Source organism: Streptomyces sp. NPDC030814 (genome assembly GCF_055572155.1).
Window position 1 is genome coordinate 1 of the sequence record NZ_JBVIDX010000036.1, and the last position, 54773, is coordinate 54773.

Annotated in this window: 43 protein-coding genes and 7 pseudogenes; 22 read left to right on the forward strand and 28 right to left on the reverse strand. The window is 68.3% G+C overall.

What is annotated here, in order from left to right; genetic code table 11:
- On the reverse strand, positions 1-614 hold a 614-nt coding region (locus ACZ43N_RS39595), incomplete at its 3' end, for a histidine kinase (RefSeq protein ID WP_468104293.1).
- Positions 611-1270, reverse strand: coding sequence for a response regulator (locus tag ACZ43N_RS39600; protein ID WP_468104363.1), 660 nt, complete (start codon positions 1268-1270; stop codon positions 611-613). The genes ACZ43N_RS39595 and ACZ43N_RS39600, both read right to left, overlap by 4 nt.
- 200 nt (positions 1271-1470) lie before the next feature.
- Here ACZ43N_RS39600 and ACZ43N_RS39605 point away from each other — a divergent pair, with 200 nt between their 5' ends.
- Positions 1471-2682: a DUF418 domain-containing protein gene (locus ACZ43N_RS39605; RefSeq protein WP_468104295.1), complete on the forward strand. Its 1212-nt coding sequence runs from the start codon at positions 1471-1473 to the stop codon at positions 2680-2682.
- A gap of 661 nt (positions 2683-3343) precedes the next feature.
- On the forward strand, positions 3344-3682 hold the full coding sequence (locus ACZ43N_RS39610) for a hypothetical protein (protein WP_468104297.1): 339 nt from the start codon (positions 3344-3346) through the stop codon (positions 3680-3682).
- A gap of 49 nt (positions 3683-3731) precedes the next feature.
- On the opposite strand, the gene ACZ43N_RS39615 is transcribed toward ACZ43N_RS39610, so the two are convergent.
- The 3 genes from ACZ43N_RS39615 to ACZ43N_RS39625 form a co-directional block, all read right to left on the reverse strand.
- Complete coding sequence (locus tag ACZ43N_RS39615) at positions 3732-5027, reverse strand: DUF418 domain-containing protein (RefSeq protein WP_468104298.1); 1296 nt, start codon at positions 5025-5027, stop codon at positions 3732-3734.
- Positions 5028-6294: 1267 nt separating this feature from the next.
- A complete protein-coding gene (locus ACZ43N_RS39620; protein WP_468104300.1) occupies positions 6295-7572 on the reverse strand; it encodes a DUF418 domain-containing protein in 1278 nt (425 codons plus the stop codon).
- A gap of 211 nt (positions 7573-7783) precedes the next feature.
- Positions 7784-7945, reverse strand: coding sequence for a hypothetical protein (locus ACZ43N_RS39625; RefSeq protein WP_468104302.1), 162 nt, complete (start codon positions 7943-7945; stop codon positions 7784-7786).
- A 404-nt stretch (positions 7946-8349) separates the two neighbouring features.
- On the opposite strand from ACZ43N_RS39625, the gene ACZ43N_RS39630 reads away from it, so the two are divergent.
- The 3 genes and pseudogenes from ACZ43N_RS39630 to ACZ43N_RS39640 form a co-directional block, all read left to right on the forward strand.
- Entirely contained in the window at positions 8350-8532 is a 183-nt protein-coding gene (locus ACZ43N_RS39630; RefSeq protein WP_468104303.1) for a hypothetical protein, read from the forward strand.
- Between the two features lie 533 nt (positions 8533-9065).
- Positions 9066-9419, forward strand: a complete 354-nt coding sequence (locus tag ACZ43N_RS39635; protein WP_468104304.1) for a hypothetical protein — start codon at positions 9066-9068, stop codon at positions 9417-9419.
- 63 nt (positions 9420-9482) lie between these two features.
- Positions 9483-9638 (forward strand): annotated as a pseudogene (locus tag ACZ43N_RS39640) (IS701 family transposase); the annotation flags it as partial.
- A 101-nt stretch (positions 9639-9739) separates the two neighbouring features.
- Here the strand turns inward: ACZ43N_RS39640 and ACZ43N_RS39645 are convergent.
- From ACZ43N_RS39645 to ACZ43N_RS39670, 6 genes are all read right to left on the reverse strand, one after another.
- On the reverse strand, positions 9740-10159 hold the full coding sequence (locus ACZ43N_RS39645) for a hypothetical protein (RefSeq protein ID WP_468104306.1): 420 nt from the start codon (positions 10157-10159) through the stop codon (positions 9740-9742).
- Between the two features lie 94 nt (positions 10160-10253).
- Positions 10254-11105, reverse strand: a complete 852-nt coding sequence (locus tag ACZ43N_RS39650; RefSeq protein WP_468104308.1) for a transposase — start codon at positions 11103-11105, stop codon at positions 10254-10256.
- Positions 11106-11255: 150 nt separating this feature from the next.
- Complete coding sequence (locus tag ACZ43N_RS39655; protein WP_468104309.1) at positions 11256-12098, reverse strand: hypothetical protein; 843 nt, start codon at positions 12096-12098, stop codon at positions 11256-11258.
- A gap of 1528 nt (positions 12099-13626) precedes the next feature.
- Entirely contained in the window at positions 13627-14151 is a 525-nt protein-coding gene (locus tag ACZ43N_RS39660; protein WP_468104311.1) for an FG-GAP repeat domain-containing protein, read from the reverse strand.
- A gap of 6 nt (positions 14152-14157) precedes the next feature.
- Positions 14158-15921, reverse strand: a complete 1764-nt coding sequence (locus tag ACZ43N_RS39665) for a hydroxysqualene dehydroxylase (RefSeq protein WP_468104312.1) — start codon at positions 15919-15921, stop codon at positions 14158-14160.
- 106 nt (positions 15922-16027) lie between these two features.
- A complete protein-coding gene (locus ACZ43N_RS39670) occupies positions 16028-16399 on the reverse strand; it encodes an acyl-CoA thioesterase/BAAT N-terminal domain-containing protein (RefSeq protein ID WP_468104313.1) in 372 nt (123 codons plus the stop codon).
- Between the two features lie 123 nt (positions 16400-16522).
- Between ACZ43N_RS39670 and ACZ43N_RS39675 the strand changes: the two genes are divergently transcribed.
- Positions 16523-17029, forward strand: coding sequence for a DinB family protein (locus ACZ43N_RS39675; RefSeq protein WP_468104315.1), 507 nt, complete (start codon positions 16523-16525; stop codon positions 17027-17029).
- Between the two features lie 517 nt (positions 17030-17546).
- On the opposite strand, the pseudogene ACZ43N_RS39680 reads toward ACZ43N_RS39675, so the two are convergent.
- The 3 genes and pseudogenes from ACZ43N_RS39680 to ACZ43N_RS39690 form a co-directional block, all read right to left on the reverse strand.
- A pseudogene (locus tag ACZ43N_RS39680) lies at positions 17547-17636 on the reverse strand (transposase); the annotation flags it as partial.
- Between the two features lie 49 nt (positions 17637-17685).
- Complete coding sequence (locus ACZ43N_RS39685) at positions 17686-19296, reverse strand: IS1182 family transposase (protein ID WP_468104317.1); 1611 nt, start codon at positions 19294-19296, stop codon at positions 17686-17688.
- A 286-nt stretch (positions 19297-19582) separates the two neighbouring features.
- The gene (locus tag ACZ43N_RS39690) at positions 19583-19783 is read right to left on the reverse strand and encodes a type II toxin-antitoxin system VapB family antitoxin (protein ID WP_356935954.1); all 201 of its coding nucleotides are present in this window, start codon (positions 19781-19783) and stop codon (positions 19583-19585) included.
- A 573-nt stretch (positions 19784-20356) separates the two neighbouring features.
- Between ACZ43N_RS39690 and ACZ43N_RS39695 the strand changes: the two genes are divergently transcribed.
- The 3 genes and pseudogenes from ACZ43N_RS39695 to ACZ43N_RS39705 all read left to right on the forward strand — a co-directional run bounded on the left by ACZ43N_RS39695 (position 20357) and on the right by ACZ43N_RS39705 (position 23244).
- Positions 20357-21595 carry an IS110 family RNA-guided transposase gene (locus ACZ43N_RS39695; protein ID WP_468104319.1) on the forward strand — a complete coding sequence of 413 codons (1239 nt, stop codon included), beginning with the start codon at positions 20357-20359 and terminating at the stop codon, positions 21593-21595.
- A gap of 60 nt (positions 21596-21655) precedes the next feature.
- Positions 21656-22423: a hypothetical protein gene (locus ACZ43N_RS39700; protein ID WP_468104321.1), complete on the forward strand. Its 768-nt coding sequence runs from the start codon at positions 21656-21658 to the stop codon at positions 22421-22423.
- 85 nt (positions 22424-22508) lie between these two features.
- Positions 22509-23244: pseudogene (locus ACZ43N_RS39705) on the forward strand (transposase).
- A gap of 700 nt (positions 23245-23944) precedes the next feature.
- Here the strand turns inward: ACZ43N_RS39705 and ACZ43N_RS39710 are convergent.
- Together ACZ43N_RS39710 and ACZ43N_RS39715 are read right to left on the reverse strand one after the other, a co-directional pair.
- Complete coding sequence (locus ACZ43N_RS39710; RefSeq protein ID WP_468104323.1) at positions 23945-25204, reverse strand: acyl-CoA thioesterase/bile acid-CoA:amino acid N-acyltransferase family protein; 1260 nt, start codon at positions 25202-25204, stop codon at positions 23945-23947.
- Positions 25205-25272: 68 nt separating this feature from the next.
- Positions 25273-25731: pseudogene (locus ACZ43N_RS39715) on the reverse strand (ATP-binding protein); the annotation flags it as partial.
- Between ACZ43N_RS39715 and ACZ43N_RS39720 the strand changes: the two are divergent.
- Complete coding sequence (locus tag ACZ43N_RS39720; protein WP_468104325.1) at positions 25693-25986, forward strand: VOC family protein; 294 nt, start codon at positions 25693-25695, stop codon at positions 25984-25986. The pseudogene ACZ43N_RS39715 and the gene ACZ43N_RS39720 overlap by 39 nt on opposite strands.
- A gap of 177 nt (positions 25987-26163) precedes the next feature.
- On the opposite strand, the gene ACZ43N_RS39725 is transcribed toward ACZ43N_RS39720, so the two are convergent.
- A complete protein-coding gene (locus ACZ43N_RS39725; protein WP_468104365.1) occupies positions 26164-27468 on the reverse strand; it encodes an RICIN domain-containing protein in 1305 nt (434 codons plus the stop codon).
- A 98-nt stretch (positions 27469-27566) separates the two neighbouring features.
- On the reverse strand, positions 27567-28997 hold the full coding sequence (locus ACZ43N_RS39730; RefSeq protein WP_468104327.1) for an endo-1,4-beta-xylanase: 1431 nt from the start codon (positions 28995-28997) through the stop codon (positions 27567-27569).
- Between the two features lie 769 nt (positions 28998-29766).
- On the opposite strand from ACZ43N_RS39730, the pseudogene ACZ43N_RS39735 reads away from it, so the two are divergent.
- Positions 29767-30046: pseudogene (locus ACZ43N_RS39735) on the forward strand (non-reducing end alpha-L-arabinofuranosidase family hydrolase); the annotation flags it as partial.
- 438 nt (positions 30047-30484) lie between these two features.
- Here ACZ43N_RS39735 and ACZ43N_RS39740 read toward each other — a convergent pair.
- From ACZ43N_RS39740 to ACZ43N_RS39750, 3 genes and pseudogenes are all read right to left on the reverse strand, one after another.
- Positions 30485-30698, reverse strand: a pseudogene (locus tag ACZ43N_RS39740) (FCD domain-containing protein); the annotation flags it as partial.
- A 779-nt stretch (positions 30699-31477) separates the two neighbouring features.
- A complete protein-coding gene (locus ACZ43N_RS39745; RefSeq protein ID WP_468104329.1) occupies positions 31478-31636 on the reverse strand; it encodes a hypothetical protein in 159 nt (52 codons plus the stop codon).
- 779 nt (positions 31637-32415) lie between these two features.
- A complete protein-coding gene (locus ACZ43N_RS39750; protein ID WP_468104331.1) occupies positions 32416-34977 on the reverse strand; it encodes a GH32 C-terminal domain-containing protein in 2562 nt (853 codons plus the stop codon).
- Between the two features lie 832 nt (positions 34978-35809).
- On the opposite strand from ACZ43N_RS39750, the gene ACZ43N_RS39755 reads away from it, so the two are divergent.
- Positions 35810-36130 (forward strand): hypothetical protein, encoded by a 321-nt coding sequence (locus ACZ43N_RS39755; RefSeq protein WP_468104332.1) that lies wholly within the window; start codon positions 35810-35812, stop codon positions 36128-36130.
- 493 nt (positions 36131-36623) lie between these two features.
- On the opposite strand, the gene ACZ43N_RS39760 is transcribed toward ACZ43N_RS39755, so the two are convergent.
- On the reverse strand, positions 36624-37160 hold the full coding sequence (locus ACZ43N_RS39760; RefSeq protein WP_468104334.1) for an AAA family ATPase: 537 nt from the start codon (positions 37158-37160) through the stop codon (positions 36624-36626).
- 264 nt (positions 37161-37424) lie between these two features.
- Here ACZ43N_RS39760 and ACZ43N_RS39765 point away from each other — a divergent pair, with 264 nt between their 5' ends.
- Positions 37425-38084, forward strand: a complete 660-nt coding sequence (locus ACZ43N_RS39765) for a TetR/AcrR family transcriptional regulator (RefSeq protein ID WP_468104336.1) — start codon at positions 37425-37427, stop codon at positions 38082-38084.
- On the opposite strand, the gene ACZ43N_RS39770 is transcribed toward ACZ43N_RS39765, so the two are convergent.
- The 3 genes from ACZ43N_RS39770 to ACZ43N_RS39780 are packed head-to-tail and all read right to left on the reverse strand — an operon-like array spanning position 38068 to position 42364.
- Entirely contained in the window at positions 38068-39441 is a 1374-nt protein-coding gene (locus tag ACZ43N_RS39770) for a phenylacetate--CoA ligase family protein (protein WP_468104338.1), read from the reverse strand. The genes ACZ43N_RS39765 and ACZ43N_RS39770 overlap by 17 nt on opposite strands.
- Positions 39438-41099, reverse strand: coding sequence for a carboxylesterase/lipase family protein (locus ACZ43N_RS39775; protein ID WP_468104339.1), 1662 nt, complete (start codon positions 41097-41099; stop codon positions 39438-39440). Before ACZ43N_RS39775 ends, ACZ43N_RS39770 begins: the two co-directional genes overlap by 4 nt.
- Positions 41100-41125: 26 nt before the next feature.
- The gene (locus ACZ43N_RS39780; RefSeq protein ID WP_468104341.1) at positions 41126-42364 is read right to left on the reverse strand and encodes a choice-of-anchor Q domain-containing protein; all 1239 of its coding nucleotides are present in this window, start codon (positions 42362-42364) and stop codon (positions 41126-41128) included.
- 241 nt (positions 42365-42605) lie between these two features.
- Between ACZ43N_RS39780 and ACZ43N_RS39785 the strand changes: the two genes are divergently transcribed.
- Together ACZ43N_RS39785 and ACZ43N_RS39790 are read left to right on the forward strand one after the other, a co-directional pair.
- Positions 42606-42740 (forward strand): hypothetical protein, encoded by a 135-nt coding sequence (locus ACZ43N_RS39785; protein ID WP_468104343.1) that lies wholly within the window; start codon positions 42606-42608, stop codon positions 42738-42740.
- A gap of 440 nt (positions 42741-43180) precedes the next feature.
- Entirely contained in the window at positions 43181-45997 is a 2817-nt protein-coding gene (locus ACZ43N_RS39790; RefSeq protein ID WP_468104345.1) for a P-loop NTPase fold protein, read from the forward strand.
- A gap of 100 nt (positions 45998-46097) precedes the next feature.
- Here ACZ43N_RS39790 and ACZ43N_RS39795 read toward each other — a convergent pair.
- Positions 46098-46357: pseudogene (locus ACZ43N_RS39795) on the reverse strand (IS5/IS1182 family transposase); the annotation flags it as partial.
- 159 nt (positions 46358-46516) lie between these two features.
- Here ACZ43N_RS39795 and ACZ43N_RS39800 point away from each other — a divergent pair.
- Entirely contained in the window at positions 46517-47305 is a 789-nt protein-coding gene (locus ACZ43N_RS39800; RefSeq protein ID WP_468104347.1) for an alpha/beta fold hydrolase, read from the forward strand.
- 544 nt (positions 47306-47849) lie between these two features.
- Here ACZ43N_RS39800 and ACZ43N_RS39805 read toward each other — a convergent pair.
- The gene (locus ACZ43N_RS39805; protein WP_468104349.1) at positions 47850-48314 is read right to left on the reverse strand and encodes an ATP-binding protein; all 465 of its coding nucleotides are present in this window, start codon (positions 48312-48314) and stop codon (positions 47850-47852) included.
- Positions 48315-48546: 232 nt separating this feature from the next.
- Between ACZ43N_RS39805 and ACZ43N_RS39810 the strand changes: the two genes are divergently transcribed.
- Positions 48547-49131, forward strand: a complete 585-nt coding sequence (locus ACZ43N_RS39810) for a DinB family protein (RefSeq protein ID WP_468104351.1) — start codon at positions 48547-48549, stop codon at positions 49129-49131.
- Positions 49132-49830: 699 nt separating this feature from the next.
- Here the strand turns inward: ACZ43N_RS39810 and paaI are convergent.
- Entirely contained in the window at positions 49831-50301 is a 471-nt protein-coding gene (paaI, locus tag ACZ43N_RS39815; RefSeq protein ID WP_468104367.1) for a hydroxyphenylacetyl-CoA thioesterase PaaI, read from the reverse strand.
- 512 nt (positions 50302-50813) lie between these two features.
- Here paaI and ACZ43N_RS39820 point away from each other — a divergent pair.
- The 5 genes from ACZ43N_RS39820 to ACZ43N_RS39840 all read left to right on the forward strand — a co-directional run.
- The gene (locus ACZ43N_RS39820) at positions 50814-52037 is read left to right on the forward strand and encodes a thiolase family protein (protein ID WP_468104353.1); all 1224 of its coding nucleotides are present in this window, start codon (positions 50814-50816) and stop codon (positions 52035-52037) included.
- The gene (locus ACZ43N_RS39825) at positions 52034-52780 is read left to right on the forward strand and encodes an enoyl-CoA hydratase/isomerase family protein (RefSeq protein WP_468104355.1); all 747 of its coding nucleotides are present in this window, start codon (positions 52034-52036) and stop codon (positions 52778-52780) included. Before ACZ43N_RS39820 ends, ACZ43N_RS39825 begins: the two co-directional genes overlap by 4 nt.
- Positions 52777-53631, forward strand: coding sequence for a 3-hydroxyacyl-CoA dehydrogenase family protein (locus ACZ43N_RS39830; protein ID WP_468104357.1), 855 nt, complete (start codon positions 52777-52779; stop codon positions 53629-53631). The genes ACZ43N_RS39825 and ACZ43N_RS39830 overlap by 4 nt, the downstream gene beginning before the upstream one ends.
- The gene (locus tag ACZ43N_RS39835; RefSeq protein ID WP_468104359.1) at positions 53622-54449 is read left to right on the forward strand and encodes an enoyl-CoA hydratase/isomerase family protein; all 828 of its coding nucleotides are present in this window, start codon (positions 53622-53624) and stop codon (positions 54447-54449) included. Before ACZ43N_RS39830 ends, ACZ43N_RS39835 begins: the two co-directional genes overlap by 10 nt.
- Positions 54450-54531: 82 nt before the next feature.
- Positions 54532-54773: Phenylacetic acid catabolic protein (locus tag ACZ43N_RS39840; protein ID WP_468104361.1), on the forward strand; the 242-nt coding region annotated here is incomplete at its 3' end.

Here is a 54773-nt window from a genome sequence, read left to right on the forward strand (position 1 = left end):
GCGTCCTTGGCGGCGACCTGCAACGCCCCGGCCCGTACGGCGATCAGGCTGACCTGGTGGGAGACCACGTCGTGCATCTCACGGGCCAGCTGGGCGCGTTCGCGAGCGAGCACGGCCTGCGCGTGCAGGGTCCGCTCGTGTTCCCGGGCCTCCTCGATCTCGGCCAACCGCCGCGCCAGGTCCCGCTGTGCCTGGAGAAGCTGGCCGAAGAGGACCGGGGCCGCGGCCGTAGCCAGGCCGTACACGAGGAACACCAATGTCATGGTCCGGTCGACCTCGGCCAGGGGCCACGGAGTGCTGCTCGCGACGGCGGCCAGGGCTACGCACACGGTGAGGAGACGGCGGTTGCGGGAGCGTTCGGCCAGGGTGAACAGCGCCGCGAGCACAGCGACGGCGACATCCTGCATCAGCGCGACGGGCAGTGTGAGCAGGAACACGACGAGCGGGAACCGGCGCCGGAAGGCCAACGCGGTGCATCCGACAGCCGCTAGCGCGACCTCGAGGCGCGTGGGCTCCCAGTTGTTCAGCCGTACGTCCATGGCCGCCGCGGCCACCAGGGCGAGGTCGACGACCGGCCCGGGAACCCGCTGCCACAGGGCGCGTGCACGGCTCATCCGCCGACCTCCGACCGCAGGCGCTCGTCGAGGAGCCCGGCCCGCTGCGCCAGCAGGGCGGCCTGCACGCGGCTCGCCACGCGGAGCTTCGTCAGGATGGCGCTGACGTGGTCCTTGACGGTGCCGGCGCCCAGGTGGATGCGCGCCCCGATGTCGGCGTTCGACAATCCCTCCGCCACCAGGACGAGGACGTCGCGCTCCCGCGCGGTGAGCAGCCGGACCCGGGCCGCCTCCTCGTCGACGGCCGTCCCGGTGCCGGGGTGGCTGTGCAGCAGCGTCCGCGACGCCTTGGGCGAGAGCACCACACCGCCCGCGGCCAGGGTCCGCACCAGCTGGGCGAGCTGCTCGGGCTCGGTGTCCTTGAGGAGGAAACCGGCCGCGCCGGAGTGCAGCGCGGTCAGGATGTACTCGTCGGCGTCGAACGTGGTCAGCATGGCCACGACCGGCGGGTCCGGCATCGTGCGCAGCTCCCGGAGCACGGTGAGCCCGTCGACGTCCGGCATCCGGATGTCCAGCAGCACCACGTCGGGCCGTTCCCGGCGGCACGTCTCGACGGCTTCGCCGCCGCTCGCGGTCGCGACGACCTCGATGTCCTCGGACGCGCCCAGAATCAGCTGGAAGCCCGAGCGGACCAGAGCCTCGTCGTCCACCACCACTACCCGGATCACGCGCTCCCCCTACTCTTCGTTCATACCGTCCGGCCCATGCCGACTCGACCCTAAAGCCCCGATCGGTCCCGGCGGCCCGCTGAGCTGCAGCTCCAGCCACACGGCGGGGTAGCACCCACCACTCGGCAGGGCCACGGCAGCCTTCTGCCGGATGGGCCGTGATCGGCCGGGCCTCCAGTCTGAGGGCCATGACCCATCATCCGGACTCCGAGCTGCTCCCAGCCGCTACCCCGTCTTCTGGAGGTGAGCGTGGTGAGCCCTCGACCGGTGCGCCCCGAGTTGGCCGGCTGATCGGGCTGGACCTGGCCCGCGGCCTGGCCGTCTTCGGCATGTACGCGGTCCACGTGGGCCCCGCCCCGGCTCAGGGCGGTGTCATCGGCTTCCTGATGGAGCTGGCGCAAGGCCGCTCTTCCGCCCTGTTCGCCGTCCTGGCCGGCTTCGCGGTCGCTCTCATCACCGGGCGCCGTACACCGAGGACCGGCCTGGCCGGCCGCCAGGCCGTCGCCAAGGTCGTCATACGAGCCGTGGTCCTGCTGGCCCTGGGCACCGCCCTGACCATGACCGGCACCCCGGTCGTGCCGATCCTCGCCTTCTACGGACTGTTCTTCCTGCTCGTGCTGCCGCTGTACCGGCTGGGCGCCAAGCCACTGGCGCTCGTCGCCGCGGGATGGGCCCTGGTGGGCCCGCAACTGCTGTACGCGCTGAAGCCGGTGGTCGGCGGCCGCGTGTTCCTCTCCTACGGCCAGGCCGACGGCCTCGTCTCGTTGTTCTTCACGGGCGGTTATCCGGCCCTGACCTGGGTCCCGTTCGTGATCGCCGGTATGGCTGTCGCCCGCTGCGACCTGGCTGCCACGGCCGTCCGGATACGCCTCGCCCTCACCGGCGTCGCCCTCGCCGTCGCCGGCTACGGCGGCTCCTGGCTGGCGGTGCGTCTTGTACCCGGTGCCGCCGAAGCCGTCCGGAAAGCCGAAGAGGGGGCGAGCATGTCGTCCGTGTCGTCCGTATCGCCCGACAGCATCGGCATCTTCGGCGACACCCCAGCCGGGATGCTGGCCTCAGCCCCGCACAGCGAGGCGACTCTGTCCATCATGGCCGCCACGGGTGTGGCGATCCTGGTGATCACCGCATGCCTGGCCGCCATGGACGCCTTCCCCAGGATGCGCCGTTTGGCCAAGCCCGTCATCGCGGTCGGCTCGATGTCACTGACCGCGTACGTCTACCACATTGTGGCCATCTGGCTCCTGGACACCGAGCAATCGGCCGTCCCGCCGCTGTACGTCCTGCTCGGCTTCATCGCGTCCATCACCCTCCTCGCCACCCTCTGGTCCCGCTTCTTCCAGCGCGGGCCACTCGAATGGCTGATGGGCAAGGCGACCGGGATCGCCCGGCGCATTCGATAAAACGCAGCCGGAGAAGCGTGCCCGGAGCCCCTCGCCCGGGTGGGGCGGTTGCGCTGCGAGCCTCACGAACAGTCTGTGGTTCTTCGGCGGCCCTCAAGGCGCTTTAACGGGCGACGCTTCGGCGCCCTGTCTTCAGGGGCTCCTGTTCTCTCTGGTCCGGGTCGGCGGCAATGCCCTTGGGAGTCCCTGGACGGCAGACCTGGCTGACCCTCTGCATCCCAACGACTCGGGCTATCAGAAAATGGCCGACGCCTTCCACCGCGGCGTCCAAGCCGCGGGCAGCGCCGGTTGGCTGAGGAACCCGGCCCCCGCATTCGCACTCGTGCGGTCCGGCACGGCCGGCAAGTGAATGGATCTCAAAGGTGCCGGCACCGCCGACGGGGACCACCGTCCGGGTCTGGACGCAATACCGGTGATTAGGTTGCTTTCCGGCGGTCGGCCTGGCCTTGGTCGGCCCGACCAGGGTCACGCGGGGAGCATCCGGCCGGGGTGGGTTGTGATGCTGGGCGTGTTTGAGCTTCCAGTTGGACATCCTGCGTTTGATGACGCGCGGGCTGGAGCGCAACCGCCGGGGTGACAAGAACCGTTCGCGGATCTCATCCAGGGCCGTGACCAGTGCCCGGGCCAGCCGAGAGGGGGGAAATGCCGCCTGGTCAGTGACGTGGCGGCGGACGACTCGCAGGATGCGGGTGAACGAGACCCGGCCGGGATCATGGTCCGCTTGCTGTGCGGCATGGTGCACAAGGTCCCGCAGGGCGTGGTGCACCAACAGGTAGGCGAAGATCTCCTGTTCGGCCCAGCCGGGGTGCTGGGAGCGCAGGAAGAGACGAGGACCTCCAAGATGGGTCTTGATCTCATCGAGCGTGCTCTCGACTCCCGTCGCTGGGCGTACAGCGCGGCCAGCGACGCGGCCGACGCGGCCTTCGGATCTCGGCTTCCGGCCCGCGTGGTGCTGGCCGTCCTCAAGGGCGACAGCACACTCGCCGCCCCTCTACGGTGATGCCGGACAGCTGCCACCTGTGTGGATTTCCCGGGGCCCCCGCCTGGGGTCAGCGGACGCGGTTCGCCAGTTTGGTGGCGCTGTTGAGGAGGTACTCCAACGGGCCGCGGCGGAAGAAGCGGGACCAGATCCCAGCGAACAGGGTGGCCCCGACCACGAAGCAGAGCAGCAGCTCGAAGGAGGCGGACTGCGGTGGGGTGACCCCTTCACCGGGCAGGGCGAGGATCACCAGGATGTGGCTCACGTAGAGCGTCAGGGACATGGTGCCGACGGCGATGACCGGCGCTGCCAGCCGGCGCAGCACCGGCAGCCGGTCCACGGCCACCGTCAGGCACAGGATCACGGTGATCGCGACTCCCAGGCAGCCGATGAGGTCGAACGTGGAACCGCTGTGCGGCTCCGCCGCCAGCAGCCCCCAGGCGTCGGGTCCCCACAGCCCATTGCCGACCGGCAGGTCGAAGGACCCCTCTGCCATGCCGGGATCCTTCATGGCGGTGCGGTCCTTCAGGACGTCGAAGTCCTTCATGTCAGGCATTCCGGCCATGATCTCCCTGGCACCGCCGGTCAACCGGAGCGCCAGCCACGAGACGCCGTATCCGAACGCGATCAGCGCGGGACCGACCACGGCCAGCCGCCGCCGCACCGCACCGGAGGACAGATCCAGCCGGCCCAGCGCCATACCGGTGACCACGAAAGTCATCCAGGTGATCGCCGGGTAGAAGCCGGTGAGCAGGAAGTCGAACACACCCACGCCGGAGAGGCGCGCGATCGGGTCGTAGGAGTCGATCGTGCTCACGGTCGACTCGCTGAGCAGCGCCCGCAGGGCGTACGCCACCTGCGGCATGACGAGCGCGAGCGCGACCGCGATGAGCGCGAGCGCCCTGGCGCGCAACCGCAGCAGGGGCAGGGCCAACAGGAAGTACACCGCGTAGAAGTTGATGATGACGCCGCCGCCGAAGTCGGTCATCGCCAGCCCGGTCCCCACCACCAGCAGGATCACGGCCCGGATCACGATCCTGACCTTCGCCTGCCGGCCGGCCAGCCCGGTCTTCGGCTCCAGACGGCCGGCGATCAGCACCAGCGAGAACCCGGCGAGGGTGGCGAACAGCGCCGAGGCCCGGCCGCTCGCCAGCCAGACGGCCCAGGTGCCCACGCTGTCGCCGGAGATGGGGAAGGGATTGAAGGGGCCGACGTGCACGGCGAACATTCCGAACACGGCCACCGCACGGGCGAGGTCCACCCCGACCAGCCGCGCCGTCGACGAAGGGCGTTCCGTCGCCGTGACAGGCTCGGGTACGTCCAAGGGCTGGGCAGGCGCCTTGTTGGCGCTTTCGATCTCGGTCACCGGGACAACCTTGCCGAGACGTGGGCGGTCGACCATCCGCCAGGCTTCAGGAGGTGTCCCGCCAGTCGGCCCACCGACCCCCTCCGGTCGGCGGGGGGCAGTCTCGGCCTACATGAACGACTGTGGTCGACGGGCTAGCCACCGGGATGCCGCGGGCCAGCAGGCTCACGACCACAAGATCATGTATCGCCCGGGGTATCGAGCGCCGCCACCACCCGGTGGACCGCCGACAGGGCATGCGCTCGACTGCTGGACCACCGCCGGCGACACCCTGGGCAGCACAAGGAGCGCGGACTGCCGCTGTCCGGCATCATCTGAGACTTCTTCCGCAGGCCGGAGCCGGGCGGCTGGCGTTTCGAGGAGAGCGAGTGGCCCGGCCCCGCGGCGGCGACACCTATCACGAGCTTCGCGCGTCCGGACACGTCGTTCGGGACGCGGAGGGCGGTCTGCTCACCTTCCCGTGGCCACCCGGGAGGCCGAAGAGGCGCCAACGCTCCCGATGGCGTACTGCAACGCCCCCCGGGCACGCGCCGCGCTGTGGCGGCGGCTGAACGCCAACTACGTTCGCTGAGCGTGGAGTGCTTCTGACTTGACTACCCTGTGCTGCACACCCACACGTGGCCGGCCGCTGCGCGTGGCTGGCGAGGACCGGCTACTGTCGCTGGTCCGCTCCGCGTGGGCGGGGCAGCCAGAGGTATGGGGCCCTGCTGCGGTCCGGTGACCCTGCTGCGGTCCGGTGACGTCCCCCACCACCTTCGGCTCCCTCACACGCCCACGCAGTCGCCGCTGATATGGATTCCTGTGTTCATCCGGGAAGGGGGACGACGTCGCAGCCTGGCTCAGCCGACCTCCGTCGAGTACGGGCGCTCTGCGTTTCACCGCGAGTTACGACCTCGGCGGAGATCACCAGCCTCGCCACGTGTGGGCAACCGCCGCTGCTCCTTCGACCAGATGAGGCGGCGAGAGGCATTTGGCCGCCAACTCCGTGGTTCACCAACCTGGGTGTATCCGTCGTGGCCTCAGCCGCATCGGCGGCAGTCGCGCCTTGGCCAGCGCCCAACCCCGCCCCGGGGGCCATGTCCCGGCCCCTGGCCCAGGCATGGCCGGCCACTGCCCGGGCCGCGCCGCGGACGGCAGGTCGGCGACAGACGGAGCTGAGATCAGCCGGCCAGGTCCACTACCGAGGCCCGCAAGGGCTACCCCGAGCGGGCCGAGCGGGCCGTGCAGCCCGGGGTGGGGCAGGAAGCCGAGCCACCCCGACCGAACATCAGCGGATGTACTTGGCGGGTTTGGTGGCGGCGTTGAGCAGATACTCCAGAGGGCCGCGGCGGAAGAAGCGAGACCAGATCGTGGCGAACACGATCGCTGTCAGGATGTACGTGAGCACGGGTACCCAGGACGTCGTGGTGCCAGCGCCGGAAGCGGGCCACGCGGACTGTGCGAGGAAGTGGCCCACGTAGGCGGTCAGGGACATGGTGCCCACGGCGATGACCGGCTTCGCCAGGCGGCGCAGTCGCGGCAGGCGGTCCATCGCCGCCGTCGCGGCCACGATCACGAGGATCGCGATGCCCGCGCAGCCGATGGTGTCGAAGGTGGTGCCGGTGTGGGACACGGCGCCCAGCAGGTCCGAGGCCGACAGCTCGGGCCCGCCGGGTGCACTGCCCATGGAGCCGGAGACCGCGGAGCCGCTGCCCATGGAGCCCGCACCGGAGCCGCTGGAGGGTCCCCCACCTCCGCCGACGTTCCATACCGCGCTCGCGCCGGTCAGCAGCGTGGCCAGGCCGTAGGCGGCTGCGGCGAGACCGGCACCGAGGACGGCCAGGCGCCGCCGGACGACGGGGGCGGACAGGTCGAGGCGGGCCAGAGCCATGCCGGTGGTCACGAACGCCATCCACGTGATGGTCGGGTAGAGGCCCGTCAGCAGCAGATCGAGTACTCCCACGGTGCTGAGCCGTTCCAGCGGGTCGTAGGCGTTGATGCTCTGCTGGACGGAGTCACTCAGCCACATCTTCAAAACGAACGCCAACTGTGGCATGACGAGCGCGATCCCGGCCGCGATGAGCGCCAGTGTCCTGGCGCTCAGTCGTACCAGGAGCAGTGCGAGGAGGAAGTAGACGCCGTAGTAGGCGAGGATGATGATGTCCCCGTACTCCATCGCCAGCACGGTGCCCAGGGCCAGCAGGATCACGGCGCGGATCGCGATGCGGGCTTTCGCCTGTCGGCCCGCCAGGCCGGTCTTCGGCTCACGGCGGCCGGCGATCAGCATCAGCGAGAACCCGGCGAGGGTGGCGAACAGGGCCGAGGAGCGTCCCTCGGCCAGGAAGTACACCCAACTGCCGACGCTGCCCTGGGGGGAGTCCATCGGGGCGATGTGCACGATGTACATGCCGAACACCGCCAGCGCACGGGCCAGATCCACCCCGACCAGGCGCCCCATCGAAGGGCCGCCCGAGACCTGCCCGCCGGATTCGGACGAGGCCTGCGGCGGTGGAGGGGAGTGCTCCTGCGTAGCCGATTCCTCCTGCGGCGGCTTTATCTGTGTCATGCGCAGGATCCTTCGATGCCGTCAGGAAGAGGACCATCCGACAGGCTTCGGTGACACCCCCGCCGACCGGCCGGGACTGTACCGCCGACCGGCGGAACCGCGCCGCGCCGCGCCGACAGGCTGGCGGGCCCGGCCGGCACACTTCCTCTATTTGATGACGGCGTTCGCCACGACGACCGCCAGCCGAGCAACGCGTCCACCATGCCGATCTTCAGGCGGAGTCCCACGTGCGACCGGCGGCGCGGGCCGCGAACAGGCCCCAGGCGAACAGCAGCACGACGTTCACGGCGAAGGCCACGTACTCGATGCTCACCGAGGGCCACCACCCCCAGGCCGGGCCGGGCAGCAGGACCAGGGCCGGTGCCGTCGCCACCACCGACGGCCATACGCTGCCCGTGGTGGACAAGACCGCCAGCCGACTCGTCTTCGACTGGAACACCCTCCGCAACGACAGCACCGATGCCGACGAAGGGCCGGCCGCGAGGGTGCCGGCCGACGGCGAGGCGCGCGGATGACGCCGGACGACGACCAACACTCCACTCACCTGTTCGGCGCCTTCGCGCCTGGAGCGTCCACGGCGCCGGCCCACCGCGGACGCTCGGCTACGGTGACGCCTGTAACGACTTGTCGGCGCCCGGACGCCCCGGTTCGGCGACATGTCCCTCGATGAGGCGATCGCCCGACTGGTCGCACAGATGGGGGAGTTCGGTCCCGGCGTCGTGGTGCATGACTGAGCCCCGGACGGTCACTCCGGTTTGATCCAGGGCAGGTCTGCCGGTGGACAGGCAGATGGCCGTGTTCCGGCTGATCTGCATGTTGGGCGAGCTCTGCCGCGATGCGTTGGCTGCTTGGCTGTTCTTCACAATGGACGTTTCCGCGGAGGCTGAGGGCCAGACGCTCAACAAGCAGGGCTCGATCCGTGCAGGAGCCGGTGCCGTCGGGGGCGGCGGCCTGGGGTGAGGGCGTGAAGGAGCCTGGGTGGAATTGCTCGTCCGGCCCCATGCGCTCGGCGTCACGATCTTGGGCTCGAAGCCGGCGGTGCGGTCGTGCGGCACGTCGATCCCGGCCAGGCCGGTGATCGAGAGTTACACGCCTCGTTTTACAGTCCTAATCCTTGTCCGACATTTTCCCCAGTGATATCTTCGGCGCGGGGCAACTGGGGTGGCGTACGTTAGGCACGGGGGGTGCTTTGTTTCGCATTCTGGCAAACATTGCGCGAGACGCGCGAAGGTGGAAATCACTCGCAGCCGGGGTCAGGACACGCTCTCTGAGTGGGCCACTGCAAGGGCACATCCAACCCGACACCCACTTCTAATCCCAGTCCATCTTGCCGCAGGGGCTTGATTGTCTCCATCCGTCAAAGGATGTCCAAATTGAAGAAGTTACGCAGTGGGCTGCTTGCCCTCGTTCTCGCCCTCGGTTTTGGACTGACAATAGCGACACCTGCGCATGCAGAAAAGCTGGGACCTAGACCCAACTGGGGTGCGTGCGGAGTGTCGACCAGTGAACAAAAGCTGGTCTACCAATTCGGTAGCTTCCCGTTGAACTGTGGCAACGCCAGCTGGGGTTATCGTCACATCAAGAACAGGCACTACGACCAGTTCCAAGGCTTGGCCAGGGCGGGCGGGCTCAACTGGAGCGATCTGGTGCACTGGGCCATCCACTACAACGCCACAGACCCCGACCACGTCATCGTTGAGGGGACTGATGGCTGCCGAGATCGGATGCTGTATCTTCACGACCGTAATGGCCGCTTGGTATGGCAGCAGCGCTTCAAGATGATCTACAGCGCCTACGACGGCCGCGTCATCACCACATATCCCAGCAGCGCGATCTGTAGGCGGTAAATCGCTCTGATAGGACTCCGTTAGGTCTTCCCGTCGGCTCTGTCCGGGAGCATGTTGCGTTGGGTGGACGCACATGAAGTGAACCGAGTTCGGGCGAAGTTGGCGTTGTTCGTGGTGGATGTGTTCGCCTCGGTGCCGCGGAAGGACCAGCGGGCCAAGGGAGCGAGCGTAGCCGACGGTGGCATTGCCCGCGTACGAGGTGGGCGCCGGCGTTCGCTCCCTGATCGCCACGGCCTTTGGGCAGCTGGAGGTGGTGACGGCAGTATCGGTGGACATCAGCCTGTGGATCCACCAGCGCTCTCGAGACGAATAGGTACCGATCAGTCACCAGGCCGGTCGGCCGACCAATAGCGGGCCTCCGTATTGGCCGGAGGGAATGATCTCCGCGCGGGGCCGTTTCGATCGACAAGTGAAATCCGGCCATCAGTCGACCGGTCGAGTCGGATCTCGAGAAGCGACAATGAGATGTCTGATTCGAAGATTTCCTCGATCCACATGGCGATGCGCTTCGCCCGCACTCGATCCTGCGTGTTCTGCGGCGAGCGGGAAAGGCCAGGGATGTCATGCTCATCGAGCTGATTGAAGAATTCCGCGAGAAGATCCAACTCTAATGTGACACGAACTGTTCGATCCTCATCGTACAGTTCGAATGTGCCGGACTTCGAATCCAGGCCAGAAATTCGGTGCCGATGTCCAAGGATTTCGCCAATGTCACTGAAAAATGTTTCTCCGTCAGTCATGTCAACCTCGGCGTTTGATGATGATCCTCAGGATGTGCCGGTTGTCGGAGTAGGTGAGCGAAGGGTCCTGCAAGGGAACGGCCGGTGTCATCGATCAGGATCTGTTATGGAAGAGTACTTTGCACATTTTACGGCGCGATCGGAAGATCTGCGGACGGCAGCGCCGGAGGTTCCGGGGGGAGGGGGGAAGGCCGATGATGGGTGCCCTAGGAGCTGGTGACGCGATCACGGACGGACCTTCTTGAAGCGTCTCCAACACGAGGCCGCGGGCGAGTGAGCGAGGGTGTCGTGCAGGTCGGGACGGCGTTCCCAGCGGACGGCCAGGCGCTTGAAGTGGCGCAGGAGCGAGAAGGTCTGCTCGACGACGTAGCGAAGCTTGCCCACGTCCTTGATAGTGGGGGGCGCTCTTGCGGGAGATCACCCGCAGGATGTGGCGCCTGTGCAACCCGCGCCGGTTGGGGTTGCTGTTGTAGCCCTTGTTGCCCAGAAGAGCGTCGGGCCGCCTGCGCGGAGGGCCCGGCTTCCCAGTGACGGGCGGAATGCCGTCGACAAGCGCCAGCGTCTGGGTGACGTCGTTGATATCGGTCGCGGTGGTGATGACCTTGAACAACTCCAGCACGTCGGCCGCGTGCAACTCGACGAGCAGAACGCGATACAGCTCCTCGAAGACGCCGGCAGCGTGACACCGGCCCAGTCGGCGCCAGCAGGTCTCTCCGGACCTGAACCCCAGCTCCAGCGGCAGCAGTTGCAGGCTGACGTCGTTGTAGAGCTCGTGCACGATGCCCAGAAGGCACAACCGGTCATCCACCGGCTTCGGCCCGGGTGCCTTCTGCGGCCAGGGCGGCAGTAACGGCTCCATCAACGCCCAAAGGTCATCGTCCACAATGGTCGTACTCGTTGAAGTGCTCAGCCAGGTACGGATGCACGTGCTCAGCTTGGTGATCATCAGGATGCCGGTCGTGTGGTGGGAAGGGTTGGACGGTGGGTCATGCAGCCGCCACCTGGCGGCCGTCCTGCGGCTCTGCATCGAGAAGAACGCACCGCTGTGCTTCCTCTGAAGCGAGCCGACCGCTGCACCTCACTTACCGGACATCTCTTAGGGTTGTTCGAAAAGCTGGAGGAGACCGCCGGCTGAGAAGCAGAGGGCGCCGGTGAGGGTGCCCCAGTTGGCGATGTCCGCGTTCATCAACTCGCCGGTGGCTGGGCGACTGTAGGCGGCGAGTGCCGAGACCATGAAGAGGACTGAGCCGAGTTGGTTCACGGCGACGATCCACCAGCCGAGGTCGTGCGGCAGCAGGCGCGGCCGACCGTGGCAGATCTCGACGACGGCAAGGTGCCCGGAGATAAGGAAGAGTACGCAGCCGATCACGTCGGGCGCCCAGATCAGACGGTTGATCTGTTGCACGGTCAGACCTTGCAGGAAGGAGTCGAGAAGGTTGACGGCGAACACCAGGGTGCCGGCGAACAGAATGAACGTGCTCAGCCAGTCGGCCCGCCCTGGCTCGTAGCTCCACCATTGCCAGCGCTGGGTGACCAGGGCGCCTTTGCCCCCTGGCACGTGGCGAGGCGCGTTGATCACCTGGAGCAGGGACACGCAGCCGCCGGTGTTGAAGCACAGGCCGCCGACGAAGTAGATCGACGCGCAGGTGGTGGCGTCGGCGGAGCTGAACTGGGCGACGGCGGCACCCGCAGCGAAGAGCGCTCCGCCGAGGACAAAGGCGGTGGCGGCGATCGCGTTGAGCCTGCGCAGCCGGGCGAGGGCGGTGTCGTCGGCGCTGGCGTGATGGGCGGCAGCCGCTCCGGGAGGGTGGACAGTAATGAGTCCGCGGCGCCGGGCGAGCCGGGATTCCCAGACCGCGGTACCGCCGCCGGGCGGCTGCCAGGTGAGCCGCGTGACGAAGGGGCCGGCGCCCTCGGCGTGCTGCTCGGGCTGTCTCATGTGGGCGGGACGGCGGCAATGCCGCCCTCCTTCTCTGACGTGACCATGATCGTAGCCATTGCGAGGACGCTCAGCAGGCCCGTGATCAGCGCGCACCAGGACGGCGGCCTGGGCCGCCGCGGACCGGTGACCTGTGTTGCGGTAGGTCCTGCCGGTCCCGCAGGCGTATGGGGCGCAGTCTGGTTGTCGGCGGTCCCATCCACGTTCGGGCATGGGCCGTCTCCCGCGTCACTCATGTCATCTCCCCAGTTCACTGAGGTTTGGGCACCGTCGACCACGGATTCCTGATCCTTCATCGACTCTGCCAGAGCTGATGGGAGGCGGCCCGGCGTCGGAGTGCGCCGTTGGTCCGATCAGCGGATGGCCGGGCTTCAGCGCCGACCGGCCGGCTCCTCGTCGCGCCGCCCCGGGATGGGGTACGTCCGCATGCCGAGCCCTCAAACCTTGTCCGTCATGTGCCGCTTTCGTAGTGCGTCGACTCAAGGCGGATGGCGCCCGTCCACCGAGCGAAGATCTCGTCGTTGCCGGGGAGACGGTCGAGGGTAGGGCCGGGTGACGTACAGCATGATGATCTTCTGGTCCGATTCGGAGGGGGGCGGAGCGGATCTCGCGGGCCGCTTCATAGACGCCGTAGCCGCAGATGTCGCAGGCGGACATCCGCCGCCCGGCCGAAGGTGATCGCGGGCTCCAAGTCGATCGCGGGCTCCAGGTGCTGGAAGAGGACTCAGGTCTTCGGGGCCCCCAGCCCACTTCCACGCGTGGAAAGCGGCGGCAGCGGTAGTGGGAGTGAGCGCCCACAGTGGTCGTTCCTTGCGGTGCCCGGTCTCGCTCACTCGCTTGAAGGTGGTTGCTTCGCCGTACCGGCGGGAGTACTCAAGGACGGTGATCGAAGGAGGAGGGATCACCGAGGGCGGTGGGTGGTCAGTCCGGCAGTGGCCAAGAAATTGGCGAGGGGGGCGAGGTTCAGGTTCTTGGTGTCGAGGAGGAGCGAGCCCTTGCCTGTGGGACCCGAGGAGGTACCGGGGGAAGATGTGCAGACGGCCCGCTTCGGGGGCAGCGGCGACGAACTCAGCCCGGCCGTCGCGGGTCAAGTCCCGCGGGAGGAGCGACTCCCCGAGCCAGGCGTCGTTCCGCTCGTCCGGCTCGCCCTCGACACCGGCCGTGGCGTAGTTGTACACGCGGGCGTTCTGGCCGGTGAGGCCCGACTTGCCGCCGCGCAGACCATGACACCGCCCATACGGAAGAGGCTGTTGCCGATCGCCTCGCCCGGGACGCCGATCGCGAGATCGGGGAGCCGTCGCCTTTGGTGTCGCCGGCCGGCACGTCGCTGGGCCGAAGGTGTCGGAGGAGTCCGGCGAGCCGGGCATCCCGGACGTCGCCTGGGTGATCCGTTGAGGCGAGCGGCCGGGGCCGGTGGATGTGCCGGGGAAGACGTACATCGTGCCGCCCTTGCCAGAGCGGCGGCTGACGAGCGTGAGGTCGCCGTAGCCGTTCCGGTCGAAGTCGGTGATGGTGGCGCTCGCCTCCGTCAGTAGGTTGGCTTGGCACCGCAGAGCAGGGGCATCTTCTTGGTTCGTTTCGGGGATGCCGGAGGCGCCCTGGTGGAACCAGACGCCGTCGCCCTGCTTGCCGGAGCCGTGGGCGTCCCGGTCCCGGCCGAGCCCAGCGAATCGGCCGTGCCGTCCCTGTTGACCTCCCCGGACACCACGGCGTACGACTCGATGTGTTCGCCGTCGGCGGGGTCGAGGTTGGTCGCCTTGCCTCGCTTGCCGGACTGGGTGAACGGGCCCCGCAGATACCAGATGTTCCGGCCGTCGACCGCGACGACATCCTGCTTGCCGTCCTTGTCGAAGTCGCCGACGGCGATGTCGTACACGAAGCCGCGGTCGCGGTACTGCGGGTGGTGGAAGCAACTACCCGTTGCCAGGCCGGACTTCGAGGCCCACAGGACGGTGAACGTGCCGTTGTACCGGCCGTCGTTCTCGCCCGGAGCCGGGTTGTCGTCGACGGCCGGGACAGCGCGGCGCTGTCCCGGGCGGTGCGGTGGCGGCAACGGCTTTCAGCCGACGTCGAAGATGTTCGGCAGTCGGAGGAGGTAGCGGGTACGGTCGTGCCGCTTGAGCGCCTCCAACTCGGGGGCCCGGTACAAGGAAGTCACGGTGCACCGCTCTGCGGTCGAGCCGGTCCGTTCCAGCAGGGCGTTGACGGCCTGCCGGGCCGAGGAGTTGGCGCCCTCCATGGTGGCGAGGTCGATGGGAACGGCCACGTAGTCGCCGGCCAGGAAGAAGTTGGGGATCTTCGTGGCCGACCGGGGGCGGTGGTGGAGGGTCCCCACCGGATGGATGAGCAGCTGTTCCTCGTTGGCAGGGTGTGGCGTGCCGAGACCGTCCACAGCCGGGTCCAGGAACCAGGAGTGCAGCACGGAGTCCTTGAGAACCGTGCGTCCACTGTCGTTGAGAGCCGCCTTCAACTGTGCCCACACCTCGCGGGCGACTTCGGTACGGGTGCATTGCTTGGCCGTCTTGCCGTACAGGATGCCCGGGCGGTCCCACTCGGAGACGTCCACGGAGAGGCAGTCCGCGACCGTGCCGTCGCCGAAGTCGGCGGGGAAGTCGTGGCTCGGCCAGTGCTGGGCTTGGGCGATCGCGGTCAGCGACCACGGGGAGTCGATGAGGTCGAGGTGGCCGTGCAGGATCGGCGTACGCTCGGTCAAATAGAACTGGATGCCGGTCATCCAGTCCGTCTCCAGCCGGTCGCACTCAGCCAGTTGAGGGTCGGCGGCCCGTAAGGCGGAGTTCCACGTGCGGCGGGCGTGCTCGACCGGCATCGCCGATATGTAGTGATCGGCGGTGACGGTCCGGCGAGTGCCAGTCGAGTCCTCCACGACAGCTCCGGCGATCGCCCCCTCGCTCAGCACCAGGTCCCGTACGGTCCAGCCGACGCGGAACTCGACCCCGAGTGACCTCAGGTACGTCACCCAGGGGTCGATCCAGGCCTCATTCGTGGGCGCGTTGAGGATCCGGTCCAGTGGTCCGTCCGCCCCGCGCCCGAGGAGGTTGAAGGCGAAGGCCTCCAGCAAGGTGGCGACCGTACGGGTGCTGGCCTCCTCCGCCTTGGTGGCCACGATGTTGCGGGTGATGCCGACGGCGAGGATCCGCTGGTAGTCGTAGGACATCCGTCCGGCCCGTACGAACTCCCACCACGGCGTTCGCTCCCATACGTCGTCGCGGCGCTCGTCGCAGCTGGTGAGGAAAACCAGAAGGCGGTTGGCGAAGTAGAGGGCCTCGTGGAGGGGGAGATTGAAGGCCGTGTCCAGGACTGCGGTGAAGGCGCGGCGGAGCTCGTCGGGGGTGAGTTCGGCCGGGGTGTTGCCGGGCCAGGGCAAGGGGATCCGGATGTCCTCGCGGCCGCCCGACCGCGCGAACAGCATCTCCTTGGGGGCGACGAGGTTGTCGTGGACGCCACCTGGGTTGCCGGGGAACGGAATGCGCCGCATGGTGTCAGGCAGGTTGTGGTAAATGCCGGGGATGAAGCGGAAGCCGTGCTCCCCAGGCAGGGGACGGCGGCCACCCGTGCCGCTGCCCGGTACGTCGATGCTGCGGGCCTTGCCGCCCAGCGCCTTGCGTTCGTAGACCGTGACCCGGAAGCCGCGCTCGGCGAGTTCATGCGCGGCGGTGAGCCCGGCGACGCCCCCGCCCAATACGGCCACGGTCTGCGCTCCCGCGCCATTTTCGGCCGAAGCCGACTGGGGGGTGCCGAGGGCGACCCCGCCGCCGGCGGCCGCGGCCGCACCCAGGAACCCTCTGCGCGTCGTGCCGCTCATCGCCACCCCTTTACCCTCGGTAACATCGGCCGCACGAGGATATGGGCGAGGCCGCAGTCCCGGAAGACGGCCGATGCGACTTCCGTGACTTTGACTTGATGCCGCATCACTTGGCGGCGGTATTCAGGCCAGTGCGGCTGCCTGCTTCGACCGCGAGGCGCACCTGGTGGGAGGACGCCTCCTGCCGGTTGTTCGTGCGGAACCAGCTCTTGGCGGGATCGCCGTTGGCGGGGGTCATGGACCAGAACAGACCCATCCCGTCGGCTCCTCGACAGGTTGCTGCCTTGGGCTCGGCATGACCCAGATCTACGATGCCCTTGTCGTCGGCGTTAAGGACGGCGCGCTCCGTCCAGGTCATGCTGTCGGCGTCGGCGTCGGCGTCGGCGTCGGTGGCGCGTGCTGTGACGGTGATTTCCTCCCCAGAGGCGAGCCCGCCGATCCTCCAACTCAGGTCACCAGGGCCTGTCCGCCGGATCATGCCGGCGGCCCACCGGCGCTGAATCGCTGTAGCGACCCGCCAGACAAGGAACTGGGCGGAGCAGGTTGAGTCCGTCGATAAATACCTCGACATCGGGCGCGGTGATCGGGGACGCTTCGCGCGATGACCAGAATCGATGACACGCCGCTTGCGTGGGACGAGCGCACTCAGCTCACCACGTTTCTCGACTACGCACGTGACACCGCCCGCGCCAAGTGCAGTGGTGTCACTGCGGAGAACGCACGCAAGTCGCTCCTGCCGAGCTCACCACTGATGACCATGAGTGGAGTGATCAACCACCTCCGCTGGGTCGAGTACTACTGGTTCCAAGTCGTCTTCCTCGGCGAGGAAGACCGGGGCCCCTGGACCGAGGAGGACCTCGACCGCGAGATGCGTATCGCCGTCGACTTCCCGCTCACGCAGTTGCTCGACGAATACGCCGAACAGAGCTCCCGCTACCGCGAACTGGTCGCCGGGAACGTCCTGGACAAACAGGCCCAGCGAGCCGTCCGCAACGGCCTCCACGTCGACCTGCGCTGGATCCTCCTCCACCTCACCGAGGAGACGGCCCGCCACAACGGCCACTTGGACATCCTGCGCGAGATGCTCGACGGCACGACCGGCGATTAGATCCGGCGGAGATCACGGGCGGAGGCAGAGTCGGATCGAGGCGACGGTGACGGCGCCGTGGAAGATGTAGCCGCGCTTGTCAAACCCCGTGGCCACGGCCCGGGAGTACTTCAACGTGTTCATCGCCCGCTCGACTTCGTACCTTTGCTTGCAGATCGTCTTGTCGAAGCCTGCGGGTGCGGCCGCCCTTGCTGCCCCTTCGTTGGCGGTTGGCCCGCTGGTTCTTCGTTTCGGGGATGGTGTGCTTGATCTGGCGTCGTCGCAGGTAGCGGCGGTTGCGGCGGGAGGAACACGCTTTGTCGCCGCCGGGGTGGTCGGGCCCCGTGCGCGGGTCTCTGCCACCGAGGCGGCCAACACGGATGCGTTCCATGACGGGAATGAGCTGCGGAGCGTCGCCCCACTCGCCCGGAGTGATCAGCAGGGCCAGGCGGCGGCGTCCGCCCTCAGGTCGAATCGAGGCTCACCATCGACCCGTCGATCCGGCCGTCCGCGTCGCGTCGGCCAGGACGGCAGCGAAGATCCCGTCCCATGTGCCGTCCGCCGACCAACGTCTGTGCCGTTCGTACACCGTCTTCCACGGACCGAAACGCTCAGGTAGATCCCGCCATGGCACCCTAACTTGACTCTGTCGGGGATCTTGTAGCCGCCGAGGTCAACTACCCAGGGTTCGCCAGGACTTCGGGCGAGGGATCGCGCGCTGGTCGAGGTAGTTCTGGAAAGCAGTCGGTCGGCGGGGCGTGGGGGCTTCCTCGGCCGGTGACAGTCCGCTGAGGCGCTCGATGTTGACGGCGATGGCCGTCAGGACGTGCTGGACGTGGGGCCTTGCCCTGTCCTCGGTAGTGGCAGCGCCGCATGCCGTGTCCGTGGGTGAACTCGTTGACCGTGCCCTCCACTCCGGAGCGGACCGCGTATCGGGCTTTCCACTCGGGCGTCTGCTGCTCGGCGCGGACACGGAGTTGCAGGTCACGGAGTTCGCGCGTGGGAAATCCCACGGTGCGGGCGCTGTCGGCGGTGCTGGTGCACTGGGCGCGAGCTGGGCAGGGACGGCACTGGCTTTTGGTGAACCGTGCCACGATCAGCGGGGCCGCGGTGGGCGAGGACGTCGGGTAGGGGCCGTGCCAGCCCGCGCTGACCTGCCCCTGGGGGCAAGTGACCTGCTGACGATCGAAGTCGATATGGAAGTCGTCCCGGGCGAAGCCCTCGCTCCGGCGGTGCTGGCGGGTGGGGTTGCTCTTCAGCGGCCCGGAGACGGTGACCTGGTGTTCACGGGCAGCTTGTTCCAGGTGAGGCAGGGAGGTGTAGCCGGCATCGACCAGGTGCTCGGCCGGCAGTAGCCCGCGACGAGCCAGGCGGGTGTGGATGCCGGGCAGGACCTGACTGTCGTGGGTGGTGGCCGCGGTGGTGGCGACATCCGTGATCACCTTGGGCCCGTCGGCAGCGCAGGTCTCGGTCAGATGAGCGACGAATCCCTTCCAGCTGATGATGTGCCCATGCCGTGCGTAGCGGGCGGAGGTGTCATAGGGCGAGACGATTGCCCGCGACGAGGGCGGCAACCCGGGTCCGCCTTCCTTCTCGGCGGTGCGCCAGCGCAGGTGTCCTGTGGCGTCACGGTGGTAGTTCTGCACCATGATCTGCCGCAGGGCCTGGATGCGAGGACCGGACATGCGGTGAGCTCCGTGCCGGTAGAGGTGTTCCAGGAGCCGGACGGCGTCGTTTCCGGTGGCGAGGATCCTGGTCTTGGGCTTGGTGGGGTTTTTGCCCAGGCGGACCGGCCGGCCGTAGCGCAGCCCCCAGTCCTCATCGACCAGCCCGTCGAGCAGGTGCGCGGACGTGCCGGCGACTTCTTCGAGTGCGGCGCGGACCGCTTCGGTGATCAGCTCCAGGCGGGTCAGGTCACGCACCGCGGCCAGGACGTGGGTGGAGTCGGTGCGCTGTGTGGTGCGCTCGCGCACCAGCCCGGCCTCCTTGAGACGGGCCAGAGCGAGGTCGAGGAGGTGGTCGGCACGGCCGTCCTCGGCGAGACGGTCGCGGAAGTCGGCCAGCACGCTGTGGTGGAAGCCGGGATCGTCCAGCTCCATGGCCATCGCGTACTTGAAGTCGATGCGGCAGCGGACCGACTCGGCGGCCTGCCGGTCCGACAGACCGAGCAGGAACTGCAGCACACAGACGGTGGCCAGTTGAGCGGGTGAGAGCCCGGGACGTCCGTCCCTGGGGTACCAGTCGGTGAAGTCCTCGTCGCACCACAGCCCGTCGAGGTGGTCCCGCACCCATATCGCCGTCGTACCGCCCGGGTTGCTCGCCCGCGCAACCTGCGCAGTCAGAGACGGGACCTGCTCACCGGAACGGGGACGAAGGGACAACGAGCACCTCGACAGCTGTATCGGTCGGCGGAACTACCCGAGCATGCCCGTCGATCTTGCTGTCGCACCGGGAAACTCTAAGATCCCCGACAGAGTCAAGCTAAGGGCTGTCCCGTAATTGCCGTTCGCCGTCTGTGCCGGCGGACTCTTGGATGCGTCGCCTGGCGGTTTCAGCGGCGGCACGGGGCAGGGCTCAGCCTTGCGGCTCCTGCGGCTTGACGTCGAGCTCGCGCAGACTTTGGTCCTTGAGTTCGGTGCGGGCCTCCGTACGGTGGCCACGGGCGATGTAGTCCCGCACGATCGCCTCGATCGCGTCCTGAGGCGATCCGATCCCCGCCAGGACCATCACTTCCACTACAAGTTCGGCGTCGAGACTGATATTGACCTTGGCCACCGTGCCCCCTCATCGCGTCGCATCCGCACTCTAGCTGCTCAGGGTTCCGTAGCTTGCGCTCAAGATTCGATCTCAGTGAAGGCCCCGGTGGGATGATCTTGCTGTGGCTGGTGTGATCACGGCTTCGGAGCCGTCCTAATTCCTTGGTAACGGGAAGCGGGGGAGCCACCAGTCCGTTCGAGCGGCGGGGACTGAAGCCCTTCACTCATCCCTGCCTTCCACAGTGCAGGCGGTGGCAGCCTCGCGGGCACCGAACGTACGCCTGGAGCCGTGTGGGCACTCGATCCCTTTATCCAGAGCGGCGGCGCTCGGTGTCTTCGAGGCCGCCACCGTCAATACTGGCCGCTTGATCACTCGTTGGTGTTGGTGGTGCGAGCCCGCTGCACGGTGACCTCCTGATACTCCAGAGCCGTCAGAGCTCCCGAGGAGACCGGGGCCCGTGGGGTGCGCTGGTGCCACGAACGGCTAGTGAGGTGGCGGCGGACCGGATGGTCGAGTCCTGGAATTAGGTCGCTGTGTGGCCCGCGTGCGCTCGCAAACAGCGCAAACACCGCACCTCTGGGGAGGAAAGATTTGATCTACTGCGGCATCGACTGGGCCGAGAGGACACACGACGTTGCCTTGGTCGACGACACCGGCCAGCTACTTGCGAAGCGACACATCACCGACGACGCGGCCGGATACAGGAGCCTGATGGATCTGCTCGCCGAGTACGGCGACACGGAGGAGACCTCGATTCCGGTTGCGATCGAGACCTCTCGCGGTCTGCTGGTCGCGGTGCTGCGGGCAGGCAGGCGGAAGGTGTTCGCGATCAACCCGATGGCTGCCGCCCGCTACCGCGACCGGCACGCGGTCTCCCGCAAGAAGTCCGACCTCGGCGACGCCCTGGTCCTGGCGAACATCCTGCGCACGGATATGCATGCCCACCGGCCGCTGCCGAACGACAGCGACCTGGCCCGCGCCATCGCCGTACTGGCCCGCGCTCAGCAGGACGCGGTCTGGAACCGGCAGCAGGTCGCCAACCAGCTCCGCTCGCTGCTGCGCAAGTACTACCCCGCCGCTCTGGAGGCCTTCGCCAAGTGGGACAACGGTTTGTGCCGACCGGAGGCCCGCGAGCTGATGAATCTCGCGCCGACACCGGCCAAGGCGGCGAGCCTGACTCGCACCCAGATCACGGCGGCTCTCAAGCGTGCGGGCCGCAAGCGCGGCATCGAGTCGGACGTCGCGCGGCTGCGTGAGGCATTCCGCACCGACTGGGCCCGTCAGCCCGAGCTTGTCGAGGACGCGCTCGGCAAGCAGGCGCTCGCGCTACTCGGACAGCTCACGGCCGCCTGCATCGCCGCCGCGGACCTCGCCCAGGCCGTCGACGAGGCGTTCCCGCAGCACCCGGACTCCGAAATCATCCTCAGTTTCCCCGGCCTCGGTATCCAGCTTGCCGCCCGGGTGCTGGCCGAAATCGGAGACGACCGCGCCCGTTTCGCGGACGCCCGCGGCCTGAAGGCCTACGCGGGCGCCTCGCCCGTCACCTGGGCCTCCGGCAAGAAGTCCAGCATCACCAGACGATGGGTGAAGAACGACCGGCTCAACCACGCGGGCTACCTCTGGGCGTTCTCGGCGATCACTGCGTCGCCCGGTGCCAAAGCCCACTACCGGCGGCGACGTGACGACCACGGAGACTGGCACGCCGCTGGCCAGCGCAGTCTGTTCAACAGGATGCTGGGCCAGCTCCACCACTGCCTCAAGAACCGCCGCCTGTTCGATGAGCACACCGCGTTCCCGGCCCCGCAGGCCCCAGCACTGGCGGTCGCGTAGGTGATCCCGCTCACGACTCCGCCCCGCGGAGGTCGCTCCGCAGCGTGTTTGAATCACCGGATGATCGACTGGTCCACACTCCACGACGCCTACGGCCCGGTACACGAGATCCCCGGGCTGCTGGACCGAGCCATCGGTCGTGACCAGGAGGCCATCGACCGGCTTTGGGGGCGCTTGTGCCACCAGGGGACGATCACCCCGGCGAGCATCGCCGCACTGCCGCAGCTGGCGGACATCGCGAAGACCGAGGACGCCGGGGACTGGGCGCTCGATCTGGCCGGAGCCATAGCGGGTGGCCTCCTTCAACATCACGGCGCCGACGAAGAAGTCGCTCGCTGTGCGGCGACCTTGGCCGAGCTTCACGTCATGGCCGCCGCCCGGCTGCGGTCTGGTCTGGACGGAAAGATCTACCTGAGCCGGCTGCGGGCCATGCTCGCGTTCGACGGCCAGATCTTGTGGTTCGAGGCCCTGGACGACTTCACCGATTCCTTCGTCTCTGTCGCTTGTCCGCACTGCGACGCACCGGTGACGATCGCGGTCGGCGACTACGGTTGTTACTCCTCGATCCGGGACTGGAATCTGGGGGATGTCGACCAGGTCCCGCTCCGGCCGGCCGTCCCGCACGAGCTGACAGGCATCGGGAGGATGTTGCACGAGTCGGCCGTACGGGATGGCCAGCAACGGCTCGCCTGGGGCCTGACGCACCTGTTCGGTCAGGCGGAATGCCCAGGATGCGGGAGCGTCTTCGGCATCGCAGACGAGTACGCGGCCGCCAATGCACCCGCCCCATGGGACTTCGCCCGCGGCCACACCAAGGACGCTTTCTGATGACCACCGGCAGGGCCCTCAAAATCGAACAGTGAGCTCGTGCCCGCTGTCCCGACTTGACGGCTTGGCACCGTGAGGTGTCTGGATAGCCCCGTTCACCGGGCTGAGCCCGCATCAGTTCGGCAAGCTGATCACCGCGCTGCGGCGTGAAGGCGCGGACTCCGTCCGCAAGGGCAGGCCATGGAGCCTGCCGATAGAGGACAGGATTCTACTGGTCGCCGCGTACTGGCGCACGAACCTCACCCTGCGGCAGCTCGCCCCGCTGTTCGGCATCTCGAAGTCGGCCGCCGACCGCGTCGTCGACCACCTTGGGCCGTTGCTGGCACTACAGCCCCGCAAGCGGTTCCGCAGGGACACCGTGCTGATCGTAGACGGCACACTGGTGCCCACGCGTGACCACACCGTCGCCGAGCAGTCGAAGAACTACCGGTACTCGACCAATCACCAGGTCGTCATCGATGCCGACACCCGGTTCGTCGTCGCTGTCGGCCGGCCGGTGCCCGGCAACCGCAACGACTGCAAGGCGTGGGAACTGTCCGGTGCGAAAGACGCCGTCGGCAGGACCACAGTGATCGCGGACGGTGGCTACCGGGGCACCGTGCCTGGTCATCCCGCACCGCCGCGAGCCCGGCCAGGGCGAACTCCCGGCCTGGAAGGAGGAGCACAACGCTTCCCACCGCAAGGTCCGCGCCCGTGTCGAGCACACCTTCGCCCGTATGAAGACCTGGAAGATCCTGCGTGACTGCCGCCTCAAAGGCGACGGCGTCCACCACGCGATGCTCGGCATCGCCCGCCTGCACAACCTCACCGTGACCGGATGACCGAGAAACAACGCTGGTCAATCGGCATGCCACAGATCATTTACGGGACAGCCCTTTAGATCGGCGCCATCGGGTCTTGCCCTCTACGGAGGGCTCTACGGGCGTCTCCTGATTTCGCGACTTGCCTCATCTATCTCAGCGGCGTGCCTGCGGGCCTGGTTTGCTATGGAATTCGGGTCGCTGGGCGGCGGACGGTAACCGTAGCGCATGCCCCGAAGCCTCTGTTCGTAATTCTCAAGGCGGCTTTCCTTCTCGGCTATTTCACGATCGATGAACCCGGTCACTTCATCTCGACGCCATTTTTCCTGCCTTTTGTCCCTGAGGCGCGCCAGATCACGTCGGGTCCAGCTGATGAGTTCTTCCAATTCACTTTCCGAACCCGTTTCCCGTCTCCTCTTATATTGCGCCTATGCGGCCTGGAAGGTCCCAGTCCAATGCTGGATCAGTCCCTGAAGTCTTATCGCCGTCATCATCGCGGTAGAGCCGAGCCTGACGACGATTCCGCTCGTTCTCAAGATTCTGCTGGGTGAACCGCCGAGCATCGTCGACGACCGGGTTACTGGCTCTATAGGCGGAAGTCGACAACGTTTATCGACGGTTTCGGGCAACACTTAGCGATCGCGAAGCTCGGAAGTATCGACGAGAACTGGCAACGCGCGTTGCTGGCCTACTTCGTTGAAACGCTACCAACAGTTGTAGTTCACGGTCCGAGGAGCCGGAGCACGTGTGGCCAACTGTCCGCCTTCGCACGGGCGTTCGCTGTGCGGGTTCCGCCCAGGTGGCTGCCTCCGCCGCCGGGGAGGTAGGGGAAGTCCGCGACGTCGTGTCCGGCCTTTGGGTAGAGCAGGGCCTTGTGCTTGTGTCCGGTCGCGTTGCGTTCTTGTGCGATCGCTTCGGCGGACGGGAGCGAGCCCCACACCGGGTCGTCGCCGCCGGCGATGGCCAGCACGGTGCCTCGTACGTGGTCAAGCGGGATGGGGATGAGCTGCAGGTCCTTGCCGTTCTTGGTCCATGCGGCCTGTCCTCGCCCGCAGCTGGAGCAGTCGCGGTAAAAGGCTCGGTTGGTGTTGCGGTTAGGCATGTAGACCACGGCATCGCGGACGAGGTCCGGATAGTACTGGGCCATCAGCTGGGCTGCTTCGGAGCCGCGGGAGCCACCGATCACCACGAGACGCTGAGCATCGGCCTGCGGCAGGTTGCGCAGAAGCCGGGCGGCGGTGGCGAAGTACTCCAGGGAGATGTCGGCGAGGTTCTTGGGCCGTCCCTGGCAGTCGAAGTAGCACAGGGCCAGGGTGGGGTGGCCGCGGGAGGCCAGCAGGGTCCCTGCGAGCGGGGAGCCGAGGCCGCCCTCCGAGCCCCCGAGGAGCAGGACCGGCGCACGCCGAGGCCCGCGCGAGGGAGGTAGGAAGAGTTCCCCGCGCAGCTTGTCGCGGGCCACGGTGAGCTCCTTGCGGTGCACCCCGCTCATGGCCCATGTGCGGGTCAGCTGTCGCTCCGCGATGGTGCGGCTGCCTGCTTGGACCGCGAGGCGTACCTGGTAGGAGGAGACCTCTTGCGGGTCGTCGGTGCGGAACCAGCTCTTGTCGGGATTGCTCTTGGCCGGGGTCATGGACCAGAACAGACCCATGCCGTCTGCTCCCCGATAGGTCCCTGTCCTGGGCTCGGCACGATCCAGATCTACGATGCCCTCATCGTCGGCATTAAAGACGGCGCGCCCCGTCCAGGTCATGCCGTCGGCGTCGGTGGCGCGTGCCGTGACCGTGATTTCCTCGCCGGGGGTGAGCCCGCTGATCCGAGTGTGCACCGGCTCGTCCGCCAGGCCGACCGGCTTGTCCAGGTGGAGGGTGGCCGTCCGGCTGTGTGTGACATTCGGTTCTCGGCCTCCGGAGCAGCCTGTGGTGGCCAGCAGGATCAGTGCTAATGCTGCCGCGTAGGCCGCGGTTCTTCTCGCCCTCTGCATGGGTGCAGTGTGATCGTCCGATGTCTTCGCAGGGAAGGGGGAGAGATAAGCACAGTGACCTTCCGAGGTCAGGTCACGACGGCATCCTGGGCTCGGGCGGCCCGGGCGCTGGCGAGTTGGTAGGAGTCGGTGCCGGTCTCAATGATGTTCCCGCCGAAGGTGAGGCGGTCGACGAGGGCCGCGCAGAGTCGCGGATCGGTGAACGTCCTGGTCCACCCGCCGAACGACTCGTTGGAGGCTATGGCGACGCTGTTCTTCTCCTCGCGTTCGGTGAGCACCTGGAACAACAGCTCAGCGCCCCTGCGGTCCAGCTCCATGTAGCCGAGTTCATCTATGCAGAGGAGATCAACGCGTCCGTAGCAGGCGATGGTCTTGGTCAGAACCTTCTCGTCCGCAGCCTCGACCAGCTCGTTGACCAGCTTGGTGGTGAGGGTGTAGCGGACGCGGAAGCCCGCCATGGCGGCCTCGGTGCCGAGCGCGATCAGCAGATGGGACTTGCCCGTGCCGGAGCCGCCGATCAGGCAGAGCCTTTCGACCTCGGGCCAGGCGCTGACCTCGGTCTGTGGTCCGGCCAGTTCGAGGATCTGTCACCGGACGTCCCGCGCACCAGCGAGGTTTGCCTGGCCATCGACGGTGGACCCGACGAGCTCAACGCGATCTTTGAGCAGTGGAAGTCCAACGGGGTCACGATCCTGCGCGAGCCTCATGATGCGGGGTTCGGGCTGACCTTCCTCGCAGCCGATCCTGACGGGAACCGTATCCGCGTCGCACCGCGGGACTGAAAGGCCGCAATGCGGCAGACGCGCACGATAGGTGTCGCGCCTGCCGTCGTCTGACTTCGAGAGGACGACGAGTGCCCCACGCGTGCGCCCCTGAGGGTCGAGGTGATGCGGGACTGCAAGACCGGCCGAAGGAGTGGAGCCAGGATCCTCCTGGCTCCACTCTGCGGTGGGGTCGTGTCACTGGAACTGTGCGAAGAACCTCCAGATCTCTGCTTTGGTCCAGGTGGCGACGCCGCTGTCGCCGCCGGAGCCGTCGACCGGACCGGGTGCGTGGCCTCCGTCGAACGCGGCCCACTGGACCGGGAATCCGGCACGGCAGCCCGAGTAGGTGGTGGTGATGTGCGTTCGGCTGCCCGGCGCGGGCTCGCGCGGGCTCTGGGCGGCGCAGCCGTTGTTGCGGACGAATCTGTCGCGCAGGGACCGTCCTTGCCCGATGTTGAGGACGGAGTCGCTGATGCCGTGGATTCCGAAGTAGGCGATGGGCTGGCTGCCGCCAGTGCACCCGCTGATCTCAGCACCGGATATGACCGCGACGGCCCTGAAGACGTTCGCCCGGCTGCATGCGAGGGCGTAGCTCATACCGCCGCCCCAGCTGAATCCCGTGGCGAAGCGCTGTGCCGGGTTGACACAGAGGCCGCCCTCGATGCGCCGGATCATGTCGTCGACGAAGGTGACGTCCTCACCGCCCGAATTGGCCCAGCCGTTACCGAGGCCCTGGGGGGCGACGAGGATCGCGCTGTTGTTGGACTGTTCCTGTTGGCCGTAGTAGGACCAGGCGTTCCCGCTGGTGCCGCCCGATGCGACGTCGCCGGCGGTCCCGCCTCGCCAGTGGAACGCGAAGATCAGCCGGTAGCGGTGGTTGTTGTCGTAGTTGGCGGGCACCCTCAGGATGAAGCTGCGGCTCTTGCCGCCGCTCTGAATCGTGTGCGTACCGCTCGCCAGAGTCGGTGCGCTGCCGCATCCGCCGCCACCGCCACCGGACGACAGCTTGATCATCTGCCATTGCTGGTTGGCGCCGCCCCCGTCGGTGTACTGGACGACGTTGCCGCCGTCGGCGGTGGAGGCGCCCTGCACCTCCACCGCCTTGCCGCTGTTGCGGTTGATCAGCCGGACGTGGCCCGCGTCGGAGTCGGCCAGGCGGAACTGCTGGTTGGCCCCGTTACCGTCGGCCCACTGCTGGATCGCGGCACCGTCGGCGGTCGAGGCGCCGGCCACGTCCAGAACCTTGTCCGAATGCCGGGCCTTGAGGCGGTAGTAGCCGCCGCCGGAGTCCACGAACTGCCACTGCTGGTTGGCGCCGTCGTTGCGCGTCCACTGGCTGACCCGCGCGCCGTCGGCGGTGGACACTCCGGAGACGTCCAGCGCCTTGCCGCTGTTGCGATTGACCAGGACGTACCAGGCATTGGTGTCCACCGTCGCCGCCTCGGCGGGCGCCGGATTCACCACGGCGAGCATGCCGATCGCGAGGGTCGCGGCCACCAGGGCTGCGATCCGGGACCACCAGCGATGTCTTGCTGGAGTGGCGAGGAAAGCCGCATCGTAGGCCGTCATCGATTCACCCTTCGTTTGGGGCGGGCTCATCAGGTGCGGGTCCAGCGTTGGTTGCTGCCGTTCGAGCAGGAGGAGAGCTGAATCAGGGTGCCGTTGGCGGTGCCGCCTGCGGCGGCGTCGAGGCAGAGGCCGGACTGGACGCCGACGATGGATCCGTCGGAGTTGAGGCGCCATTTCTGGTTGTCGCCGCCCCAGCAGCTGTAGATCTGGACTTTGGTGCCGTTGCCGGTGCCGGCGGCGTCCATGCACTTGTTGCCGTAGACCCTGAGCTCACCGGCGGCGGTGTATGTCCACTGCTGATTGGTGCCGTTGTGGCAATCCCAAAGGTGGAGCTGAGTGCCGTCGGTGGTACTGGTGCCGGGGACGTCCAGGCAGCGGCCCGAACCGACACCCTTGATCTGGCCGGAACCCGAAGGGGGCGTAGGGGTGCCGCCGTTGAGTGCGTTGAGGACGGCTGTGTAGGCGGGCTTCTTGCTGCCGTCGCGGTTGAACAGCAGCGGCGTGTGCTCCGGTCGCCAGGAGTCGGAGTCGCGCACACCCCAGACGGTGATGCCGAGGCAGCGCGGTACGGCCAGACAGTCGTTGGTCACGTTGGCGTAGGTCGTGGCCGAGGCGCCCTGGATGTCGAGTTCCGTGATGGCCACATCGACGCCGAGGGCGGCGAAGTTCTGCAGGGTGGTGCGGAAGTTGCTGTTGTAAGGGCTGTCGTTGTTGAAGTGCGACTGGAAGCCGACGCAGTCAATCGGTACGCCGCGCTGCTTGAAGTCCCGGACCATGGCGTACATGGCCTGGGTCTTGGCCCAAGTCCAGTTCTCGACGTTGTAGTCGTTGTAGCAGAGCTTGGCGGCCGGGTCGGCTGCCCGCGCGGTGCGGAAGGCGACCTCGATCCAGTCGTTGCCGGTGCGCTGCAGGTTGGAGTCGCGCCGGGCTCCCGAACTGCCGTCGGCGAAAGCCTCGTTCACGACGTCCCACTGGACGATCTTGCCCTTGTAGTGGGTCATCACGCCGTTGATGTGGTTGATCATCGCCTGGCGCAGCGTGCTGCCGCTGAGGCTCTGCATCCAGCCCGGCTGCTGGGAGTGCCAGGCAAGGGTGTGACCACGCACCTGCTTGCCGTTCTGTACCGCCCAGTTGTAGACGCGGTCACCGGCGGTGAAGTTGAACTGGCCCCGCTGCGGTTCGGTGGCGTCTATCTTCATCTCGTTCTCGGCCGTCACCGAGTTGAACTCACGGCTCGCGATCGCCGTGTACGCCGAGTCGCCAAGCCTGCCCGAGGCGATGGCGGTGCCGAAGTAGCGGCCGCTCTGCGCAGCCGCGGCTCCGAGCGTGCTCTCGGCGGCGTGTGCGGTCGGCGGCGCGACCAGTGTGGCGACCGCGCCGAGGACGCCGACGACCAGCGCCGGCAGGAGGCCCCGGATCTTCCGGCGGACAACGGGTCTGGGAAGAGCATGCAAGCCCATGACGGTGCCTCCAATGTAGACATCACGGAATGACTGGAGCGCAGGGGAAAGCGTCGTCCGCTCCCACTCGGCAGACGGACGGTGAGAAGGGGCATCCGGGCAGCACGGATCACGGGACACCGCGTCATGGGACGGAGACGATCTCCAGCGGCACGGACGGCGCCCGGTCGGCCGCGACGGCGGGCGGCAGCGGTGTTTCGACACAGACACGGGGGCACTCCATCGCGGCTCAGCCGGGGGACCGTCACGCGGCGTCGCGTACCTCTCCGACTGCACGAAGAGCCAGGCTGCGCTGGTGCGAACCTCACCGGAACAAGAACAAAACCGGGTGGCGCAGGTGCTGCGGTGCACGGATCTGCGGTGCAGTAGTGCCTGGATCTGCCGTGCAGCGCAGTTTGCTCAGGGCCGACGCCGTTGGAAGTCTCGACATACGGCCGGTCACCCAGAGACGGAGGTTGATGGATTGACGATGAATCGTCAATACTCATCACAGGGAATGTTTCCGTCGTCCATTCGAAACATTCGGAACCTGTCCAGCCGGACTGCGCCCCTTCGGGCGCCGACTGCGTGGGTACTTGGCCTGGCGAGCCCCCAGCGCGGACTCCCCGGAGAACTTCCGGCCGAGGAGCAGTTTGTGGACAGATCGGCGACAGGGCTTGACCGGAGCGCCTCACATTCCTAGCTTGTGACAACAAAGATTCGGGAAGTGCATCGAAAGTTTCGAGGCCCCACTCAACCAGCCGAAGCCAGAAACGATCAGAGCCAGTAGAACGACTGGGGCAGCAGCAACCAGGAGTGGCAGCTCGTCAAGGTCGGCGCCGGCAACCCCGGCTTCCGGCAACCCCGGCTCGTCGGCCTTCCGGCGACATACCACCGGTCGTCAACGGGCGCGCCGGCGCAGCCCAAGCCGGGATGCGTTTCGCTCAAGGACTACACCGTCGCCCCGTGCAAACGGCAGGCAGCTCGTGTGTGCGACGACGCACGACACGGGACGAGTTGGGCTCGATGCACTTCGGCCTGTTCACCAAAACTGGTCGCAGATGAGTTCACGAATGCACCTCTGCACCTGCCTGTCAGTCCACTCCCTTAGGGCTGTCCCGTAATCCCCGGCGGGCGCACGACGCCGGCTACGGCACCTCGCCGCGTTGTCGGAACGCCCGCATACATCCAGTATGCGGACGCCCCTCCGCCTTGCGATGCACCGCATCCGACGCCGTGCGCTGATCCACCGCGGATTACGGGACAGCCCTTTGCCAGACCTGACAACCCCGCCCCAAAGGTTGGGCCCGGACCCTCCTCGATCGCCCCGCCGGTCCGCGACGAGCCGCGCCCCCGTTGTGTCCACCAGCCTGCCGACTTGCCAGGTGTGTGCTCCACCCGGAACCGACCGTCGACCCAGCAGATGTTCGCGCTGATCCCCGGTAGTCGTCGGACGCCTGCACGAGTGCCGTTGGTCGGTCCGTGTCCCTCGCTCCCACCGTCTACCCGCGCAGGGTGCTGACCAGGAAGGTATTGGGGCGCCGCAGCCACGGCCGCGTGGAAGTCGTCGTCTGCCTGGCTGAACACATCCACCTGACCATGGACGAACCTGTGCCGCACTCCTGCGCGGCTCGTTCGATCGGGTGCGGTTCAGCAGGCGTGACACAGGTGGCAGCGAGACTGCTGGCGGGCCATCTCCTGGATCCTGCGGAACTCGAACAAGCATGATCCGAATCAGGCCTGGCGGGCCGGACCTCACGCACTCCCGTGGCGCAGCCAGCGCCAACTCGAGCCCCCTCACCGTCACCCTGACCACCGACTGGTCGGGCACAGTGAGAACACTTCAGGAATCCTGCGATTGCTCAGGCGAGGAGAAGCACCGAAGAGAGGGAGAACGCTCGGGCCACGCGGTTGGGGAATCATGAGACTCGGGTCAAACGAGCGGCGTAACCGGGGAGGACGGTTACGGACGGGCTACGGAGAGGCGGCCTTCGAAGGTGAGCCGGAGGCGTTCAGCGCGGTCTTCCAGCGCATGGGCCAAGCGCGCATGGGCCAGCGGGCCTGTCGGCCCGCTGCCCGCGCTGCAGCTACTGGGGCGGCTTCCACTCCTACCAGGGCCACTGTACGAGTTGGCGCGTAAGTCATGCAGCGGCCGATCGGCATTCTTCGCCCCAGCGCACCAAGCCCTGCTCGGCCTTCTGATGCAGTAGCAGACGGATGCGGGGGGACTCAGAGTCCCTCCTCGCATCACCGTTCACACCAGTTCTCAGTTGGTCAGGAAGCAGTTGACCGCGTTCCCGCCCGCCCGCGTCAGCTCCTCGAAGGTAACCAGAACGGGCGGTCTTTCACCGTGCTGGTGGGTGGCTCTCGACAATTCACCAGGCGTGGGCGCACGGAACACGGGGTCATGGAAAGTCACCGGACAGACGACGAAGGCCAGGTGCCGAAGACCAGTTCCAGGCCATGGTGATACGTGAGCGTGTGCCCGGCGAGCCGCCAGGTCAGTCACCGGCCTTCTTGTTGAACCATCCGAGCGACTGGCCGACGGCCGCGCCGGTAACGAGGATGCCGGGAGGAACGATCGTGAACCAGGTGGCATCGGCTTTCATGGCCGCGAGCAGGGCGATGGCGCCGATGGCCAGTGCCAGGAGCACGAGCATGCCCAGAAGGACACGAATCTTGGAAACCAACGCAGGACTCTCCAACGTTCAGCTGGGCTCTATCGACTGGACGGCATGCGCTACCCGTTGGGCCGACGGTGACGGTTGCCCGGTAGGGACGCAGCAAGTTCCCCGGCGTGACACCACGGCTCGTCCGGAAGCACATGGGGCGAGTCTCCGAACGCAGCCTTCCGGGGGCGACAGTAGAACTACGTAATAGACGTACGTAGGTTCATCCCCCGGGGCGGGGCAAAGCAGCGGCCAGGCGTGCGGTGAGCCGTTTACCACCTCATCTGTCGGATAGGCGGTTGGCCGGCCTCGGCTTTCGGGGCGTGGTCCTGGTCATCCCGCACCGGAGAGAAACCCTCCCCGTCAACGCGGTCGGCCCCGCCGCCGTCCGCACCCCGATCCACGAGGAATTCATCCCGAAGCCCGACGTCGACTCCGTGCTCGAAGGCTTCAACGACTTCCACGACTTCCACCCGATCGGCCGGACCGGCACCCCCCGACGACGTGGCGGCCACCGTCGCCTTTCTGCTGTCGGACCGGGCCGACCGGGTCACCGGCGCCGTCCGGGACGTCGACGGAGCCGTCATCGCCGGACGCACCTGACGCTCACTCAACCCGCGGGGCAGGCCAACCCGGGCGGTGACGCCCGGGGGGCTTCCCTGCTCCACGCACCCCGACGGCCTCGTTACGCAGACGTCTTCCGGACCGGGATTGTCAGGCCGCGCGCATGCGGCACCCGGCAACTCGACGTCAGCCGTTCTACGGGCTCGTCACCTCCGGACGGACCCCAGTTGCCACGCCCGCAGCTGGTCGAGGGTGGCGGTGCCGCGCTCGGCGAAGACCTCGACGCCGGTGCTGGACGGGTCGGGGAAGATCTGGTCGGTGATCACGGCCTCGCCGTTGCCGCCGAAGACCTCGACGGAGGACCAGTCGACGAGGACGCGCAGCTTTACTTTGCCGTTCCTGGGCTTCAGGGGTGCGGTCTGGACGCCGGTCGAGAAGGTGTTGTGGAAGTCGACGGCGCCGGAGCGGGAGCGGTCGACGTACAGCTCCTGGGCCGTGGCGTCGTAGCCGATCACGGTCTCCTCTCCGCCCGCGCCGGTGCGGACCTTGAGGCCGAACCGTTCGGCGTCCTTGAGCAAGAACGTGGCCTCGATGTCGAGTGCCCTGCCCTTGCCTGTACGGTTGAGTAGGGCCTTGGAGGTGTTCTTGACGGTGACGCCGGATGCCGTCACAGGGCGCTGGTTCCTCAGGGACTCCAGGCTGCCCACCGGCCTGCTGGTCAGCCGGATCCGGCCGTTGACCGTGCGCAGGGCCATCTCCCGGGGGATGCTCTGGGCGCCGCGCCAGGGGGTCGTGGGTACGGAGCCGGCGTAGTCCCAGTTGTCCATCCAGCCGATCATGTAGCGCTTGCCGCCGGGTGCGTCCTCCCATGACACGGCCGCGTAGTAGTCCTTGCCGTAGTCGGTCCAGTCGGCTCGCTGCAGCGCGGACCTGGCGGGCTTGTCGGCGGCGGTGAACTGGTCGGCCAGGACATGACCCCAGCCGCCGGTGTTCATGTCGACGACCTGGATCCGTGCCCGCTTGCCGCGGTAGGGGCGCAGGTCGAAGGAGGCCCAGTCGAGGGTCTCGCTGTCGGCGCCGGTGGCGCTGCGTACGACCTCGCCGTCGACGATCAGGTTGACGGACGTCTCCGCGGAGACCTGCGGCGCCTTGGTGTCGGAGAGCATGATGTGGTCGACGTTGAGGTGGCCCCAGCCGCCGGTGTTGTCGTCGACGATCCTGATCCGCGCCTTCTTTCCGGCGAAGTCGCCGACGTCCCAGGTCGCCCAGTTGAGCGCTTCCACGTCCCTTCCGGTGGCGCTGCGGACGACCTGGCCGTCCACGAGGAGCTCGATCGCGGTGGGGTTGGCGGAGCCAGCCGGGTGGTTGCCGCCGCCGATGAGGAAGTTGACGTACTTCTTGTGGAGGGTGAACTCGGGCGAGGTGAGGGTGCCGGTGGTGGAGTCGCCGTTCAGGAAGGTGTTGGCCAGCCCGTCTCCCAGGAAGCCGGAGACCTGTTGCTGGCCGGGGAGGGTGCCGGTGGCCGGTGCGGTGCCGAAGGCGTCCCCGGCCGCCGTCCAGTCGCCGTACGTTCCGCCCTCGAAGTCGGCCAGGATCGTGCCCTCGGGCGGAGTCCGATCCAGGGCCGTACCGTCCTCGTGCGGATGCCGCCCTCCACCGATCTTGAAGTTCAGGTAAGGGCTGTCGACGGTGAAGAAGGGGGAGGTGAGGGTGCCGGTGGTGCCGTCTCCGTTGTGGAAGCTGTTGGCCAGGCCCTTGCCCTCGAAGCCGGTGACCGCCCCCTGCCCGTCCACCGCCCCAGCCGCCGGCGCCTGGCCGAACGCGTTGCCGGTGGTGGTCCACGCACCGAAGTCGGTGCTCTCGAAGTCCTGCACCACCGTGCCGGTGGGCGGGGTGTAGGTGCCCTTGTCCTGGGCGGTGAACTTCTTGCCGTCGAAGTCGCCGATGAAGTACTGCGAGCCCGACCCGCCCGCGATACCTCCGGGGTTGATGTTCACGACCAGGACCCACTTGATGTTCTTCTTGTCCCCGTCGACCGCCAGGGGGAACAGGTCGGGGCACTCCCACACGCCGCCCGTCGCGCCGGCCGGCCCGAACTCACTGAGCAGGCTCCAGTCCTTGAGGTTCTTGGACGAGTAGAACTGCACCTTGTGCTCTTCGGACAGCGAGACCGTCATGAGCCAGCTCTTGGTCGGCGCGTACCACTGGACCTTGGGGTCTCTGAAGTTCTTGGAGCCGATGTCGATGACGGGATTGCCCCGGTACTTGGTCCAGGTGCGGCCGCGATCGGTGCTGTAGGCGAGGGACTGGGCTTGCTTGCCGCCGTTCTTGTAGGCACTGGTGTAGATCGCCACCATCGGCGGGTTCTCCTTCGTGCCGAAGCCGGTGGTGTTGTTCCAGTCGACGACCGCGCTGCCGGAGAACACCATCTCCTCGTCGTCGTGCGACAGGGCGAGCGGCAGCTCCTCCCAGCGCACGAGGTCCTTGCTCACCGCGTGCCCCCAGGACATGTCGCCCCAGGAGTTGCCGTTCGGGTTGTACTGGTAGAAGAGGTGGTACTCGCCCTTGTAGTACACGAGCCCGTTGGGGTCGTTCATCCAGTTCTTCTCCGGGGTGAAGTGGAACTGGGGTCTGTAGGTCTCGGCGTACGGCGGGGTGTCGGCGGCGACCGCTCCGGGCGCGAACGGGGCTGTCGACAGGGTGCAGACGGTCGCCACCGCCGCCATCAAGCGCAGGGAGGCATGCCGGGATACGCGTGCAGAGCTCATGATGACTCCTTGTCCTGCGGACCGTCCGCGCAGCGGTGAATGCGGCCCTGGCGCGGGCGGACCGAAAGTGCCGACTCGGTGACCGCGACGTCCACGCAGCCGCCTGGATGTCATCGTTGACTTATGTCATCGATGACATCGAGTGCCCGATTATGAAGCGCGATACGGTCGGCGCGTCAACGGTTCGGACGCGAATTGCTCCGACACCGAACTCCGCCCCCCCGAGTGCGATGTCGGTCGGCGGTAGCCGCGCCGACGGGTTCGGCATGGCGCGGCTGGGATGGCATCTGGGCAGGTCGGGGCGGTGACGCAGGTGACGGCCGAGGGGGTATCCGCAACACCGGTGCGACTGCGATCGACCGGTTGCCGAGTTGCTTCCGGCCGGTTGACCCTGCGTGCCCGCAGATCCTGCCGTCAAGCCCTCCAGGGCGCGTTCGACGGACGGGGTGGCTGTCAGGTTTCCGCTGAGCCAGGATCCGTCGCCAAGGGGGCACCGGCTTCGCCGTTGAGAAGGCGCCGGGAGTGAACTGCCCGCCGTCGGCATCCGCGTCGTCGGCGCAACGCACGATGCGCGGGTCGCGCTGCGCGCGCCCAGGGGCGCGGGATCGGTCCTCAGCGAGTGTCAGATCCATCATGCCTGTTCGGAGTTGGTTTCGGTAGGACGGAGCGCACGTCCGTTCGGGCTTGTCGCTGGTGGTGGTCCGCCCGCAGACTCGTCGTCATCCACTCTCCGACGTCCGTGTCGGCACCCGTTCTGGGCTGCCGACGCGTTCGCTGTGCTGTCTCGCCGCGTGACGGATGGGCCGGGGGGTGAGGGAGCGAAGGGGGATCGATGGATCAGGAAATGGTTCTGCGGGCGAAGGTCAAGCTGCTCGGCACCAACCGGCGGGTGGTGCGGGGCGTCGAGGGGCTGTGGATCTACCGCCTGCTGACGCAGGTCGAGCCGGAGGTGTACGGGTCGAAGCTGGCGTACGTCCTGGTGGAGGCCAGCGCCTCGCCGCTGGTGCGGGAGCTGCCCGGGCAACGGCTGGCTCTCTTGGACGAGGCGGTGACAGTGGCGACGGCCCTCGACCCCGCGAATCCCTACCGGGACAAGGTGCTGGCGAGGGCTCTGGCCGCCCGGCGGGAACTTGACGGCGGGCAGGCTGCGTAGCAGGAAACGCCGGACCCGGTGCGCATCAGATGCGGTGCGCACCATCTTCCCCTGGCAGGCCCGCGGTGCTGGGATCCGCACCGCGGGCCTGGTCCAAGGCGGCGGCCCTCAGCTGCTCCGAGGTGTCCGCGACCGCCCAGGGGACCTCGGCAGGGCGCAACGCAATGGCCAGCCACGAGACAACGGCAGTCCGCGGCCTGCGGCCCGCGAGAGCGCCCTGGCCAACTACAGCTCGGTGCCACACCCTCCGCGATGATCGCGGTCCGGCATCGGCACCCGGTGGAAGGCCACATCGTGGTGACGCGGAGGCATTGGATCTGGAGATCGCGCTCAGCAACATCAACAACACCCGACAGAAGCTCAAGCGGCAGAGCGAGCGCAGAGTCCCGGTCGGGACCGAGCAGGGCTTGTGCACCCAGCCGCGGCCGTTGCCACCCGGCGACACCGCGGTCAGCCCGCTTGCCCCTCCGGAAAGCGCGAAACAAACATCGATCTACCCGCCACCTCTCAGCTCCTCAACTGCATCGATCACGCTGTCCACCACCTCGGTCACCGGCTTGGATGCATCGATGATCGTCGCGCCACGGCTTTCGTAGATCGCTCGCATCCGAGGATTCCACTTCAGCGCTGCCGCGAGTTCCTCGGGATGTTGACCGAAGGGGTTCGTGGTGCGGTTCGCGAGCCGGTGGCGGAGGGTGGCCTCGTCGATCACCAGGCACACGATGACGTCGAAGAGATCGAGGACGTCTGCCTCGTTCTCCGCCGACCCGCACAAGAACGCGATGCGGGAACCGGACTCATCGACGAGGGTCTCAACGTGCTCGCGGACAATCTCCCACCCGTATGCATCGAGCCACCTCTCGGGAACCGGGTACGGGGGATCCCTTACGACCTCGCCGTTGGCTCGGCCGATCCAGCGACAGAAGCCGTCCTCATCGGCGTCGAAAGCGACGTGGCCCCGCGCTCGTAACCCCCCGCAGACGGTTGACTTACCAGTCCCTGCATTGCCCGTTACCCACACCAATGTCACGCCGCCAACGTAGACGTGACCACCCCCGGACTGCTCCGACAAAGCCGCGGATCGCGCTGCACGGCACGGAGCAACCGCGCGTGCCGTGGGCGACGGCGTCGGCCGGGGGCGAGGAGGCTGGGGGCCACATGGCGTGGACGACCTTGCGCCGCTCGGCGACCTGCTACGGCAGGGCAGGACGTACGGCCGGTCAGGCGGAGTGCTGCCGGGCGGGCTTGATCGGATCAGGGCCCGTCGGGCCGTGTTTCCTCTAGAGTCGGCCTCATGACGGAGGCACCGGCCCAGGACCGCGGCACGCGGTCCCGTGACGCGATACTCGACACGGCCGCCGAACTGATGTCGCGCCACGGCTACGCCGCCACGTCCATCTCGATGATCTCCGCCGCGTGCGGTCTGCCCGTCAGCTCGATCTACTGGCACTTCGGCAGCAAGGACGGCGTCTACGTCGCGGTGCTGGAACGGGCCAGGACCACGCTGCTGGCGGCTCTGCCCCCTTCCGAAGTGCCGGGCGGTGATGCCGAGCAGCGTCTGGACACCTTTCTCCGGGAGGTCGAGGACGCGTTCCGGCGACATCCGTACGGTGTGAAGCTGCTGTTGGGGCTGGGCATGATGCAGCAGGACGCCAGCGCTGCGGCCGTGGCCGAGGTGCGTCACTACCGGGACGCACTGGTGGCGTGGGCCCGGGATTCGGTGAGCTCCGTCTTCGCGCTGGGCGACCGCCCCGAGGTGGCGGACGAGTTGGCGCGCTTCACGCTGAGGATGGCGAGCGGAACCGCCGTCGCCCGCTGGTTCGAGCCGCGTACGGTCCTGGACACCGTGACGCTGCGTGTGGCGTTGCTGGCGTTGGCGGTCCACCACGGCGTCCCGGTGCGGGGCGTCCCGGGCGAGGACGCCCCGCGGGGCGACGTCACGACCAGGGAATGACGACCCGGTACTTGCCGCCCGGAGACTGCTCGGGTGGTTCGTTGGCACGCTCGACGCTCACCCGGCCGGCACCGTGGGCGGCGAGCAGGGCGACCAACTCTCCGCGCACCCCCATCCACAGCCGGTCCCGATCGGCTCCGGCGGCGGACCGGATCCGCACGCGCACACTGGTGGGTGCCGTCTGGACGATCTGGAACTGTTCGATGTCCGGGACGCTCTCCAGAAGGGTCTCGAAGGCCATGGGCACGATACGGACGGTGCCGCCGTCCCCGCGTGGGAAGGACAGCAGGTCGGCCGCACGGCCGCGGACCCTGATCGCGGGGAGCGGATCCCCGCAGGCGCACGGCTCCGGGCTCAGCAGGACGCTGTCGCCGAGGTCGTAGCGCAGGATCGGCTGCGCCCACCGGCACAGGCTGGTCAGGAGCACGGTGAAGGACTCCTGCCCGGGCGGCGTGGGCCGGTGATCGGCGTCGACGGGCTCCAGGATCAGCCAGTCACTGTGGACGTGGAGCCATCCGAACGGGCAGCCGTAGGCCAGGGCGAGGCTTTCGTTGCAGCCGTAGGTGTCGAACACGTGCGTACCGAAGGCGGAGCGGATCCTGCGGTGGTCGCGGTCGCTGAGGCCCTCGGCCAGGAGTGACACCGCGGCCGGGGCGATACGCAGCCGGCCGGCCAGTTGCTCGCCGGCGAGCAGCGCGATCACGGTGGCGTAGCCGGCCAGCAACGCCGGTCGGTAATGATTGAGTTGATCGACCAGGTCGGGCAGCGGACTGTGCGCCGACAGCAGCAGACTGCCCCTCGTGTGCCGGCGGCCGGCCGCTCGGGAGCGGGCGATGACGGCGTGCGCGGCCAGATGACCGCTGGTGGCCACGATGTGCGCGGCCCGCAGGCGGCGGGCGAGCAGCCGTGCCGTCACCGAAGGGGTGAGGGCACGCCGGGCGGCCCGCAGCGACAGGGCCCTGGCCACCGCCGCCGCGCGGTCGTCGAGGAGGAACAGGCCGCGGTGCCCGGTGGTTCCGGATGTGGTGGTGACCAGGTATCTGCCCAGGAAGCGTTCGCCGACCCGTCGGGGATCGGCGACGAAGGCCCGTACGCGGTCGATGGTCACCTCGGGATCGGTCACCCAGTCGTCGAAGCGGGCCATCAAGCTCTGCTTGTCTGTCACCGGCAGCAGCGCTGGATCCTCGACGCGCTCGGGCAGGGCCCGGTACAGCTCGCGGTAGTACGGGGAGCCGGCGCGGGCGAAGTCGACCATCGCGGCCAGGCGCTCACGCTGCTTGCCGGCCAGGGCGTCCGGGCCCTGGCGCAGCGTCCGCCGCCCGTCCCGGACCAGGGCCGGTGTCGATGTCGATGTCATCGCACGGCTCCTCGGGGAGCGGGGGAGGCCTGCCAGAACGCGCAGTGGTGGTCGACCGCGAACCCGGTGGTGGAACCGACCCGGTCCGGCGCCAGCACCTGGATGCGGTCTCCGTCGACGGTGTGGCGCGGCCAGGGGGGAGTTCCGGGCGCGTTGGGATTGCCGGTGGCGACGAAGCGGGCCCAATAGGAAGTCATCGTGGCGGACAGCCGCCGCTGGGCGGGTGTCAGGGCCGGTACCGCGTCCGTGGGGAAGAGGTAGGCCAGTTCGGAGGCGTGGAAGGCGCCCTGCGGCGTGTGCGGTGCCGGGATGAACGGTGGTGCCTGCTGGTCGGCGAACTCGTAGGCGTAGACGGGCGCGCGGCTGCTGTACAGCCGGCCGTCGGCCCGTGCCGTGCAGGCGAACCGCTGGTCGGTGCCCACGGCGGAGTAGGCCAGGTTCGGGGACGGATACGCCGAGGCGGGGTAGGCGTCGAGCACCGCGGACGCGCGGCTGCCGTGCTGGAGCCTGATGAGCGCGGCGTACATGTCCGGTGTCAGCGGGCCGCCACCGAGCAGGTCGACGTACAGCGCGGTGAAATACCGGTATTCGTCGTGGGTACTGCCGTTCAGCGTCGGGACCGCGTGGACGCGTCCCTCGGCCCATGCCGTGTCGGGCGAGCGGGGGAGAACGCGGGGCCCGGTGTTAGGGGCCCACAACGACGCGGCCCTCGTGCCTGTGGCGCGGATGAGTTCGGTGGTGGGCACCGCGCGCAGGCAGTCCGCCGCGGCGGACGGGTCGCCGCAGCCCACAGAGGCCGCGAAGTCGCTTCCCTTACGCTCGGCCGCGCCGAGCGCCAGCGGTGTCAGACCGCCGGATGAGGCGCAGCTTCCGCTCTGCTGGATCGCCCGGTGGAACAGGCCTTCCGCGGTCGGGGAGGCGATGTGGAGGCAGGTGTCCGCCGACCCGGCCGACTGGCCGCCCAGCGTCACACGGTTCAGGTCGCCGCCGAAGGCTCCGATGTTGCGCCGCACCCAGCGCAGGGCGGCCTGCTGGTCCATCAGGCCGTAGTCGCCGGAGGCGTGGTCCGCGCTCTCGGCGGACAGGGTGGGGTGGGCGAGGAAACCCAGTGCTCCGAGGCGGTAGTTGACGGTCACCACGACCATGCCGCGCGCGGCCATCGCCGAGGCGTCGTAGTCGCTGCCGGCTCCGTAGACGTTGCCTCCGCCGTGCAGCCACACCAGCACCGGAAGGGGGCGGTGGCCGGTGCGGGCGGGTGTCCACACATTGAGGTACAGACAGTCCTCAGTGGTGCTGCCGGTGAGGTTCGACTCCCCCGGCAGCACGGGTCCGCCGTCGGGCAGCAGGGTCAGCGGCAGTTGGGGACACGGACGGGCCGGCACGGTGGCGTCCCGCACGCCGGACCAGCGCATCGCGGGTCGCGGAGGACGCCAGCGCAGTTCACCGGTCGGGGGTGCGGCGAACGGGATCCCGTGGAAGACTCGTCCGCCGTCGCGGACGTACGCGCCTCGCAGCCGGCCCCCGTCGGTGTGCACGATCAGGGGGGTGGCGCCGGCTTCGGCGCGGGCGGCGGCTGGGGCGAGGGACAGTGACAGAAGCAGGGCCGCCGTGGCGGCTGTGGCGCGGGTCAGGGCGTGGCGCAGGCTCTCGGCTCTCATCCATCGCTCCAGTGCCGGTGGAGGGTTCACGGGGTGTGCTCGTAGGCGCCGATGTCGCAGGCGGCGCCCTGGGGGCGGGCGACGCCGCGCTGATCGGTGGCCGGGCAGTTGTCGGCCGCGTCCACGGCGGGACTGCCCGGGAGCAGGGCCGCGGTGTCCGTGGGGCCGCCGTTGTCGGCCAGTGGTCCGAGCCCTGGGGTGCGGCTGGGCAGATCACCCGGAGCCGTCAGTCGGCAGCTGCCGTCGCCGTCGATGTTGTGGCCCAGTGATGTGATGGTGGCGAAGGCCTTCTCGCAGTCGGCGGCCGATCCGCCGACGGTGTTGCCCGCGACGACGGAGTTGTGCAGGGTCATACGTCCCAGCGGCAGATCGACGATGTCGGGGATGGGTGCGGGCAGGCTGTCCAGATAGGCCGGAGCGATGTTGATTCCGCCCCCGCCGTCGCTTGAACGGTTGCGTGTGATGGTCGAGTTGAGGATCTGCACGGTTCCCAGGCCGCGGATGTCGATGCCCCCGCCGTAGCCGCCGAGGCTGCCGGGGCGGTCGCCGGGGTCGGTCACCTGGTTGTCGGCGATCGTCGAGTTCGTCACGGTGCCGCTGTCGTCGAACCTGATGCCGCCGGCCTCTCCGGCGGCGTTCCGGCTGACCGTGCTGTCGACGAGATCCAGGTGGGAGTCCGGCACGTTGAAGACGCCGCCGCCGTAGCCGGCGGAATTCCCGGTCACGGCTACCCGTCGGAGCGTCAGGTGTGCTGCGTTGGCGATGCCGCCCCCACCGGTGTCGGTGAACGGAAGTTCGCGCTGCTTGGCCGTTCCGCCGGTGATCGTCACATCGGATATGCGGGTGTCCGCCCGCAGGCGGAACACCCGGTCCAGGTGGTCGGCGTCGATGACGGTGGACCGCGCGCCGGCGCCCCGGATCGTGGTGGCCGCGTCGACGTTGAGGTCGCCCGTGGTCGGGTCGGGATTGTCGCCGATGATCAGCCGTGGATCGGGCGGGATCGTCAGCCGGTAATGGCCGGGAGGCAGGATGATCGTGCTGCCTGGCCGGGCGTTGACGGCCATGACGGCGGCACGCAGGCTGCACGCGCCGGACACGGTGAGGCACCGGCCGTCCGACGCGTCGGCGTCCACCGCGTCGGTCGTGGTGTTCACCGTGAACTCCGTCGGACCCGATTCCGGGGGAGCGGCGGCACCTGCGGCGGGATGCGCCACTGAGGCGAGGAGGACGGAGGCGAGTGCCGCTGTGACGGCTTGGATCTTCATACGGTGGAACTCCTCTCGGCGAGGTGTCTGGACGTGCCGGGCTCGGCTGTTCGTGAGGACTTCGGGTGGTGCGCGACGAGCGCGGCGTGATGCGCAGTCCGTGACGCGCGATGCGCGGAGGTGCGGGGGAGTGCGGCCGGTGCGGACCGGCAGGCTTGCGTCCCGGGGACCGTTGTGCGGTCTGTAGCGAGCGTTCCATTCAGAGTGATCCGTGTCCACAGACGGAAAGAGAAATGACCGAATGGGAGCGGCGCGGGGGGACATCGAGGCAGAGGGGACGACGGTCGTCTTCCCAGCGGAGGACGTACGGGCCGCGCTCTCCATGGACCTCGTGGCGCTCGTCGCCGTGACCGAACAATCGTGTCCCGGACGCTGATGGTGTCCTGGACAGCCACGGCTACGAACATGGACGGAACCGCTCAAGGAACCGTGTCCTTGCCGATCGCCCCGGAGCGGTTGCTGCTCGCTCTCAACGCGGGCGTGGACGACACGAGGAAGGACGAGTACCAGACGAAGACTGAGGTCTGCGTCGAACCTGATGGACGGGCGCCGGCCGCCTGCCGGGGTCCCCCGGCACGTCCGGCAGGCGGCCCAGCATTGAATCGGGGGGAGTCCTGGCCGAGGTCCAGATGACCTTCGCCCGCGATGTGTTGGGGACCGGGTACGAGGCGCGGGGCACGCCGCAGGAGCCTGTCCTGTGGATGTACCTCGGGGACCCCGACAGCGGGGATCTGTGCGTACTCGAGAAAGTACCCTGACACTCCTCCCCGTCCCGGTACACTCGCGCCGCGTCGACGTCGCGAGGGGGAGTGGCCGATGGCGACTTCGGGGACCGAGGACCCGTCCGGCACCACCACGTTCATCGACTGGGCCGATCCCGCCGACGGGGTCATCTACCTCAGGACCGTCGAGGCATGCCTCAGCGACTTCCGTGTGAAACGACGGCTGGACACGCGGGACGGTGTGACCGCCAACGCGGTACGCGAGGCGATGAAGTCGCCGGCCAACGTCGCCCGGTGTATCGAGCCCTGCAGGACCGCCTACGCCGAGTACCGGCAGGTGGTCGATCGTGCGCACACGGTCAGGGCTCAGCTCTCCCAGGCGACGTCCGACGTGGGTATAGACGTCCGCACGGCCCTCGGCTGGCTCGCCGTCGTCACCGGCGTCGCGTATGTGGTCGCACGGTTCGAGCTCGACAGATCCTTCCTCTACGTCGGTCTCACCTATGCGCCACTCGTGCTGGTGTGGCCGACCCTCCTGTGGTGGATCGACCGCCGGGACCTGTCCCGGCGGAACCTGGAAAACCAGGTGCTCATCATTCGAGAACTGTGCTCGCTCCCGTTCCTGGCCACGAAAGTCCGGATCGCAACAAGGAAATGGGAGCACGACCTTCAGCGCGACGGCACCACCCCCGTGATCCACTGGGTGATCGACGCGCTGCTCGGAGACGACCCACATGCCGTTTTCCTGACGGACAGTTATGAGGGACTGCGGGCATCACGAGATCGCGGGTACGTGGTGCTCAGCCGTGCGGCGGTCCAGCTGAACCGGAAGCTGGCGATCCTCGACGGCGGCACCGTAGCGGTGTGCGGTCCACGTGGCGTGGGCAAGAGCACGCTGCTCGACAGCGCCCTGAAGGGCGGCGACTTCGCGATCCAGGCCCACGTGCCGGCCACGTACACACCGCACGACTTCCTGCTGTCGTTGTGCATCGACGTCTGTGAGCGGTACATCCGGCACGAGAAGTACACCGTGCCGCCTCTGACCAGGCTCTCCGGCTTCGTGCGGACCCTGCGTCGGCTGCGCCTCTCACTCAGAGCACTACGCCGCAGGACCTTCTTCGGCATTCCCGCCGCCGCACTCGTCGTTCTGGGCTCCTACGCCGTGGTCCGCTCCCTGTGGAAGGAGCACAGCCCCACTCTGCGGTCGTGGACCACCACCGCCGGTCAGTGGTGCGACGAACTGGTACGCGAGGTCTGGCGAGGGGACAACCTCGGGCTGGGTCTGCTCCTCACGCTGACCGGGATGTTGATCTGGGTGCTCCGCAGATCCGCCCGCTGGCGCCGTCGGCTGCGCACCATGCCTAGGGCCCTCTGCCTCGCAATGGCCATGACTTTGCTCGCCGTCATACCGCTGACCCTCTTCGCGGACCGTGAGGTCCGGGAACACGCGGCGGCCCTGACCGACGGCTTCCTCGGTCTGGCTCTCCTTCTTCTCCTGTTCGCCATGGCCCTGTGGATCACCGGCCATCTGCAGGAGACGATCCGTGTCAGACGACGGAGCTTCCCCGCCCCGCGCGTGTTCACCCCCGCGGCCCTGGGCTGCCTGGCACTTCTCGTGTGGCTCGTTCGGAGTGACGAACACGCGGTCGCCGTCGTCCTGGACACCCAGAACCAGGCTCGCCTGGTGGGCCTGATCGCCGCGTGGATGCTCCTGCGCGTGGGGCTGTGGCGACCTCGGGCGCCGGAATCACCGCTGGTGACCGAATGCGCCGACCAGCTCTACCGCCTCAGGACCGTGCAGAGCACCTCGGCGGGAGTCACCTCTGGGGTATCCCAACTGGTCAGCCTGGGCACCACACACACGTCGGCGCTCTCCTCGGTGCCCGTGAACTTCCCCGAGCTCGTGGCGACCTTCCGTACACTGCTGGCCAGGATCGCTCAGCAGTTGTCCACGCGGGGCCATCGCACGATCATCACCGTCGACGAACTCGACCGGCTCGGCTCGGCCGAACAGGCACTGGCCTTCCTGAGCGAGATCAAGGCGATCTTCGGTGTACCCCACGTCTTCTACGTCATCTCGGTCGCCGAGGACGTCGGTGCCGCCTTCGTCCGGCGCGGCCTGCCCCACCGAGACTCCACCGACAGTTCCCTGGACGACGTCGTCCACGTGCCACCTTGCACCCTCGAAGAGTCCAAGGAGATCATCGCCAAGCGTGCCCCGGGGCTGGCGCCCGCCGACACCCCGGGTCCGACGCCATACGTCGTGCTCGCCCACGGCCTGTCGGGCGGCCTGCCACGCGATCTGATCCGGTACGGACGCCGCATCGTGGAGATGCACAAGGAAACCAAGTCCGTAGAATTCGCCGACATCTCACGCCGGCTCATCCTGGAGGAGGTGTCCGAGACACTCGCCGGCTTCCGCACACTGCTCGGCGGACATCAGTGGACGTCCGCCAACGCCACGGTCCTCAGCCAGTACCGCGACCTCATGGACCAGTTGCGCTCGGACTGCGAGTGCCGCGCCGACACGGTCCGACAGGCATTGGAGGCGTTCGCCGCCGCGTCGGCAACGGCTGGGTCCGCTCCCGCGGATCTGCCGGAGCAGGCTGCCCCGCTCATCGATGAGGCGTCCGCGTACGCGTACTTCGGGCTGACGTTCCTCCAGATCTTCACTGCCCCGTCCTTCGATCAGCGCCGCAAGGACGCCGCCGCGCGGGCGCCGGAAGGCCATGCCCGTTTCCTCGCCGAGAGCCGCCTGGAACTCGGTGTCTCGCCGCACAGTGCCCGCTCACTCATCGACGACGTGCGCCGCGCATGGGGCCTCACCCCGGCCACGCCCTCGACGCTCTCTCCCGCGCCGTCCCGCCCACTGCCTCCGCCACGATTCCAGCCGTGCCCCCTGCACCCTTGAACTGACGGGGACAGCAGCGGTCCGAAGGCCGGCCCACGCGATGCCGGACACTGTCCAAGGCGTGTCCCGTAGTTGCCCGGAGGTGCGGCGTACGAGGATTTCATGTGGCGAGTCTGCGGTGGCATATGAGGGTCGCAGCGATGGCGGTGAAGACGAGGAAGACGACGAAGACGAGGAACTGTTCCGGCTTGGCTCGTAGCGACGGTGAAGGCATAGGAACCCGGACAGCCAGGACACCGTCCGCTCAACGGCCCAGGGAGGTCAGACAAAGCGTCAGGATGACTCGATGCCCTTTCGGGCGAGGCGGTACCGAATGCCACGGGAAGCGAGCCATCGCCGCAGGTGGCGATAGCCATAACCCGTTCATGCCAGCCGCCTTCGGTTCCGCGCGTCCTCGCGTCCTCGCGTCCTCGCGTCCGCGCGTCCTCGCGTCCTCGCGTCCGCGCGTCCGCGCGTCCTCGCTGTCGAGGTGCGCCAGAAGTCAATGATCAAGCACCGCCCAGGTGGCAAGCTCACTCCATGATCTCAATCCCTCAGCCCGAGCCGGCACGCGCAGCCATAACCGTGAATGGGCGCCGCCTGTCCTACCTCGACTTCGGCGGCCCGGGGCGTCCTCTCCTTGCATTGCACGGCCACTTCAACGAGGGCCGCACCTTCACCAAGTTGGCACAGGCATTGGTTCACGACTGGCGAGTCGTGGCCCCGGACCAGCGCGGACACGGTTTCTCCGATCGGGCATCCGACTTCTCCAGGGAAGGCTACGTAAACGATGCTGCCGCGCTCGTCACTCACCTCGGTTTGACTCAAGTGGTCGTGCTCGGCCACTCCCTCGGCGGAGTCAACGCCTACCAGCTCGCCGCCCGCTACCCCCACCTGGTCAGCGCGCTAATCATCGAAGACATCGGCGCCGAAATCGATGACGACCTTTCCTTCTGTCTGGCCTGGCCACACCGGGCTCCCAGCCGCACGGCGCTGGTCGAACAACTCGGTCATTCGGCCCGCTACTTGACCGACGCCATCCGTGAGTACCCCGATGGCTGGGGACTGGCGTTCCGCCCGCAGGACATGGTCGCCTCGGTCGGCCAAGTAAACGGCAACCACTGGGAGGACTGGCTCTCCACCGACTGCCACGCCCTGCTTATTCACGGAACCCAAAGCGACACGCTCACCGCAGAGCACGCCAAGGCGATGGCAGCCCGGCGCCCCAACACCCGGCTCGCCGAACTCGCGACTGGGCACACAGTCCACGAGACCGATCCGACGGGGTTCGCGACAACGGTGCGGGCCTTCCTCGATTCGTTGAGTTGAGACGCGAAGCCGAATGACCGGTGGTCATGCCTGTCTTGGTGGCCAGTTTCTCCAGGACACCCTGGCCAGGCACCAGGCACCAGGCACCAGGCACCAGGCACCCGGCACCGGGCGTTCGGCGGTGCAGTGCGTGCCGAGGGAACAGGGCGAGCGCGGCTGCGGCCGCACGCGACCATCCGCTCGGTTGCCTGACTGCCATCGGCAGAACGATCGATTTGAGGGCTCATGATGCCCCAGTCCAGCCACACTTCGGGCAGGAGAGCCGGATCCCGGGGGAAGCTGATGCGCCCCGATCGAGGGGCCAACCTCAGCCCAAAGTCAGTCAGTCGGCGTTGCCACACCTATCCGGCAGCCTTCATTGCCGGGGCCGCCGACACCCTGCTGGAGCCGGTGAGGAGGACACCGTTCTTTCCCCCACTCCGTTGTCACCGGGTACCGACGGTGCCGGCCACCCCCCTCGACCGCCTGAGAAACACACACCGGGGCCCGCTCGTCCGAGCGGGCCCCGGCTGTGGTCAGCGAGGCATGGAAGCGCGCCGTTCCTTCAACTGCGGTGGCCGTCACGCCGTTCGACACCGACACCGACATCGGGATCAGGATCGGTGTCAGGTTCGGCTTCGACGGGGCGGAAGCACGCCGTCACCGTCTTGCCCTGCCGCTGGCACCTGATTCCCCACTCATCGGCAAGCTTCCGCACGATGGCCACTCCGCGGCCGGAAACTTCCCCCGGCTCTGGTTCGCGCTGGCGCGGCAGTGCCGGGTCCTCGTCGTGGACACTCACATGGAGGCAGTCGCCGTCCCATGTGAGGACCAAATGCGCGTCGCTGTGGGCGTGGATGTGCGCATTGGTGATCAGCTCGGACACCGCCAACACGATCGCATCCACCGTGTGCGGCTCGGAGGCGGCCCAGGGCAGGGTCCCCAGACGTCTGCGTGTCCACTCCCGCCCCGCGCGTACTCCTTTGGACATAGGGAACGAGTGCGCCCACCCCATCGCCTTCACTGCCACTGCCCCGAGTTCCTCTCCTTTGTCCATCCTGCGTGCAGGCACCGGGTACCCGGCATCGGACTGGACAGGCACGAGGGCGTCCTGGTGGCATGACGGCACGCGCATACGGTTCGCTTCCGAGCCGCGAGTGCTTCAGGGGCGGCGGCCAGAGCCTTGCCTCGGCTCTGCCAGTCGTTGCGGACCACGCACTGGATCTTGAGACCACGAGCAGCCCATGGCAGGCTCATGCCGCGTGATCGATGAATTCGCGAAGGCCAACCTGCACGGCAGACTGCGGCGGGACCGAGAGGCGCTGCTCTGGAAACTCGACGGCCTGTCCGAATACGACGCCCGCCGACCTCTGACAGCGACCGGGACCAACCTCCTCGGCCTGGTCAAACACGTGGCCACCGTCGAGGCCAGGTACTTCGGCGAGGTCTTCGACCGCCCTTCCCCGGAACCGCTGCCCCGGTGGCAGGACCACGACGGCAGCGATCTGTGGGCGACCGAGGACGAGACCCGCGATCAGATCATCGGGTTCTACCGGCGCACGTGGGGACACTCGGACGCGACGATCAACGAACTTCCCCTCGACGCCCCCGGCCACGTGCCGTGGTGGCCGGAGCCCTGTCCCAACACGAACCTGTTCGCCGTCATGGTCCATGTCCTCGGCGAGTCCATCCGGCATGCCGGGCATGCCGATATCCTGCGCGAGGGCCTCGACGGCCGGACCGGGGTGCGCGTCGAACACGAGAAGCAGATCGACGAGGAAGCCCGTGCAGCCTACTGCGCGAAGATCGAGCAGGCCGCCAGGTCGGCGGCGCCAACCAAGGCGTAGATGCGGCGCCAACCAAGGCATAGATGTTGTCTCACGTGAGTGATGTTCGTGCGGCACGATGCCGGTCGTGGGTGCTGATCTGTCCAAGCGTCTGGTTTCAGATCAACCCTGGGAGTCGGCCGCCCCGTTGCTGCCGTCGTTCGCTGTCCGCAAGGTTGTGAGGCTGCTGCGTGGCGAGGGGGCCGTCGAAGTCGTAGTTGGCCGGCGAAGCCGGCCGCCTCCGGATGCAGCGGCACCGCCTCCCGAGGAGCGACATGTCGGCGCACGACGGCCTCGGTCCGGTCGTAGACGATCGACATCGGCACCCCGCCGAAATGGGCGTACGCACGGCGGTGGCAGTCGAAGGAGGTCATGCAGGTCCTACCTGCCCGCTGAACATGACCGGATAGACGCAGGCGGCCCCCAGTACACCGGCGATGAGGGCGTCACGTAGAGGGCAGGCAGGGTGGACGGCTCCACCGACGTGGTCGGCCCGGAACGGGGTGGGCCGGGGCGCGAGTGCGGCGTACGGAACATGGGCAGCCGGAGCCGTGACAACGCGGTGGCAGGGGGCAACGGACTTTGCCGGCCGGCGACACGGCGGTCGGCCGGATCCGACTCAAGGGAAAGGCGCCCGAGAGCGTCCGGCCTGCGCCGACGCGCGGCTCGTGAACGAGTTTCTTCGCCGTGTGACTCCCTGGCATCGGTGGAAACAAGCAATCACTCACGGTGCCATGGCCGTCGTCTCGCTGTCTTTGACGACTCCTTCGCGGGCGTGCTCGGCGGCCTGAGCGCCGTCGTGTCTCCGCTCGACTCCGGTGGCGTGCCGGTGATGCTGCGGCTGCGTCCGCGGAACTCCGCGATCACTTCGTCGCCGCGCCGGACGCTCACGTCGTAGATGCCGCTGCGGCCGAACAAGGTGCGCTCCTCGGCGGTCGCCACGAGCACGTCGCCCTCGTACGCAGGGGCGACGAAAGTGATGTCGGCGCCCGCCGCGACGGTCACGGGACCGTGGCTGTTGCAGGCGCAGGCGAAGGCGGTGTCGGCGAGCAGGAACACATGGCCGCCGTGGGCGATGCCGTGTCCGTTCACCATCGTCGGGGTCACCGCCATGCGGAGCACGGCGGTCCCCGGGCCGTGGTCGAGCAGCTCGATGCCCAGCCCTCGGGACGCCTCGTCCGCGGCGAACATCGCCTCGGTAGGGCTGAGCTGGGCGTTCTTTATCGCGATTTCTGCCACCTTGTCTCCCGACCGAACATTCGGTTAGCGTGCGACTCGGCTTAGTAACCCAGTCAGACCAATGCCTGTCAAGAGGTGGACCACATGCCGCACAAGTGGCCGAACGGCCCTGATTTCTTCGCATGCCGTCGCATGCTGCTGGAACAGGCGGTCGCAGCCACCACGAGCCGGGACGACTGGACGCCGCATCCGCCGACCGACGACTGGACGCCGCCTCCATCGACCGACGACTACCGCGGACCGCTGGGCGACCTGGCCTTCTGGCGGTTCCTCTACAGCCCTGGCAGTGAGTGGTTCGGGCCCGGCTCCTTCGCCATCGGGACCGGTTCCACCGAGCACAGCCTCTCGGTTTCCGGGTCGGCGCCCCCCCTGTGCCGGCGTCACCCCGTCCGATCCCGCCTTCGTCACCGGCCGCTTCGCGACGCTGCAGTCGTGCCGGCCCGTCCCCTTCGAGGAGTCCGCCCATGCCTGACGACGTCTTCCTGATCGACGGCGCGCGCACCCCGCAGGGCCGATACGGCGGCGTGCTGGCCTCCGTGCGTCCCGACGACCTGGCCGCCCTTGTGGTGGGTGAGGCCGTCCGCCGCGCGGGGATCCCGTCCGAGGCCGTGGACGAGGTGGTCCTGGGGGCCGCCAACCAGGCGGGTGAGGACAACCGGGACGTGGCGCGCATGGCCGTTCTGCTGGCGGGGCTGCCGCACACCGTCCCCGGCTACACGGTCAACCGGCTCTGCGCCTCCGGGCTGACCGCGGTCGCGAGCGCTGCCCAGGCGATCCGTTCCGGGGAGGCGGACCTGGTGGTCGCGGGCGGGGTGGAGTCCATGACCCGCGCCCCCTGGGTGATGGCCAAGCCCGGCACCCCATGGGCCAAGCCGGGGGAGCTGCACGACACCTCACTGGGCTGGCGCTTCACCAACCCGCGCTTCGCCGCCGCCGACCGGGTCGTGCCCGCGGGGGCCGGTCCCGAGACGGTCAAGGTGACCCTCGCGATGGGGGAGACGGCCGAGGAGGTCGCGGCCCTGGACGGCATCACCCGCGCCGAGTCCGACGCGTTCGCGTTGCGCAGTCATCAGCGGGCCGTGGCGGCACAGGAGGCGGGGCGCTTCGACCGCGAGATCGTGCCGGTCCCGGTGAAGGACGGCGAGGTCACCCGCGACGAGGGGCCGCGCCCCGGTACGACGCTGGAGAAGCTCGGCGCTCTGCGAACCATCTTCCGCGAGGACGGCATCGTCACCGCCGGTTCCTCCTCGCCGCTGTCCGACGGCGCCGCCGCGCTGGTCGTCGCGAGCGCCGAGGCGGTGGAGCGGTACGGGCTCACCCCGCGGGCGCGGATCGTCACCTCCGCCTCGGCCGGCGTCCAGCCCAACATCATGGGCCTCGGCCCGGTGCCCGCCACACAGAAGGCCCTGGCCCGCGCCGGATGGCAGGCCGGCGACCTGGACGCGGTCGAGCTGAACGAGGCGTTCGCCGCCCAGGCGCTGGCCGTCATGCGCCGTCTCGAGCTCGACGAGGAGCGGGTCAACGCCGACGGCGGCGCCATCGCGCTCGGCCATCCCCTCGGCTGCTCCGGTGCGCGCATCCTGCTGACGCTGCTCGGCCGGCTGGAGCGCGAGGACGCCCGCCGGGGCCTGGCGACGCTGTGCGTGGGAGTCGGCCAGGGCGTCGCCATGCTCGTGGAGCGGGTGTGAGCACCGCCTACGAGACGCTGCTCGTCGAGGAGCGACAAGACCGGGTCGTCGTCACCCTGCACCGGCCCGAAGCCCGCAACGCCATAAGCGGCCGCATGATCGCCGAACTGCACGAGGTGTGCGGGCTGCTGGAAGCCGATCCGAAGCTGCTGCTGCTCACCGGCCACGGCCGGGTCTTCGCGGGCGGTGCCGACATCGCCGAACTGCTGCGGCGTGGCCGCGACGAAGCCCTCCAGGGCATCAACAGCCGTCTGTTCGAGCGGGTGCGCAGGCTCCCCATGCCCACGCTCGCCGCCGTCGACGGCTGGGCGCTGGGCGGCGGCGCCGAACTGTCGTACGCCTGCGATCTCCGTATCGCCGGACCGGACGCGGTGTTCGGCAACCCCGAGCCGGGGCTCGGCATTCTCGCCGCGGCCGGGGCCTGTTGGCGGCTGCCCGAGCTGGTCGGCGAGTCGATCGCCAAGCAGGTGCTGCTCGCCGGGCGGAACCTCGACGCGGCCGCGGCACTGGCGGCCGGGCTGGTCATCGACGTCGTACCGGCCGAGAAGCTGCTGGACGAGGCGCACGCCCTGCTCGACCGCATGGCCCGATCCTCCGCCACCGCCCTGCGGTTGACGAAGCTCGTCGTCGACGCACCCGGCGCCCACCCGGTCGCGGACGACCTGGCCCAGGCCGTGCTGTTCGAGGGGCAGGACAAGAAGGACCGCATGACACGCTTTCTGGAGAAGAGGAGCCGGGCATGACCCCAGCACCCGCAGTCGTCGGGGTGATCGGCGGCGGCCGTATGGGCGCCGGTATCGCACAGTCCTTCGCGGCGGTCGGCTCGGCCGTGACCGTCGTGGAGAGCGACGAGCAGGCCGCGGCCGCGGCCCTGGACCGCGTCGCCGCCGGGCTGAAGAGAGCAGCCGAACGCGGCGCACTCGCCGAGCCCGCGGAGGACGTGCTGGCCCGGGTGACGACGGTTCCGTCCGTCGACGCGCTGCCCCCGCACGCCGACCTGGTCGTCGAGGCCGTCCCCGAGGACGCCGCGCTCAAGGCCCGGCTCCTCGCAGCCGCCGAGCAGGCGGTGAGCCCCGGCACGGTACTGGCCAGCAACACCAGTTCCCTGTCGGTCACCGATCTCGCCGCCGCCCTCACCCGGCCCGACCGCTTCCTGGGCATGCACTTCTTCAACCCCGTGCCCGCCTCCGAACTGGTCGAGATCGTCGTCGCACCCGGCACCGGGGCCGACACCGTCGAGACGGCCCTCGGCTGGACCCGCTGCCTCGACAAGAAGGACGTCGTCGTCAAGGACTCGCCCGGCTTCGCCAGCAGCCGCCTCGGCCTGGCCCTGGGCCTGGAGGCGATCCGCATGGCCGAGGAGGGCGTCGCGGAACCGGACGCCATCGACGACGCCATGCGGCTCGGCTACAAGCACCCCATGGGGCCGCTGCGCCTGACCGACCTGGTCGGACTCGACGTACGCCTCGCCATCGCCGAGCACCTGCACGCCACGCTCGGCGAACGCTTCATGCCGCCCCGGCTGCTCCGGGAGAAGGTCGCCCGCGGCGAACTCGGCCGCAAGACCGGGAAGGGGTTCTACACATGGGAATGAGCGCTACCAGCCGTCCTCCGGCCGACGAGACGCGGCACGGCGTCGGCTACACCCTGGACGGCGGCGTTGCCGTCATCGAACTCCGAAGGCCCTCCGCGGGAAACGCCCTGGACGTGTCGTTGCGCGCCGGACTGATCGCCGCCGTCCGCCGGGTGCGCGACGACGGCGACCTCGTCCGGGCGGTGCTGATCACCGCCGAGGGCCGGCACTTCTGCGTCGGCCAGGACCTCAAGGAGCACGCGCGAGCCCTGGAGAGCGCACCCGCCGCCGCCTTTGCCATCGTGCGGGACGAGTACAACCCCCTCGTCGAGGAACTGCACGCGCTGCCACAGCCTGTGGTTGCCGCCGTCGAGGGAGCCTGCGTAGGCGCGGGACTGGGCCTCGCGCTCTGTGCCGACTTGCGGGTCGCGGGAGCCGGTGCCCGCTTCTCGACGGCGTTCACCGGGATCGGCCTTGCTGCCGACAGCGGTCTGAGCGGAGCTCTGGCACAGGCGGTCGGTCCGTCGCGAGCCGCCGCCCTGATGCTGCTCGGCGACCGCTTCGACGCCGAGGCGGCGCAGCAGTGGGGCCTCGTCCACAGCGTCGTGCCGGACGGTCGTGCCGCTGCGGAGGGCCTGGCCCTCGCCAGGCGCCTCGCCGCCGGTCCCACCGCCGCGTACGCCGAGGTCAAGGCACTGCTCCGGGCCGAGGGAGCGCCCCTGCGCGTGCTACTGGAGCGGGAGGCGGCGGCCCAGGAGCGGCTGGGTACGACCGAGGACCACCGAACTGCCGTGCGGGCCTTCCTCGAAGGCCGACAGCCGTCCTTCAGCGGACGCTGACCCGACTGCGGCACTTGCCGAAACACGAACAATTCAGCCATGATGCCAACCGAACGAACGGTCGGTAGGGAAGGTGGGGTAGATGGCCGCGATACAGGCCGACGGGTCGGCGGGCCGCGCGGAGCCGGAGCTGGAGGAGTATTTCGAGGCGACGATCGCGCGGGACCAGCGGATCGAGCCGCGGGACTGGATGCCGGAGGGCTACCGCAGGACGCTGGTGCGGCAGATTGCGCAGCACGCGCACTCGGAGATCATCGGCATGCAGCCGGAGGGCGAGTGGATCACGCGGGCGCCGTCCCTGCGCCGCAAGGCGATCCTGTTCGC

Bases quoted from the DNA above. Each gene is read 5' to 3' on its own strand.
- ACZ43N_RS39770 (WP_468104338.1), bottom strand. From the start codon at position 39,441: ATGACATCGACATCGACACCGGCCCTGGTCCGGGACGGGCGGCGGACG.
- ACZ43N_RS39720 (WP_468104325.1), top strand. From the start codon at position 25,693: ATGGGACTTGCCCGTGCCGGAGCCGCCGATCAGGCAGAGCCTTTCGAC.
- ACZ43N_RS39605 (WP_468104295.1), top strand. From the start codon at position 1,471: ATGACCCATCATCCGGACTCCGAGCTGCTCCCAGCCGCTACCCCGTCT.
- ACZ43N_RS39665 (WP_468104312.1), bottom strand. From the start codon at position 15,921: ATGAGCGGCACGACGCGCAGAGGGTTCCTGGGTGCGGCCGCGGCCGCC.
- ACZ43N_RS39710 (WP_468104323.1), bottom strand. From the start codon at position 25,204: ATGCAGAGGGCGAGAAGAACCGCGGCCTACGCGGCAGCATTAGCACTG.
- ACZ43N_RS39830 (WP_468104357.1), top strand. From the start codon at position 52,777: ATGACCCCAGCACCCGCAGTCGTCGGGGTGATCGGCGGCGGCCGTATG.
- ACZ43N_RS39655 (WP_468104309.1), bottom strand. From the start codon at position 12,098: ATGAGACAGCCCGAGCAGCACGCCGAGGGCGCCGGCCCCTTCGTCACG.
- ACZ43N_RS39780 (WP_468104341.1), bottom strand. From the start codon at position 42,364: ATGAAGATCCAAGCCGTCACAGCGGCACTCGCCTCCGTCCTCCTCGCC.
- ACZ43N_RS39750 (WP_468104331.1), bottom strand. From the start codon at position 34,977: ATGAGCTCTGCACGCGTATCCCGGCATGCCTCCCTGCGCTTGATGGCG.
- ACZ43N_RS39650 (WP_468104308.1), bottom strand. From the start codon at position 11,105: ATGATCACCAAGCTGAGCACGTGCATCCGTACCTGGCTGAGCACTTCA.
- ACZ43N_RS39820 (WP_468104353.1), top strand. From the start codon at position 50,814: ATGCCTGACGACGTCTTCCTGATCGACGGCGCGCGCACCCCGCAGGGC.
- ACZ43N_RS39675 (WP_468104315.1), top strand. From the start codon at position 16,523: ATGACCAGAATCGATGACACGCCGCTTGCGTGGGACGAGCGCACTCAG.
- ACZ43N_RS39670 (WP_468104313.1), bottom strand. From the start codon at position 16,399: ATGATCCGGCGGACAGGCCCTGGTGACCTGAGTTGGAGGATCGGCGGG.
- ACZ43N_RS39800 (WP_468104347.1), top strand. From the start codon at position 46,517: ATGATCTCAATCCCTCAGCCCGAGCCGGCACGCGCAGCCATAACCGTG.
- ACZ43N_RS39775 (WP_468104339.1), bottom strand. From the start codon at position 41,099: ATGAGAGCCGAGAGCCTGCGCCACGCCCTGACCCGCGCCACAGCCGCC.
- ACZ43N_RS39765 (WP_468104336.1), top strand. From the start codon at position 37,425: ATGACGGAGGCACCGGCCCAGGACCGCGGCACGCGGTCCCGTGACGCG.
- ACZ43N_RS39745 (WP_468104329.1), bottom strand. From the start codon at position 31,636: ATGCTCGTGCTCCTGGCACTGGCCATCGGCGCCATCGCCCTGCTCGCG.
- ACZ43N_RS39785 (WP_468104343.1), top strand. From the start codon at position 42,606: ATGGGAGCGGCGCGGGGGGACATCGAGGCAGAGGGGACGACGGTCGTC.
- ACZ43N_RS39835 (WP_468104359.1), top strand. From the start codon at position 53,622: ATGGGAATGAGCGCTACCAGCCGTCCTCCGGCCGACGAGACGCGGCAC.
- ACZ43N_RS39730 (WP_468104327.1), bottom strand. From the start codon at position 28,997: ATGGGCTTGCATGCTCTTCCCAGACCCGTTGTCCGCCGGAAGATCCGG.
- paaI (WP_468104367.1), bottom strand. From the start codon at position 50,301: ATGTTCGCCGCGGACGAGGCGTCCCGAGGGCTGGGCATCGAGCTGCTC.
- ACZ43N_RS39790 (WP_468104345.1), top strand. From the start codon at position 43,181: ATGGCGACTTCGGGGACCGAGGACCCGTCCGGCACCACCACGTTCATC.
- ACZ43N_RS39620 (WP_468104300.1), bottom strand. From the start codon at position 7,572: ATGACACAGATAAAGCCGCCGCAGGAGGAATCGGCTACGCAGGAGCAC.
- ACZ43N_RS39700 (WP_468104321.1), top strand. From the start codon at position 21,656: ATGATCGACTGGTCCACACTCCACGACGCCTACGGCCCGGTACACGAG.
- ACZ43N_RS39755 (WP_468104332.1), top strand. From the start codon at position 35,810: ATGGATCAGGAAATGGTTCTGCGGGCGAAGGTCAAGCTGCTCGGCACC.
- ACZ43N_RS39645 (WP_468104306.1), bottom strand. From the start codon at position 10,159: ATGACTGACGGAGAAACATTTTTCAGTGACATTGGCGAAATCCTTGGA.